This window comes from Bradyrhizobium canariense (assembly GCF_900105125.1).
Classification (GTDB): Bacteria; Pseudomonadota; Alphaproteobacteria; order Rhizobiales; family Xanthobacteraceae; genus Bradyrhizobium; species Bradyrhizobium canariense_A.
In genome coordinates this window covers 1,070,528-1,127,112 of record NZ_LT629750.1, presented here as the reverse complement: position 1 = coordinate 1,127,112, position 56,585 = coordinate 1,070,528, and the positions used below count along the sequence as shown (strand labels likewise).

At 61.6% G+C, this 56,585-nt stretch carries 55 protein-coding genes and 1 pseudogene (2 of these 56 running past the window's edge); 24 read left to right on the top strand and 32 right to left on the bottom strand.

Features of this window, described 5'->3' with window-relative positions:
• Together secG and tpiA are read right to left on the bottom strand one after the other, a co-directional pair.
• Window positions 1–264 carry the 5' portion of a preprotein translocase subunit SecG gene (gene secG, locus BLV09_RS05605; RefSeq protein ID WP_146686577.1) on the bottom strand. 129 nt of this gene lie to the left of the window's left edge, so 264 of the gene's 393 nt are visible here — the first part of the coding sequence; the start codon lies at window positions 262–264; the stop codon falls past the left edge of the window.
• Between the two features lie 130 nt (window positions 265–394).
• Window positions 395–1,153, bottom strand: a complete 759-nt coding sequence (tpiA, locus tag BLV09_RS05600; protein ID WP_146686576.1) for a triose-phosphate isomerase — start codon at window positions 1,151–1,153, stop codon at window positions 395–397.
• 299 nt (window positions 1,154–1,452) lie between these two features.
• Between tpiA and BLV09_RS05595 the strand changes: the two genes are divergently transcribed.
• The 4 genes from BLV09_RS05595 (at window position 1,453) to moaC (ending at window position 5,812) form a co-directional block, all read left to right on the top strand.
• Window positions 1,453–3,357, top strand: a complete 1,905-nt coding sequence (locus tag BLV09_RS05595) for a peptidylprolyl isomerase (RefSeq protein WP_146686575.1) — start codon at window positions 1,453–1,455, stop codon at window positions 3,355–3,357.
• Window positions 3,358–3,447: 90 nt separating this feature from the next.
• Complete coding sequence (trpD, locus tag BLV09_RS05590; RefSeq protein WP_146686574.1) at window positions 3,448–4,461, top strand: anthranilate phosphoribosyltransferase; 1,014 nt, start codon at window positions 3,448–3,450, stop codon at window positions 4,459–4,461.
• A gap of 16 nt (window positions 4,462–4,477) precedes the next feature.
• Complete coding sequence (gene trpC / locus BLV09_RS05585; protein WP_146686573.1) at window positions 4,478–5,299, top strand: indole-3-glycerol phosphate synthase TrpC; 822 nt, start codon at window positions 4,478–4,480, stop codon at window positions 5,297–5,299.
• 3 nt (window positions 5,300–5,302) lie between these two features.
• Window positions 5,303–5,812 (top strand): cyclic pyranopterin monophosphate synthase MoaC, encoded by a 510-nt coding sequence (gene moaC / locus BLV09_RS05580; protein ID WP_146686572.1) that lies wholly within the window; start codon window positions 5,303–5,305, stop codon window positions 5,810–5,812.
• 38 nt (window positions 5,813–5,850) lie between these two features.
• Here the strand turns inward: moaC and BLV09_RS05575 are convergent, their stop codons facing one another.
• Window positions 5,851–6,444 carry a CGNR zinc finger domain-containing protein gene (locus BLV09_RS05575; RefSeq protein WP_146686571.1) on the bottom strand — a complete coding sequence of 198 codons (594 nt, stop codon included), beginning with the start codon at window positions 6,442–6,444 and terminating at the stop codon, window positions 5,851–5,853.
• Window positions 6,445–6,547: 103 nt separating this feature from the next.
• On the opposite strand from BLV09_RS05575, the gene BLV09_RS05570 reads away from it, so the two are divergent.
• Window positions 6,548–7,798, top strand: coding sequence for an MFS transporter (locus BLV09_RS05570; protein WP_146686570.1), 1,251 nt, complete (start codon window positions 6,548–6,550; stop codon window positions 7,796–7,798).
• Between the two features lie 73 nt (window positions 7,799–7,871).
• On the opposite strand, the gene BLV09_RS36995 is transcribed toward BLV09_RS05570, so the two are convergent.
• Window positions 7,872–8,213 (bottom strand): hypothetical protein, encoded by a 342-nt coding sequence (locus BLV09_RS36995; protein ID WP_167558630.1) that lies wholly within the window; start codon window positions 8,211–8,213, stop codon window positions 7,872–7,874.
• Window positions 8,214–8,481: 268 nt separating this feature from the next.
• On the opposite strand from BLV09_RS36995, the gene BLV09_RS05560 reads away from it, so the two are divergent.
• Window positions 8,482–11,160 (top strand): bifunctional diguanylate cyclase/phosphodiesterase, encoded by a 2,679-nt coding sequence (locus BLV09_RS05560; RefSeq protein ID WP_167558629.1) that lies wholly within the window; start codon window positions 8,482–8,484, stop codon window positions 11,158–11,160.
• 61 nt (window positions 11,161–11,221) lie between these two features.
• On the opposite strand, the gene BLV09_RS05555 is transcribed toward BLV09_RS05560, so the two are convergent.
• Window positions 11,222–12,556: a S41 family peptidase gene (locus BLV09_RS05555; protein ID WP_146686569.1), complete on the bottom strand. Its 1,335-nt coding sequence runs from the start codon at window positions 12,554–12,556 to the stop codon at window positions 11,222–11,224.
• Between the two features lie 327 nt (window positions 12,557–12,883).
• Window positions 12,884–13,450 (bottom strand): YbhB/YbcL family Raf kinase inhibitor-like protein, encoded by a 567-nt coding sequence (locus tag BLV09_RS05550; protein ID WP_433994383.1) that lies wholly within the window; start codon window positions 13,448–13,450, stop codon window positions 12,884–12,886.
• A 161-nt stretch (window positions 13,451–13,611) separates the two neighbouring features.
• Between BLV09_RS05550 and BLV09_RS05545 the strand changes: the two genes are divergently transcribed.
• The 7 genes from BLV09_RS05545 to BLV09_RS05520 all read left to right on the top strand — a co-directional run bounded on the left by BLV09_RS05545 (window position 13,612) and on the right by BLV09_RS05520 (window position 18,781).
• Entirely contained in the window at window positions 13,612–14,748 is a 1,137-nt protein-coding gene (locus BLV09_RS05545; RefSeq protein WP_146686568.1) for an alpha-hydroxy acid oxidase, read from the top strand.
• 17 nt (window positions 14,749–14,765) lie between these two features.
• Window positions 14,766–15,395 (top strand): HAD family hydrolase, encoded by a 630-nt coding sequence (locus tag BLV09_RS05540; RefSeq protein ID WP_146686567.1) that lies wholly within the window; start codon window positions 14,766–14,768, stop codon window positions 15,393–15,395.
• Window positions 15,396–15,435: 40 nt separating this feature from the next.
• Complete coding sequence (locus BLV09_RS05535; protein ID WP_146686566.1) at window positions 15,436–16,647, top strand: molybdopterin molybdotransferase MoeA; 1,212 nt, start codon at window positions 15,436–15,438, stop codon at window positions 16,645–16,647.
• A 182-nt stretch (window positions 16,648–16,829) separates the two neighbouring features.
• Window positions 16,830–17,537, top strand: coding sequence for a transcriptional repressor LexA (gene lexA / locus BLV09_RS05530; RefSeq protein ID WP_100382015.1), 708 nt, complete (start codon window positions 16,830–16,832; stop codon window positions 17,535–17,537).
• A 308-nt stretch (window positions 17,538–17,845) separates the two neighbouring features.
• Entirely contained in the window at window positions 17,846–18,268 is a 423-nt protein-coding gene (locus BLV09_RS05525; RefSeq protein ID WP_146686565.1) for a hypothetical protein, read from the top strand.
• 98 nt (window positions 18,269–18,366) lie between these two features.
• A complete protein-coding gene (locus BLV09_RS36990) occupies window positions 18,367–18,567 on the top strand; it encodes a hypothetical protein (protein WP_100382017.1) in 201 nt (66 codons plus the stop codon).
• Entirely contained in the window at window positions 18,554–18,781 is a 228-nt protein-coding gene (locus BLV09_RS05520) for a hypothetical protein (protein ID WP_146686564.1), read from the top strand. Before BLV09_RS36990 ends, BLV09_RS05520 begins: the two co-directional genes overlap by 14 nt.
• A gap of 38 nt (window positions 18,782–18,819) precedes the next feature.
• On the opposite strand, the gene BLV09_RS05515 is transcribed toward BLV09_RS05520, so the two are convergent.
• A complete protein-coding gene (locus BLV09_RS05515) occupies window positions 18,820–21,099 on the bottom strand; it encodes a ComEC/Rec2 family competence protein (RefSeq protein ID WP_146686563.1) in 2,280 nt (759 codons plus the stop codon).
• A gap of 125 nt (window positions 21,100–21,224) precedes the next feature.
• Between BLV09_RS05515 and BLV09_RS05510 the strand changes: the two genes are divergently transcribed.
• The 3 genes from BLV09_RS05510 to BLV09_RS05500 all read left to right on the top strand — a co-directional run bounded on the left by BLV09_RS05510 (window position 21,225) and on the right by BLV09_RS05500 (window position 22,400).
• A complete protein-coding gene (locus BLV09_RS05510) occupies window positions 21,225–21,545 on the top strand; it encodes a helix-turn-helix domain-containing protein (protein ID WP_100382048.1) in 321 nt (106 codons plus the stop codon).
• A gap of 175 nt (window positions 21,546–21,720) precedes the next feature.
• Window positions 21,721–21,912, top strand: coding sequence for a hypothetical protein (locus BLV09_RS05505; protein ID WP_146686562.1), 192 nt, complete (start codon window positions 21,721–21,723; stop codon window positions 21,910–21,912).
• A gap of 107 nt (window positions 21,913–22,019) precedes the next feature.
• Window positions 22,020–22,400, top strand: coding sequence for a hypothetical protein (locus tag BLV09_RS05500; protein WP_146686561.1), 381 nt, complete (start codon window positions 22,020–22,022; stop codon window positions 22,398–22,400).
• A 26-nt stretch (window positions 22,401–22,426) separates the two neighbouring features.
• Here the strand turns inward: BLV09_RS05500 and BLV09_RS05495 are convergent, their stop codons facing one another.
• On the bottom strand, window positions 22,427–24,109 hold the full coding sequence (locus tag BLV09_RS05495) for a glutamine--tRNA ligase/YqeY domain fusion protein (protein WP_146686560.1): 1,683 nt from the start codon (window positions 24,107–24,109) through the stop codon (window positions 22,427–22,429).
• 199 nt (window positions 24,110–24,308) lie between these two features.
• On the opposite strand from BLV09_RS05495, the gene gltX reads away from it, so the two are divergent.
• Entirely contained in the window at window positions 24,309–25,733 is a 1,425-nt protein-coding gene (gltX, locus tag BLV09_RS05490) for a glutamate--tRNA ligase (RefSeq protein WP_146686559.1), read from the top strand.
• 159 nt (window positions 25,734–25,892) lie between these two features.
• On the top strand, window positions 25,893–27,197 hold the full coding sequence (gltA, locus tag BLV09_RS05485; RefSeq protein WP_100382053.1) for a citrate synthase: 1,305 nt from the start codon (window positions 25,893–25,895) through the stop codon (window positions 27,195–27,197).
• A 55-nt stretch (window positions 27,198–27,252) separates the two neighbouring features.
• Here the strand turns inward: gltA and lpxB are convergent, their stop codons facing one another.
• The 17 genes and pseudogenes from lpxB to BLV09_RS05400 all read right to left on the bottom strand — a co-directional run bounded on the left by lpxB (window position 27,253) and on the right by BLV09_RS05400 (window position 44,646).
• A complete protein-coding gene (gene lpxB, locus BLV09_RS05480) occupies window positions 27,253–28,443 on the bottom strand; it encodes a lipid-A-disaccharide synthase (protein ID WP_146686558.1) in 1,191 nt (396 codons plus the stop codon).
• Window positions 28,443–29,300 carry an LpxI family protein gene (locus BLV09_RS05475; protein WP_146686557.1) on the bottom strand — a complete coding sequence of 286 codons (858 nt, stop codon included), beginning with the start codon at window positions 29,298–29,300 and terminating at the stop codon, window positions 28,443–28,445. The genes lpxB and BLV09_RS05475 overlap by 1 nt, the downstream gene beginning before the upstream one ends.
• 19 nt (window positions 29,301–29,319) lie before the next feature.
• Window positions 29,320–30,123, bottom strand: a complete 804-nt coding sequence (gene lpxA / locus BLV09_RS05470; protein ID WP_100382056.1) for an acyl-ACP--UDP-N-acetylglucosamine O-acyltransferase — start codon at window positions 30,121–30,123, stop codon at window positions 29,320–29,322.
• 239 nt (window positions 30,124–30,362) lie between these two features.
• Window positions 30,363–30,821, bottom strand: a complete 459-nt coding sequence (gene fabZ, locus BLV09_RS05465; RefSeq protein WP_100382057.1) for a 3-hydroxyacyl-ACP dehydratase FabZ — start codon at window positions 30,819–30,821, stop codon at window positions 30,363–30,365.
• Window positions 30,821–30,985, bottom strand: a pseudogene (locus BLV09_RS05460) (UDP-3-O-(3-hydroxymyristoyl)glucosamine N-acyltransferase); the annotation flags it as partial. The pseudogene BLV09_RS05460 and the gene fabZ, both read right to left, overlap by 1 nt.
• Before the next feature lie 164 nt (window positions 30,986–31,149).
• Entirely contained in the window at window positions 31,150–33,672 is a 2,523-nt protein-coding gene (gene bamA / locus BLV09_RS05455) for an outer membrane protein assembly factor BamA (RefSeq protein WP_100382058.1), read from the bottom strand.
• A 173-nt stretch (window positions 33,673–33,845) separates the two neighbouring features.
• The gene (gene rseP / locus BLV09_RS05450) at window positions 33,846–34,997 is read right to left on the bottom strand and encodes an RIP metalloprotease RseP (protein WP_100382059.1); all 1,152 of its coding nucleotides are present in this window, start codon (window positions 34,995–34,997) and stop codon (window positions 33,846–33,848) included.
• A gap of 42 nt (window positions 34,998–35,039) precedes the next feature.
• Window positions 35,040–36,263: a 1-deoxy-D-xylulose-5-phosphate reductoisomerase gene (gene dxr / locus BLV09_RS05445; RefSeq protein ID WP_146686556.1), complete on the bottom strand. Its 1,224-nt coding sequence runs from the start codon at window positions 36,261–36,263 to the stop codon at window positions 35,040–35,042.
• 4 nt (window positions 36,264–36,267) lie between these two features.
• On the bottom strand, window positions 36,268–37,116 hold the full coding sequence (locus BLV09_RS05440) for a phosphatidate cytidylyltransferase (protein WP_100382060.1): 849 nt from the start codon (window positions 37,114–37,116) through the stop codon (window positions 36,268–36,270).
• Window positions 37,113–37,871, bottom strand: a complete 759-nt coding sequence (locus tag BLV09_RS05435; protein ID WP_146686555.1) for an isoprenyl transferase — start codon at window positions 37,869–37,871, stop codon at window positions 37,113–37,115. Before BLV09_RS05435 ends, BLV09_RS05440 begins: the two co-directional genes overlap by 4 nt.
• Window positions 37,872–37,947: 76 nt before the next feature.
• The gene (frr, locus tag BLV09_RS05430) at window positions 37,948–38,511 is read right to left on the bottom strand and encodes a ribosome recycling factor (RefSeq protein WP_100382062.1); all 564 of its coding nucleotides are present in this window, start codon (window positions 38,509–38,511) and stop codon (window positions 37,948–37,950) included.
• A 69-nt stretch (window positions 38,512–38,580) separates the two neighbouring features.
• Entirely contained in the window at window positions 38,581–39,297 is a 717-nt protein-coding gene (gene pyrH, locus BLV09_RS05425) for a UMP kinase (protein WP_167559051.1), read from the bottom strand.
• 67 nt (window positions 39,298–39,364) lie between these two features.
• Window positions 39,365–40,294, bottom strand: coding sequence for a translation elongation factor Ts (gene tsf / locus BLV09_RS05420; protein ID WP_100382064.1), 930 nt, complete (start codon window positions 40,292–40,294; stop codon window positions 39,365–39,367).
• Between the two features lie 128 nt (window positions 40,295–40,422).
• Window positions 40,423–41,424: a 30S ribosomal protein S2 gene (locus tag BLV09_RS05415; RefSeq protein ID WP_100382065.1), complete on the bottom strand. Its 1,002-nt coding sequence runs from the start codon at window positions 41,422–41,424 to the stop codon at window positions 40,423–40,425.
• A 343-nt stretch (window positions 41,425–41,767) separates the two neighbouring features.
• On the bottom strand, window positions 41,768–43,000 hold the full coding sequence (locus BLV09_RS05410) for an MFS transporter (protein ID WP_197685025.1): 1,233 nt from the start codon (window positions 42,998–43,000) through the stop codon (window positions 41,768–41,770).
• Between the two features lie 58 nt (window positions 43,001–43,058).
• Window positions 43,059–43,931, bottom strand: coding sequence for a polysaccharide deacetylase family protein (locus BLV09_RS05405; protein WP_146686554.1), 873 nt, complete (start codon window positions 43,929–43,931; stop codon window positions 43,059–43,061).
• A 1-nt stretch (window position 43,932) separates the two neighbouring features.
• Window positions 43,933–44,646 (bottom strand): fumarylacetoacetate hydrolase family protein, encoded by a 714-nt coding sequence (locus BLV09_RS05400; protein WP_146690995.1) that lies wholly within the window; start codon window positions 44,644–44,646, stop codon window positions 43,933–43,935.
• A gap of 91 nt (window positions 44,647–44,737) precedes the next feature.
• On the opposite strand from BLV09_RS05400, the gene BLV09_RS05395 reads away from it, so the two are divergent.
• Window positions 44,738–45,475 carry a GntR family transcriptional regulator gene (locus BLV09_RS05395; protein WP_146686553.1) on the top strand — a complete coding sequence of 246 codons (738 nt, stop codon included), beginning with the start codon at window positions 44,738–44,740 and terminating at the stop codon, window positions 45,473–45,475.
• 21 nt (window positions 45,476–45,496) lie between these two features.
• Here BLV09_RS05395 and BLV09_RS05390 read toward each other — a convergent pair whose 3' ends face one another.
• A complete protein-coding gene (locus BLV09_RS05390) occupies window positions 45,497–46,249 on the bottom strand; it encodes a carbonic anhydrase (protein WP_146686552.1) in 753 nt (250 codons plus the stop codon).
• Between the two features lie 23 nt (window positions 46,250–46,272).
• Window positions 46,273–49,785 carry a DNA polymerase III subunit alpha gene (gene dnaE, locus BLV09_RS05385; protein WP_146686551.1) on the bottom strand — a complete coding sequence of 1,171 codons (3,513 nt, stop codon included), beginning with the start codon at window positions 49,783–49,785 and terminating at the stop codon, window positions 46,273–46,275.
• Window positions 49,786–50,257: 472 nt separating this feature from the next.
• Here dnaE and BLV09_RS05380 point away from each other — a divergent pair, with 472 nt between their 5' ends.
• Window positions 50,258–50,965 carry a hypothetical protein gene (locus BLV09_RS05380; RefSeq protein WP_100382071.1) on the top strand — a complete coding sequence of 236 codons (708 nt, stop codon included), beginning with the start codon at window positions 50,258–50,260 and terminating at the stop codon, window positions 50,963–50,965.
• On the opposite strand, the gene BLV09_RS05375 is transcribed toward BLV09_RS05380, so the two are convergent.
• From BLV09_RS05375 to BLV09_RS05360, 3 genes are all read right to left on the bottom strand, one after another.
• Entirely contained in the window at window positions 50,962–51,975 is a 1,014-nt protein-coding gene (locus BLV09_RS05375; RefSeq protein WP_100382072.1) for a helix-turn-helix domain-containing protein, read from the bottom strand. The genes BLV09_RS05380 and BLV09_RS05375 overlap by 4 nt on opposite strands.
• 38 nt (window positions 51,976–52,013) lie before the next feature.
• Complete coding sequence (locus tag BLV09_RS05370; RefSeq protein WP_146686550.1) at window positions 52,014–52,931, bottom strand: hypothetical protein; 918 nt, start codon at window positions 52,929–52,931, stop codon at window positions 52,014–52,016.
• Window positions 52,932–53,559: 628 nt separating this feature from the next.
• Window positions 53,560–53,862 (bottom strand): hypothetical protein, encoded by a 303-nt coding sequence (locus BLV09_RS05360; protein ID WP_100382075.1) that lies wholly within the window; start codon window positions 53,860–53,862, stop codon window positions 53,560–53,562.
• A gap of 113 nt (window positions 53,863–53,975) precedes the next feature.
• On the opposite strand from BLV09_RS05360, the gene BLV09_RS36985 reads away from it, so the two are divergent.
• From BLV09_RS36985 to BLV09_RS05345, 4 genes are all read left to right on the top strand, one after another.
• The gene (locus tag BLV09_RS36985; protein WP_100382076.1) at window positions 53,976–54,215 is read left to right on the top strand and encodes a hypothetical protein; all 240 of its coding nucleotides are present in this window, start codon (window positions 53,976–53,978) and stop codon (window positions 54,213–54,215) included.
• A 431-nt stretch (window positions 54,216–54,646) separates the two neighbouring features.
• On the top strand, window positions 54,647–54,928 hold the full coding sequence (locus BLV09_RS05355; protein ID WP_100382077.1) for a DUF3551 domain-containing protein: 282 nt from the start codon (window positions 54,647–54,649) through the stop codon (window positions 54,926–54,928).
• A gap of 133 nt (window positions 54,929–55,061) precedes the next feature.
• Window positions 55,062–55,328: a DUF3551 domain-containing protein gene (locus BLV09_RS05350; RefSeq protein ID WP_100382078.1), complete on the top strand. Its 267-nt coding sequence runs from the start codon at window positions 55,062–55,064 to the stop codon at window positions 55,326–55,328.
• Window positions 55,328–55,603, top strand: coding sequence for a DUF3551 domain-containing protein (locus tag BLV09_RS05345; RefSeq protein WP_100382079.1), 276 nt, complete (start codon window positions 55,328–55,330; stop codon window positions 55,601–55,603). Before BLV09_RS05350 ends, BLV09_RS05345 begins: the two co-directional genes overlap by 1 nt.
• 12 nt (window positions 55,604–55,615) lie before the next feature.
• Here BLV09_RS05345 and BLV09_RS05340 read toward each other — a convergent pair whose 3' ends face one another.
• Window positions 55,616–56,314 carry an ABC transporter ATP-binding protein gene (locus BLV09_RS05340; RefSeq protein ID WP_100382080.1) on the bottom strand — a complete coding sequence of 233 codons (699 nt, stop codon included), beginning with the start codon at window positions 56,312–56,314 and terminating at the stop codon, window positions 55,616–55,618.
• A 7-nt stretch (window positions 56,315–56,321) separates the two neighbouring features.
• Window positions 56,322–56,585, bottom strand: the end of a protein-coding gene (locus BLV09_RS05335) for a lipoprotein-releasing ABC transporter permease subunit (protein ID WP_146686548.1). It continues 1,017 nt past the right edge of the window; the window shows 264 of its 1,281 coding nt (coding positions 1,018–1,281); its start codon lies off the right edge, out of view — the gene reads right to left on this strand; its stop codon occupies window positions 56,322–56,324.

The window sequence follows — 56,585 nt, the reverse complement described above, 5'->3', positions numbered from 1 at the left end:
CTGCGACTGCGAAGCGGGCGTGCCCAGGATCGAGCTCGGCGCGCGGTTGTAGCTTGCGAGCCAGGACAGAAGCAGGCTGGTCGCGAAGAAGCCGACCGCGAGGATCGCCGTCATGCGCGTCAGCAGATTGGCGGTGCCGCGGCTCGACATGAAGCCGGCGCCGCCGCCCATACCAAGGCCACCGCCCTCGGATTTCTGCAGCAGCACAGTCGCGATCAGTACCGCGACGATCATGAGGTGAACAACGACAACGACAGTTTGCATCTCTACCTTCCGTCGCAAACCGCTGGGGGCCGGGTTCCGGCCGCATCACACGGGCTTGCGGGATTTTTGAATTTGCGCGGTGTTACACGATCGCACCGGGTTATGTCACCCCTGATACCGCTGCCTCTAGTTAGGGACATCCCGCCGCGATCGCAAGAAAGTCCACCGCCTTCAGGCTGGCGCCGCCGACCAGGGCGCCGTTGACGTTGGGAACGGCCATCAATTCGGCTGCGTTGGAGGGTTTTACCGAGCCGCCGTAAAGGATGCGGATCTTGCCGCCCTCCCCGTTAAATCGAGACTCCAGCGAATCCCGGATAAACCGATGAACTTGCTCGACATCTTTGACCGTCGGGGTCAGGCCGGTGCCAATCGCCCAGACCGGCTCATAAGCCACCACCAGATTGGCCGCTGTCGCCCGGCCGGGAAGCGATCCCGCGAGCTGGCCGCCGCAAATCTCGAGGGCTTTGCCCTGATCGCGCTGTTGCTGGGTTTCGCCGATGCAGACGATGGCGGTCAGGCTGGCGCGCCACGCCGCCTCCGCCTTCTGGCGAACCAGGGCGTCAGTTTCGCCATGATCGGCGCGTCGCTCAGAATGGCCCACAATCACGGCCGTGGCGCCGGCATCCGCCAGCATTTCGGCTGAAAGATCGCCGGTGTGCGCGCCCGATGCCTTCGGATGGCAATCCTGGGCGCCAATCGCCAGCGTCCTGGCGCCGCGCGTCCGTTCGGCGAAGGCCATAATCAGCGTCGCCGGGGGGCAGACCAATAGATCGGCTTTGGCCGTCACAGCCGAGGCGCCGGCAAGCATGGCGTCGAGCTCGGCCAGCGAGGCCTTCAGGCCGTTCATTTTCCAGTTGCCGGCAATCAACGGCCGGATGGCATTGGTCATGTGAAATTCTCGTGAAGTTTGGCCCAAAGCCCAGGTTCTGATCAGAACCTGGGTCTCAGGCTTTGTTTCGACGTATTTTCTTTGGAATGCGCTAGCAGAGACCACGCGCCAGTTCCAGATAGCGGCCTTTTCGATCACTTGAGCCGTTAACCGCGTCAACCCGCCCGCCGCGCCGAGGTTGCGACGGGACGACTGCCACTTTATGATGCTTTATCAACTCGGTGATGCCCTTTTGCTGAATTCGCGACTGAATTCCTCTTGGGCATCCCGGTTCCCCTCCTGAAAAACAAGTTGGACCCATGCTTCGAGGAATGCGGAAAGCCTCATCAAACTGGCTCGGCAAAACCATAATGGCCGCGGTGATGGGCGTGCTGATCATCAGTTTCGGCGTCTGGGGCATCGCCGACATCTTCCGCGGATTCGGGCAATCGACGCTGGCCAAGGTCGGGCACACCGAGATCTCGCTCAATGAATTCCGCCAGCTTTACACCGACCGGCTGCAGCAGATCGGCCGTCAATTCGGCCGCCCGCTGACGATGGATCAGGCCCGCGCCTTCGGCCTCGACCGCCAGGTGCTGCAGCAGACCATCGCGGAGGCCGCGCTCAACGAAGAAGCGTACCGATTGGGACTCGGACAGTCCGATGAAGAAACCAGGCGCATGATCTTCAGCGATCCGAATTTCAAGGGAGCCAACGGCACCTTCGATCCGGCGCGGTTTGAGGCTGCGATCCGGCAATTCGGCTACAGCGAACAGCGCTATGTCGCCGAGCAGCGCAAGGTTTCGCTCCGGCGCCAGATCGCCGGCACCATTTCCGCCGGTCTCGAACCGCCGAAAGTGATGATCGAGGCACTCAGCCGTTTCCAGAACGAGCAGCGCTCGATCGAATACGTCAAGCTCAACGCGGCCCAGGCTGGAACCATCGATCCGCCGTCGCCGGAGGCGCTCGCCGCCTATTTCGAGGATCATAAAGTCCAGTTCCGCGCGCCCGAATATCGCAAGATCGCCTTTGTCGCGATTACGCCGGAAGAGATCGGGAAGTGGTCGGAAGTCTCCGATGAGGACACCAAGAAACTATTCGAGACGCGACGCGACCAACTCGGAACGCCGGAAAAGCGTGAGGTGTCGCAGATCGTGTTTCCGACCATGGAGGAAGCCACGGCGGCGCGCGGCAGTATCGCGTCCGGAAAATCATTCGACGATCTGGCCAAAGAGCGCGGCCTCAAATCGTCCGACACAGACCTCGGCGTGGTCTCGAAATCCGAGATCATCGACAGCGCGATCGCGAACGCCGCCTTCACGCTGCCCTCCGGCGAGGTAAGCCAGCCGGTGCAAGGCCAATTCGGCATCGCGCTGGTCAAGGTCGGCAAGATCGAACCCGGAGCGGAGGTATCCTATGAGAGCGTCGCTGCGAACCTGAAGAAGGAAATCGCGACCGACCGGGCGCGCAAATCGGTCGCCGATCTGCGCGACAAGATGGAAGACGAGCGCGGCGGCGGCTCAAGCGTCGTCGAGGCTGCACAGAAGCTCGGCCTTACCCCCGTCACCATCGATGCCGTCGATCGCTCCGGCCGGCTTCCCAACGGCCAGCCGGCAGCCAACATTCCCCGCGGACTCGATGTCGTCACGCAGTCGTTCAACAGCGATGTCGGTGTCGACAACGATCCGATTTCGTTTAACGGCGGCTATGTCTGGTACGACGTCCTTAGCATCACCCCGTCGCGTGAACGCCCCCTGGACGAGGTCAAGGACCAGGTGGAGGCGAAATGGCGCGAAGACCAGATCGCCGACCGGCTGCGCACTAAGGCGACCGAAATGGTACAAAAGCTCGATCAGGGCGGCAAGCTCGCTGACGAGGCGGCGAGCGCTGGCGTGACGGTCGAAACCGCCGCGAGCTTCAAGCGTGAGGACACCCCGCCCGGCGTTCCCGCCAGCGTGGTCGCAGCCGCGTTTCGCACCGCCAAGGACGCCGCCGGCCAGACCTCGGCTGGTACCGATCAGTGGATCGTATTTCGCGTGACTGACATCAACGTGCCGCCGGTCGATTTTGCCTCCGACGACGTCAAAAAGATGAAAGACTCGCTACAGCGCAGCCTGGAAGATGAACAGATCGCGCAGTACGTCACCAAGCTTGAAACCGACATCGGCACGACCATCAACGAAGACGCCTTCGCGCAGGTGACCGGCGCGAGTAACAACAACTGAGCATGACCAAAAAAGGGTAACCGGGTTTCCCGAGCAAACGACTTGATTCACGAGGCCATGCTCTGGAAACGTTCCCCCTGAAAGCGCGCGATGGACGACTTCAAATCTATCATCGGAAAAGTGGCCACCGGCGCAACGCTGTCGCGCGATGAAGCGGCATCGGCCTTCGACAGCATGATGTCCGGCGAGGCGACGCCCTCGCAGATGGGCGGATTGCTGATGGCGCTCCGCGTCCGTGGCGAGACCGTCGACGAGATCACCGGCGCGGTATTGGCCATGCGAGCCAAGATGCTGCGCGTCACCGCGCCTGCCAATGCCGTCGACGTGGTCGGCACCGGCGGCGATGGCTCCGGATCGGTTAACGTGTCGACCTGCGCCTCGTTCATCGTCGCGGGCACCGGCGTGCCCGTCGCCAAGCACGGCAACCGCGCGCTGTCGTCGCGCTCGGGGGCGGCCGACGTGTTGTCATCGCTCGGGGTCAAGATCGATATCACGCCCGAGCAGGTCGGCCGCTGCGTCGCCGAAACCGGCATCGGCTTCATGTTCGCCCCTTCGCATCATCCCGCGATGAAGAACGTCGGCCCGACCCGCGTCGAGCTCGCCACCCGCACCATCTTCAATCTGCTCGGCCCGCTGTCCAATCCGGCCGGCGTGAAACGGCAAATGGTCGGGGTGTTTTCCCGGCAATGGGTGCAACCGCTGGCGCAGGTGCTGAGGAATTTGGGCGCCGAATCCGCCTGGGTGGTGCACGGCTCCGATGGTCTCGATGAGATCACGCTCACCGGTCCCACCTTCGTTGCGGCGTTAGAGAACGGCGATATCCGCACCTTCGACGTGACGCCTGAAGAGGCCGGCCTGCCTCGCGTCGCCGGCGATGCGCTGAAGGGCGGCGATGCGGCCGCCAATGCCATCGCGCTGCAAAGCGTGCTCGATGGGATGCCGAGCCCTTTTCGCGATGTCGCATTGTTGAACGCCGCCGCCGCGCTGATCGTGGCCGGCCGCGCCAAAAGCTTGAAGGAAGGCGTGGCGCTCGGCGCAAAATCGCTCGACAGCGGCGCGGCTGCCGCGCGGCTGAAGCATCTGATCACGGTTTCCAACGCCTGATCCGAAGGGCCTCCCGATGTCCGATATCCTGACCAAGATCGAGGCTTACAAGCGCGAGGAAATCGCTGCGGCCAAGCGCGCGCATCCGCTTTCCAGCCTTGAGGCGCTGGCGAAGGCAGCTCCTCCGCCGCGCGGCTTCGTTCGCGCCATCCGTGAAAAGCTGGCCCTGGGCGAATACGCGCTGATTGCCGAGGTGAAAAAAGCCTCGCCGTCCAAGGGACTCATTCGCGCCGATTTCGATCCGCCCGCATTGGCCAAGGCCTATGAAGCCGGCGGCGCTGCCTGCCTCTCCGTGCTGACGGACACGCCATCGTTTCAGGGGCACCTCGATTTCATGGTGGCGGCGCGCGCGGCCACATCATTGCCCACGCTGCGCAAGGATTTCATGTTCGACACCTATCAGGTGGTCGAGGCCAGAGCCCATGGCGCCGACTGCATTCTGATCATCATGGCGGCACTCAACGACGGCGCAGCCAGGGACATCGAGGCGGCCGCGCTCGCGCATGGCATGGACGTGCTGATCGAAATCCATGAACGCGCCGAGCTCGATCGGGCCCTCAAACTTCGCTCGCCGATGATCGGGGTCAACAATCGCAATTTAAGGACCTTCGAGACCACGCTGGCCACCAGCGAGGCGCTGGCGCCGCTGATCCCCGGAGACCGCCTGATGGTCGGCGAAAGCGGGATCTTTGCGCCCGCTGATCTTGCGCGTCTCGCGCGTATCGGCATGTCGACATTCCTGGTCGGTGAAAGCCTGATGCGGCAGGCTGACGTCACCGCCGCGACCCGCGCCCTGCTGACGCGCGAGAACGCTCCCCGTGCGACCGGGACGCGCTGACGCATGGCGCGCAAAGCTTCCAGGGATAAGGATAAAGCCGCCCTCACCCATATCGACAGCAGCGGCGAAGCCCGGATGGTCGACGTGTCAGCCAAGCCCGCAACCGAGCGCATCGCGGTGGCCGAAGGCCGCGTTGTCATGAGCAAAACGACGCTTGAACTAATCGAGAGCGGCAATGCCAAAAAGGGCGACGTGCTCGGCACGGCGCGCATCGCCGGCATCATGGCGGCCAAGCGCACCTCGGAGCTGATACCGCTGTGCCATCCGCTGGCGCTGTCGAAAGTCACGCTGGAGATCACACCCGACAAAAAGCTGCCGGGCTGCATCGTCCGCGCCACCGTCAAGGTGACCGGTCCGACCGGCGTCGAGATGGAAGCGCTGACGGCGGTGTCGGTCGCGTGTCTGACGATCTACGACATGATCAAGGCGGTGGAGCGCGGCGTCCGTATCGAAGGCATTCATTTGCTGGAAAAAAAGGGCGGCAAGTCCGGGCATTATCTGGCCCGCAGTTAAACTTCCGCACGATTGCTGGCGCGCAAGGCGAGCAACGGTCAGCCGGCGTCGCGGTGGCGCGCACGGTAGGTTCGGGTCTTTGTCCGGTTTCCGCATAGCGTTGACATGCACCAGCGCCGCGTCGCCGGTTTCGACCGATCGAAAAACACCCGCCGACACTCTTCGGCGGCGCACATCTTCAGCCGATCGAGCGTACCGTTGATGGAACCGTCATAAAGCTCGGCGACCACAACGGACAGACCGGCCAAGGCATCCTCCCGCGAAGTCCGCAGCGTCGGGCCGCGACCAGTTCGCAGCTCCGCGACAAGCGGAAACGATCTCAGCGCCGTGTTGAGCAAACCGGTCACGCGCTCGTTTTTGCGCCGCTCGGCCGGATCGCATTCAAGAAAAGCGCGAATATCGGTTCGCAACCGCAGCGCGGTCTCCAGCATCGCCGGCGTGATTTTCGCGCCGGTCGGCGACAACCCGCGTTCCGCCAACCAGGCAACCAGTTGCCGCGGCCCCTCCAGTTCGTCGCCCTGCTCATGCTGCACGCCGTGATGCGTGAAATGCCTGACGTCGATCGAATTGGCGAAATCGTAGAGATTGGCCAGCTCGTCCGGAACCTGGAATTTTCTCGATAGTTTGGACATCTAGACACCAGTAAATCAGCTTTACCGGTTGACAGCAAGAGGCACCGGTATAATCATTTAACTGGTGTTCAAGCGTTCCGACAATCTTGAAACGGAGGCCATCATGATTAGCGAGGCAACCCTGCCCTACCAGCGCATCTTCTATGGCTGGTTCGTCGTATTGGCCGCGTTCGCGGTGACCTTCATCGGATTCGGCTGCGCCTACACGTTCAGCGCCTTCGTTGCGTCGTTGCAGCGCGATTTCGGCGCCTCCCGTGGCTCGGTGTCGCTGGTGTTCTCGCTTGCCGGCTTTCTTTACTTCGGCCTTGGCATCGTCAGTGGTCCGCTCGCCGATCGCTTCGGCTCGCGCCGCCTTGCAGTTGCCGGCATGATCCTGACCGGGCTGGGCCTGGCGGCGGCCAGCGCGGCGCGCAGCCTGCCGGAGGTCTACGCCGCTTACGGGCTCGGCGTTGGCCTTGGTATCGGCTGCGCCTATGTTCCCGCGATCGGCGCGGTGCAGCGATGGTTCGTCCGTCGCCGCGGCTTTGCCTCAGGGCTCGCCGTCAGCGGCATCGGCGTCGGCACGCTCGTGATGCCGCCGCTGGCGTCATTATTGATCGAGACCCTGGGCTGGCGCGGCGCCTATCTCGCACTCGGCGCACTCGCCATCGTCATTGGCGGAGGATTGTCGCTGCTGATCGAAAACGATCCCCGCGACCGTAACCTCGGCCCCGACGGCGATCTGCCACAATCAGGCGCGCAACAGAGACGGCCGGAAGGCGCTTCGGTGAGCGAGGCGATCCGGTCGCGTCGCTTCATCAGTCTCTACGCGGCCTGCCTGATCTGTTCGTTCGGCGTGTTTGTGCCGTTCGTTCACCTCGTGCCCTATGCGCAGGATCATGGCGTCGCGCCCTCCTCTGCGGTGTTGCTGCTGGGCGTCATCGGCGTCGGCAGCACCGCCGGGCGCTTCTTTCTTGGCGGTCTCGCCGATCGAATCGGCCGACAGCTTTCGCTGCTCATGATGTTCGCCGGCATGGCGATCGCATTGGCCGCCTGGGTGATCTCGACCAACCTGTGGTCGCTCGCCGCATTCGCTTTCGTGTTTGGGGTTTTCTACGGCGGATGGGTCGCGATACTTCCCGCGGTAGTGATGGATTATTTTGGCGGCCGTAACGTTAGCGGCCTTATCGGCATTCTCTACACCAGCGTGGCCTTCGGCACGCTGATCGGTCCGAGTACCGCCGGCTTCGCGTTCGACCTCAGCCATAGCTATACGGTGCCGATCCTGGCCAGCGCGGCGACCAACATCATTGCCGCGATCATCGTGGCCGTGATGTCCAGTCTTGAGTTGCGGAAGAAAATCACCGTCGCATAAGCGTGTGCAGAGAAGCGGTTCCTCTCACGCGACAGTGTAGGAACATAAGGCCTCGGCGGTGAGTTGTTATGTTTCAATCATCCAAGAGGAACCAACTCATGAAACTTACCACCATCGCTTTGGCGACAGCCTTCGCGCTCTCCAGCACATTGGCGTTTGCCCAGGGTACCGGCAGCTCGGCAGGCACTTCCGCGGGCGGTTCCACGTCGAGCGGAATGACCACAGGCTCGTCGGTGAATGGAAGCACGACGGGCGGCACCACGGGCATGGGAAATACCAATGGCGCCTCGGCCGGCGGCCCGAACAACACGATGAACCCGTCCGGAAATACGCTCGGTCCCAGAGCGTCGCCCAGCGGATCGACGCTCACGCCAACCGGTCCGGGCTCCGGCCTCAACAGGTAGGCATCGTCCACGAAGAAAAAGCCCCGCCGAATGCGGGGCTTTTTTGTGCTTTCCGCGGCCCGCGTGGGAACTTCGTCGCACCCAAGATTTTCGCCACCTATTAAGTTGCCAGGAGCGCGTGCGAGATCGCACGGGGCATACAACGCAAAGTAGCTCGCGCGGTTAAGCGCCTATTAACTCAACTTCCTAACGTGAATTCCACATCGGTGCGGTAGCCCTTTGCCTGCCAGGGGACGAGAACTGCTTCTGGCGCCCGGCCACGGCAGCGATCAAAAACCAATGATGGCAACTGGAAACGCCTCGATCAAAGACAAGCCTGCGTTTCGCAACGGGCCGATCCGCTGGCTTATCCTCGGCGGCGTCGTGCTGGTCGCCGCCATCGTCGTTGGAACGGCGATGATGGTCGGCGTGTTCCGCGAGCGCGCTCTCACTCGCGCTGAACGGGAACTTGAAAACACGGTCTTGCTGCTCGCTCGGCACTTCGATCAACAGATCGAAGATTTCGTCACCGTCCAAAAGGAAATCGTCGCACAAATTCGCATGACCGGATTGTCTTCACCGGACACGTTCAGGAATCTGACGTCGACCGCTGAAATGCACGAAATACTGAAGGCCAAAGTCAGCGGCCACTCCGATATTGCCGGCGTCAACATATTCGATTCAGATGGAAAGCTGGTCAATTCGTCGGAGCACTGGCCGCTCCCGAACATCAACATCGCCGACCGCGATTTCTTCAAAGCCTTCAAATCAGGATCTGCCCAGACGCCGATTTTGATCGAACTCCTGCGTGGCCGCTTCGCCGGCGGGGGATGGGCGACCGTCATCGCGCACAAGGTCACAGCGCCGAACGGCAGGTTTTTGGGGGTCGTCACAAGAGCAATCACGCCCGCCACTTTCGAAAAATTCTTCGAATCCATGGCGGTTTCAGACGGCACCGCGATCTCGCTATATCACAGCGATGGAACGCTGCTGGCACGCTATCCGCACGTCGAGGAGATGATCGGCACCAAGTTCGGAAACGGTCCGGTTCATCTGCAGATCTTGGCCGAATCCGACCATGGCACGATGCGGTTGACCAGCCCCATCGACGGTATGGATCGCCTGGCTTCCGTCAGAGCATTGAGTGATTTTCCAATCTCGATCATCGCCACCACGACCGTATCGGCGGTGCTGGCCGATTGGCGAGAGCAGACCAGATTCTTGATCGCGGTGGCCGCGCTCTCCGTGCTGCTGATTTCCGGCCTGCTTTTTCTGGTGGTGCGCAAATTATCGCAGCAACATCGGCTGGAGAAGCAGCGCCTCGATACCGCCGTCAACAACATTCCGCAGGGCCTCGTCGTCTACGACGCATCTGCGCACGTCACCGTCTGCAACCAGCGCTACATCGAGATGTTCGGGTTGTCGCCCGATGTGGTCAAGCCCGGCTGCACCATGCAGGATCTGATCGCCCACCGGAAAGAGACCGGATCTTTTGATGGCGACGTGGATGAATTTTGCAATTCGATCATCCACGATGTCTCGCTTGGAAAGATGACGCATCAGGTCACGGAGGCGCCCGGCGGCAGAGCCATCCTGATTATCAATCAGCCGTTGGAAGCCGGCGGCTGGGTGGCCACGATCGAAGACGTCACGGAGCGCAAACAGGCCGAGGAGCGGATCACGCATCTGGCGCATTACGATCCGCTGACCGACCTGCCGAACCGCGCACTGTTCCACGAGCGGCTGAAGCATGAGCTGACGCGGATTCCGCACGGTGAGCAACTGGCGGTGCTCTATATCGATATCGATGAATTCAAGAGCGTCAACGACACGCTCGGGCATCTGATCGGCGATGAATTGCTGAAATCGGTGGCGGAGAACCTGAGCGGCTGCATCAGAGGTGACGATTTCGTCGCCCGGCTGGGCGGCGATGAGTTTGCCGTTGTTCAGACCGCGGTCAAAACCGAGGATGACGTCGTCGGCCTCGCAACCCGCATTTTTTCCGCGATCCGTACGCCCTATGAGTGCCTCGGCCATCAGGTCACTACGGACGCCAGCATCGGCGTAGCCCTGGCTCCGCAGCATGGCGCCGACCTCCACCAGATCCTGAAGAATGCGGATCTGGCGATGTATGCCGCCAAATCGGCTGGGCGACGGACCTATCGCTTCTTCCAACCGGACATGGACGCCCAGGTCACGGCGCGACGTCTGCTGGAACTCGACCTGCGCCAGGCCATCATCGACGGCGCGCTCGAGGTCTATTACCAGCCCTGCCTCGGTCTCCAGGACAACAAGATAACCGGCTGCGAAGCCCTGCTGCGCTGGCGGCACCCCGAACGCGGTATGGTTTCACCCGCCGAGTTCATTCCGATTGCGGAAGAGACCGGCCTGATCAACCAGATCGGCGAATGGGTGCTGATGACGGCTTGCGCGGAAGCCACGACATGGCCTGATGATATCAACCTTGCGGTCAATGTTTCGCCGGTTCAGTTCAAGAGCGGCACGCTGGCGTTGAAAATCGTTTCGGCGCTGGCGGAATCAGGTCTTGCGGCGAACCGGCTCGAACTGGAAATCACCGAGGCGGTTCTGATTCGCGACGACGAGGCAGCACTCGCCATTCTGCATCAGCTGCGCGACATCGGGGTGCGTATCGCACTGGACGACTTCGGCACCGGCTATTCCTCGCTGAGCTATCTGCAGCGTTTTCCGTTCGACAAAATCAAGATCGACCGCTGCTTCATCAACGATATCGAAGAGCCGGAGGGCTCATCCTGCATCGTACAGGCGGTGGTGAATATCGCGGCGGCGCGCGATATGACAACCACCGCGGAAGGCGTCGAGACGAAGCAGCAACAGCAGCTGCTGCGTGCGCTCGGCTGTTCGGAAATGCAGGGCTATCTGTTCAGTCCGGCAAAGCCGGCCGCGGAGATCAGGCAGCTATTCTTCTCGCACGCGAAAAAGTCCCCCGTCATCGCTTGATCCCAACAAAAACGGGGCGGCCTGTGGCCGCCCCGCTTTGTAGCATCTTGGTCGCTCGGACTTAGTTCGGGACCGTCGTCTTGGGCGTCGGCGGCATATCCGCCTTGACAGTGACGCCGCGCAGCAGATCGTAAGCCGCGCCAAGCGCCTTGTCGTTCTTCTCGTCCGGCGGAACGTAGGCCTGCGAGCCGGTCTGCTCTGCACCTTCGGCAGAGAGATGGCCGCGCATGGACGCTTCTCCCTTGGTGTCGGAGCGGCCCTTGAACTCATCGGGCACGTCCTGCAGCACCTCGATGTCAGGCGTGATGCCTTGTGCCTGGATCGACCGGCCGGACGGCGTGAAGTACCGCGCCGTGGTCAGCGCCAATGCACCGTTGCCGGTACCGAGCGGGATGATCGTCTGCACCGAGCCCTTGCCGAACGAGCGTGTGCCGATCAGCGTTGCGCGCTTGTGGTCATGCAACGCGCCCGCCACGATCTCGGAAGCCGACGCGGAGCCTCCATTGATCAACACGATGAGCTTCTTGCCCTTGGTGATATCGCCGCCCTTTGCGGTGTAACGCTGGGTTTCCTCCGGCGTACGGCCGCGCGTCGAGACAACCTCGCCTCGCGGCATGAACGTGCCGGATACGTCGACGGCCTGATCGAGCAAGCCGCCCGGATTGTTGCGGAGGTCGAGGACGTAGCCTGCGAGCTTATCCTGCGGGATCTGCTTCGATATGTCGGCAATCGCGCTCTTCAGCCCATCTTCGGTCTGTTCATTGAACGAACTGATCCGGATATAGCCGATGTCGCCGCCATCGGTATGGAAGCTGACCGGCTTCACCTGGATGATTTCGCGCTCGAGCGAGACATCGATCGGCTTGTCCACATTCTTGCGCTCGATCTTGAGCTTGGTGGTGGTGTGGACAGGCCCCTTCATCTTGTTCACGGCCTGCTCCAGGGTAAGGCCCTGAACCGCGTCGCCGTCGATATAGGTGATCAAGTCGCCGGACATGATGCCGGCCTTCGCCGCGGGGGTACCGTCCATCGGCGAGACAACCTTCACCAGACCGTCTTCCATCGTGACCTCGATCCCGAGGCCGCCGAACTCGCCGTGAGTCGTTTCCTGCATGTCGCGCCAGGCCTGCTCATTCATGTACCGCGAATGCGGGTCGAGCGACGTCACCATGCCGTTGATCGCACCTTCGACAAGCTTCGAGTCGTCGGGCTTTTCGACATAGTCGGCTCTGATTCGCTCGAACACGTCACCGAGCAAGTTCAACTGCACATAGGTGTCGGAACTGGTCGCCGCCTTTGCCGCCGCGATCCAGAACTCGCTCCTTGGCCCACTCACGAGAAGGGTCAGGCACGTACCGGCTAACGCGCCGAGGAAAAAGACGGAATTTTTGCGCATTGTTTGCGAACCTTCTCGCTGTCAGTTGCTGCCACGGGGGCCGGGTAAAATGACTGAACTCGACCGATAGCCTCACAATACCATTCTGGTGTCATTGAGGCCGGAACGCCATCACCGCGGAATATTGATGGACCGGCGGTCTGCCGCGAATTAACGACGATATACGCTCCCGACCACCGCCGCACAGCCGAAATTGCGCTTTATGTCCAATTTGTAATTGGCTGGTTCCCGGCACGGTTCAAGTCGACGAAACCTCCCGCGATCACGGGCTGTTGCCGACAATTTGTGCAACGGCCTGAAGCCGGCCCCGCCTTGCGGGTGTCCATCTCATCGGCCGTAGAGACCAGTCAAGGTCGCCTTCGCCAGGGTATGGAAGTGCAGGTCGAAGCCAACCAGCGCCGCCGAGGCAGAATCATTCTTGGCATCCGGCAGCTTGTCCACATCGACGGCGAAAACCGTGATCTGGTAGTGATGCGGCTTGTCACCGGCCGGCGGACAGGGGCCGCCATAGCCGTCGGACCCGAAATCGGTCCGGCTCTGGATCGCGCCCTTGGGCATCAACTTCTTCTTCGTCTCGCCCGCCCCCTTGGGCAACGACGTCGTTGCCGCCGGGATATTGAACACCACCCAATGCCACCAGCCGCTACCGGTCGGTGCGTCCGGATCGTAGATGCTGACGGCAAAGCTTTTGGTACCGCCCGGCGCCCCGCTCCAGCTCAGGGCCGGAGAGACGTTACCGCCGGCACAGCCAAATCCCTTGAACACCTGCTCATTGGCAATGGTGGCGCCCTCTTTGATATCGGCGCTGGTCAGGCTCATGCTCTGTGCGTTGGCCGCGCTCGCGCCAAGCGCGCTCAGGCCCAGCGCCGCGATCCACACGGATAGTCTTGGCATGACGATTCCTCCACGCCGGGGATTCCTCCCGATCGGGCAACCGGGATTTCTGTTGAGGTCCCGCTGATACCAGCCATAACAATTTTCGGGATGGCGTGAAAGCTCCGGAAGCGATAGGCGAAAGGTCAAGGCAAATAGTCAGGCAATCCCGGGAGGAAACCATGAACGAAGCGACCCGCATCCGGTCGGCAACGACTGCCGAACTCGGCGCCAGCTCCGAAGAATTCCAGAACCTTCACGAATTCGTCCGCAAGGCGCGCGCCAACCTCAACCAGAATGCGTGGGACTATATTGTCGGCGCCGCCGAGACCGAGACCACCATGCGCCGCAACCGCATGGCGCTTGACGAGATCGCGTTCCGGCCGCGCGTGCTGCGCAACGTCGCCAAGGTCGATGCGTCGGTCGAACGGTTCGGCCGCAAATTGCGCCTCCCGGTCGTGCTGGCGCCGGTCGGCGCGCTCGAAATCTTCGATCCCACGGGCTCGGCTGCAAGCGTTGCGCGGGCAGCCGGCACGTTCGGCGCGGGACACATGCTGAGCTCGGTTTCCGAGCCCGGTCTGGAAAAGGTCGCAGAGGCCGCGCCTGACGCCTTGCGCATGTATCAGCTTTATGTTCGCGGCGACGACGCCTTCGTCGAAGACTGCGTCAGTCGCGCGGTCTCGAACGGATATAGCGCCTTCTGCCTGACCGTCGACACCGCGCATTACAGCCGGCGCGAACGCGATATCGCCAAGCGGTATGTTCGCGCCAGCCGCTTGCGCGCCACCGGCGGCGACTTCCAGAAGGGGCTGGAATGGCGCACCGTGAAACTGATCAAGGACAAGTTCAAGATTCCGCTCGTCATCAAGGGCGTCGCGACCGCGGAAGATGCGCAGATCGCGGTCGATCACGGGGTCGAGTGGATCTATGTGTCGAACCATGGCGGACGTCAGCTCGATCACGGCCGCGGCTCGATGCACGTGCTGCCGGAAATCGTCGCCGCCGTTGGCGGCCGCGCCAAGATCATGATCGACGGCTCGTTCTGCCGCGGCACCGATATCGTCAAGGCGATCGTCATGGGCGCCGATCTCGTCGGCATCGGCCGCCTGCAATGCTGGGCTCTGGCGGCCGGTGGCGAAGCCGGTGTGCTGCGGATGCTGGAGCTGCTCGAAGACGAGGTGATCCGGTGCCTCGGACTGCTCGGCGTCAAAAATTTCGCCGAGCTCGACAACTCCTATCTGCATGCGGCCGCGCCGACCCATCTGCCGCATGTCTTCAGCGCCTTTCCGCTGCTGGAGATCGATCCCTACCGGTATTGAGGGCGGTGCTATCGGCGATGGCTTCACCCCTGCTCGCTCCCGGCTCAGCCGACGCGTTGTTGTTCGATCTCGGCCGCGTTGTCCTCGATATCGACTTCGACAAGGCGCTGGCGTGCTGGGCCGGGCATGCCGGCTGCGAGCCGGCGCATCTGCTGGGCCGATTTGCGCACGACGACATCTATAGGCGCCACGAGACCGGGCAGATCGCCGACGCTGAATTCTTCGCGAGCCTGCGCGCTTCACTGGGCATCGGCCTCTCCGATGCCCAGTTCCTCGAGGGCTGGAACGCGATCTTTGCGGGCGAAATGCCCGGCATGGCTCCGCTGCTTGCGCGCGCAGCCAAGCGCCTGCCGCTCTACGCCTTCTCCAACACCAACCGGCCGCACGTCGAACATTTCTCCAAAGCCTTTGCCGGCGTGCTCGGCCATTTCCGCGAAATCTTTCTGTCCTCCACAATCGGGCTTCGGAAACCCGACGCAGCCGCCTATGATCACGTGGTGAAGGCGATCGGCCTGCCGGCGGAGCGTATCGTTTTCTTCGATGATCTCGCCGAGAACATCGAAGGTGCGCGGTCGCGGGGTTTGACCGCGGTCCACGTGACATCGTCCGACGACGTGGCGCGCGCGCTGACCGCGCTCGGTATTTGAAGTATCCGGGTTTGAAGGTTTTGGATTTGGGAGTCTTGCCGTGGCGTTGATGCCGGTTGCCGATGCGCTGTCTGCGATTCTCGCAGGCGCCGAGGCATTGCCTGAGGAAATGGTCGCACTGGATGCGGCCCACCACCGCGTGCTCGCGCGCGACCTTGCGGCGTTGCGCACCCAGCCGCCGCAGGCGATGTCGGCGATGGACGGTTACGCGGTGCGATCAGCCGACGCCTCCGAGGTGGGCGCGCGGTTCAACGTGATCGGCGAGGTGGCGGCGGGACGGCCTTTCGATCGCGCGGTTCGACCGGGCGAAGCGGTCAGGATCTTCACCGGCGGCGTGATTCCCGAAGGCACGGACGCCATCGTCATCCAGGAAGACACCAAGGTGGATGGCGCGCGTATCACCATCTCCGAGGCGACGGCCCCCGGACGGCATATTCGCCCGGCCGGTGTCGACTTCAACCAAGGCGACGTGCTGCTCAAGGGCGGATCGCGCCTCACCGACCGCGATCTCTCGCTGGCCGCCGGCATGAACTACCCTGAACTCGCCGTCCGCCACCGGCCGAAGGTGGCGGTGCTGGCCACCGGCGACGAACTGGTGATGCCGGGATCGCAACCCGGGCCCGGGCAGATCGTCTATTCCAACGGCTATGCGCTGCGCGCGCTGGCCCGTGCGGAGGGGGCCGAGACCATCGATCTCGGCATTGCCGCCGACACGGTCGAGGCCACCACACACGGCATCCGCCGCGCCCGCGATAGCGGCGCTGACATCCTCATTACGACCGGCGGCGCCTCGGTCGGCGACCACGACCTGGTCAAGCAATCGCTGGAGGCCGAGGGCGTCACAATGGCGTTCTGGCGGATTGCGATGCGCCCGGGCAAACCGATGATGCACGGACGGCTCGGCGCCATGCGGGTGATCGGCCTGCCCGGCAATCCCGTGTCCTCTTATGTGTGCGCATTCCTGTTCCTGGTGCCGTTGATTCGCAGTCTGTCTGGCCGTTCGACCATCCATCACGTCATCGAAACCGCACGGCTGGGGCGCGATGTCGTCGCCAACGATGTGCGCGAGGACTATCTGCGCGCCCGCCTCGAGGAGCGCGCCGACGGCGCTGTCATCGCCACACCGGTCAATCATCAAGACAGCTCGCTGCTTGGGAATCTCGCTGCGGCACGGGCACTTGTGATACGTCCGCCGTTCGCGCCCGCCGCTGCTGCCGGCGCTGCTTGCGACATCCTGCGCCTTCCGCGTTGATCGCCTCGACGGGACGAAGCCTGATCGCGTTCACCGGAAATTAAGTGGTTGCGGAACACATATCGAACATATAGTGTCCGTTCATGATTTGTTTCGAGTGCTGATGTCTATCATGGGAGTCAATGAGCTCCCGGTTCATGTCTCGGAATCGAACGACACCATCCATCGGGGGACTGCTCGAGATGCTCACGCGCAAACAGTACGAACTTCTGCGTTTCATCAATGAACGGCTGAAAGAAGCCGGCGTACCGCCCTCCTTCGACGAGATGAAGGATGCGCTGGATCTGCGTTCGAAGTCCGGCATCCACCGCCTCATCACGGCCCTGGAGGAGCGTGGCTTCATTCGCCGCCTGCCCAATCGCGCCCGCGCCATCGAGGTCATCAAGCTACCCGAGCTTTCCGGAAACGGCGCCGGCGGCAGCCGCCGCGGCTTCACGCCGAGTGTCATCGAAGGCACGCTGGGCAAGGTCCGCAGCAGCACCGTCAGTTCCGAGGATGACGGCAACCACCCGGTCGCCGTGCCCGTGATGGGTCGGATCGCGGCCGGCACGCCGATCGAAGCCTTGCAGACCCGCAGCCACACCATCAGCGTACCGCCTGATATGCTCGGCTCCGGCGAACATTACGCGCTCGAGGTGCGCGGCGATTCGATGGTGGACGCCGGCATCCTCGACGGCGACATGGCGCTGATCCAGCGCAACGAAACCGCCGAGACCGGTGATATCGTAGTGGCGCTGATCGACGAAGAAGAAGCAACGCTAAAACGCTTCCGCCGCCGCGGCGCGTCGATCGCGCTGGAACCGGCCAACACCTCCTACGAAGTCCGCATCCTGCCGCCGAACCGGGTCAAGATTCAGGGCAAGCTGATCGGGCTTTACCGGAAATACTGAGCCAGCATTGGCCTCAAAAGCCTGTCATTAGACCTGATCCGGATTGAAACCGGTTTGGGTTTAATGGCGGACAGGTGAGGTATCGGGGTCACGCCGATTCAGTGATTTGACCGCAGGGCTTTGCGTCGCCTCGCAACAGACGAGGCGCAGCCCGATCGATCAAATAAACGTATTTGTGATCAGGTTGGTTGGCTGCAGCCGCATAATTGCCTCCAAGCAGGCAAAAACTCACACACTACTGTCCACTCTGATAGAGGCCTGCGCCTCTAAGCGGCGCGGGTTGGCTATCTCTAACGAGGAGCAATCCGATGTGTGACTATAGCCTGCACGCTGTCGCAACACGCCCCGCCAGGGTTGGAGAGACCCTGATCTCCACGACATTCCCTGGAACTTCGACTCGCGGTTTCGCCTCCGAAAGTCAGCCCGCGGTGGCGGTCTGCATGCTTCCGGGGACCGAACTGGCGTTCGCCGAAAACGTCAAATACGACAACCGATGGATTTGGACCAAAGCAGTCAATTTCAGAGTGGGAAAATTCGGCGTGGTCGACCCCGACCTTCCCCATCGTCATCATGATGCGATCGAATTCCCGGACGGAAGCCGTGTCCTGGTGACGCTGCTCTGTGAAGGGCAGCGGGTGACCGTGCTGCAGCTGCCGGTGGTTCATCAGGCTGCCGAGCCCACGCACGCCACTGCCGGCACGAACGCCTCAACGCCGGTCTCCATTGGTTGAAGTGGTCCGGTATATTCCCGCCGGTTGCGGCCGGCGGGGCCCGACCAGATCACGGAACATCAGCAGATACCGTCATACCGAACTGTACGAGTAGCGTCATGGATCGTCGGGACAGCGCACGGATCGAAGAGCGAAACAATCTGAAACTGGCGCTGGCGACATTCGCTTTACAACTCGATGCCTTCGAAATGCGTGTCGGCGGAGGACCTTCCAGGGCGGGCATCAAGCGTGAAGGTTCTGCCCTGCCCGCTGATCTCAGGCACGAGGTTCAGGAGGAGAACAGGGGTGCCCGTCGATAAGGTCACGTGGCATCAAGTTGGACGGGTGGCCGAACCGGGCCGCTACATGTTTAGATTCGGCTGGCTCACGGTATCGGCGGAAGATCTTGCGGTCTGGGAGCAATTCCCGCATGCGGCGTTTACGCTGGTCAGGACGCCGGCCGCGAAAGACGATGATGAGTTTCACCTCGGCGCGTTCGAATTGAGAGAAGATGCCTCACACGGTGAGCAATGAGGCCGCGCCCGTCCGGAGGCGCGCCTTGCGAAGCCAGCTCACTCCTCCGTTTGCAAATCGGCCTCCGAGGGCGTCGCATCGATCGTGCGCGGAACGGCGGGATGCACCAGGCTCGGTTCAACCTCGTCGTCACCCGCAACCGCAGGCGACCATGGCCGGTCGAAACCTTTTGGTTTGACGGCATCGACGACAAACCCGTCGCGCGTTCGCCGCAGCGCCAGCGCTCCCTGCCGTCGCAGGCGATCCGTCGTGATGACAGGCGAGGCGCATGTGGACGGCGGCTGCCTCGCCGTCACGATCAACGTTGCGCGCTCGCAATCATCGGCCAGCGCCTCGGGCCGCAGCGCCAGCGTGACGAACGCGCCGCCGGCCATCTGCGTCACACATCCTGCATCGTCGCATGAGACGCCATCCGCGAGCGAAGGGGCCACCGGCAGCCGCGCATCGGCATCCGCGGCCAGCCATTCCTTGATCAGAAACGCATCCTTGGCACTCCGCATCAGATGGAGCTGCCCGTCCTTGCCGCGGACACCGACATTGTGACCGTCACCAGAGATCAGGATATCCGGCTGTGGAACCGCCAGCGCCCAAGCCGTCGCCAGCAGCAGCACGATGGCGCCGGACCAGCGCAGCGGCGTCCGCAACAGCCCCAGCAAAATGATCCCGATGCTGGCTGCGATCAGCGGACCGATGCCAAATGCCGTCATCCGCCCGATGGCGCCGGGGAGTGCGGCGACCCACTCAGTCACCACGATCATCCAGTCGATCCCGATCCCCATCAGCCACCAGAACACGCCGTCCAGACCGAACGGCATCGCGAGCAGCCCGAGCATGCCCGCCGGCATCACCACCGCCGATACCACGGGCATCGCCGCCAGATTGGCCAGCACGCCATAGGGCGTCACCCGGTGAAAATGAAACGCGGCATAGGGCGTGGTCGCCAGCCCCGCCACCAGTGACGCCAGCGTCAGCGTCATCAACTCCCGCCCGCCCCAGAGCGCCACCTTGGCGGTGACGGAGTTGTCGGGCGAGGCAAACAGGCGGGGCATGCCGATCTGGATCAACGCCACCAGTCCCAGCGTGGCCGCGAACGACATCTGGAAACTCGGGTGCACCAACGCCTCCGGCGCGAATGTCAGCACGATCATCGCGGCCACCGCCAGCGTCCGGAACGTCACCGCACGGCGGTCCACCATCACCGCGATCAGCACCACGGCCGTCATGAAGAACGACCTTTGGGTCGCGACGTCGTTGCCGGACAGCAAAAGATAGAATGCCGCAGCGGCCAATGCTGCGGCCGCCGCCCATTTCTTGATCGGAAAGCCCGTCGTCAGCACGGGGAACAGCGCCAGCAGCGCGCGGATCGTAAAGAACACCACGCCGGCCACGACCGCCATGTGATAGCCGGAGATCGAGAGCACATGTCCAAGGCCGGAAATGAACATCGCATCATTGACGGGCGTCGTGATCGCGTCGCGACGGCCGGTTAGCAAAGCGGTCGCGATCGCCCGCTTGTCGCCATCGAGCGTGGTTCGAATGCGGGCGTCGATCGCATCGCGTAACGCCTGCATGAATGCGGCGTAGCGTAACGAAAGGCCGCCGCTGACCGGCGGCTCGACGGTCTTGATGGCGCCCGTGACGAAGCCGGAAGCGCCGATGCCCTGGAAATACATGTCGCGGCCGAAATCGTAACTGCCGGGCCGCAAGGGTGCGAGCGGTGGCTGCAACCGCGCTTTCAGTTCGACAAAGCTGCCGACATCGGGCGCAGCCCCCTTTCGCACCGACAGGCGAACGCGTTTCAGCTTTGTCGATGAGCGCGGCGCGTCCATCTGCGTGACCCGCAAGACGAAACGGTCGGTGCGCTCGCGTATGTCGCGCGCTTCGACGAAGCCCGAAAGCTGAACCGAATACATCGGCCGCGCCAGCACGTCATGGGCGATCAGGGCCGTCTTCCACGTTGCCGCGGCGAAGCCTGAGGCCATTGCGGCAACCATCACAGCGACGGGAAATATCTTTTGCCGACGCAGCAGAAAAGCCACGGCGCACAGCGCTGTCGCGGCGACGGCGGTGACCCATTCCACCGGCTCATGGTCGGCGGTGAAATAAACCGCGATTCCGACGCCGAATGCGACGGGCACCCAGGGCAGCAACCGGCCGGCGCCGGCTTCCGCAGCGATCCATTCGCGCAGCTTCGCGATGATGGACGACCATACGTCGAAACCGGAAGGCGCATAGGCGCCGGCCGGCGCCGCGTTACGCGGCGGCCAGGTCCCGGCAAAACCCTGCGTCCGGCCGGGAGCCCTGCCCCGCTCTGCCATGCGGTTACGCCTTACAATCCCGTTAGGACCACAATGCTACCGCAAGGTTTTGCCAGTCGGATAGCGGAACGGATAGAGAATCACGTCTAACCCCGCAGTCGCCTCCAGCCTCAGGACCAACCTTCGTGACCGGCCCCGAACTCAAAAAACTTCGCAACGATCTCGGTGACGCGATCGGCAAACCCTTGTCCGCCGCCGACATGGCGAAACTCTGCGGCCTGGCACCCGGCAGCGGCGGCGACACGATCCGCAGATGGGAGGTCTCCGGTCCTTCAGGTCCGGCGGGGGAATTGCTTCGCATCCTGGCGATGGCCAGCGACCGTTACCCGATCCTCGAAAACTTCAATGTGTTCGACCGCTTCAACATTCCGCAAAAAGAGCGGCCGGCGCGCCGCGCGGAGTTCCGCGAGCAGATGCGCAACGAGATTCGCCGTCGCCTCGGCTAATCGCGTCTCTTGAATTTGTTCGCCGCAGCATTTTCGAGCGAAGCCGATGCTGGCTCGCACGAGATTATCCACTTATCCACCGTATCGATGCGCGCAGCACAGCTCGTTGATCCCAAACGCTTGCGTGCTGAGCGACGTTGCGAGACACTTGCGATGGGCGGATCGAGTGCGGGCTATGAACAAATCGGATGCGGGTTTCGATTACGACCGCTATCGCAGATTGCTGGCTGAAGCGGATAGCGAGGTAAAGCGGCTCGCCTTCATTAATTTATTGATCGACGAAAAAGCCAAGGACAAGCTCGCGCTCGATTCCATTCGCGCGACGCTGGTCGGCATGGGAATAACAACACCACCGCGAGCGGATTAGTTCGAGCTACGAAGCGGAATTGGATGGCGTAGGAGTCGACGCCATCGCGCGTTAATCAAAAAAATATTTGGGGAGATACAATGCGGATTTTTGGAATTGCAGCGCTTGTGATTGCACTGGCGTCGGCCTCCATCCCCGTACAGGCGCAACAACCCGATCCGCATCCCACAACGATCCGCGCCAAGCTCAAGGCGAAATATCTCGAAAAACGCGACCGGTTCATGCACCGGGTTAAGGACGTTTACTTTGCCGTCGGCTGCAAGGTGCTGGCGCGCGAGGCCGGGATTCTCCCCTTGACCAGTTCCGAATCATATCTCGCCTATATCGGCGATCAGACGATCATCGACACCAGGGATGAAAGCCTGCGCCAGGCGGCCATGCAGGAGGGGCTGGATCGCGCCGCTCGGCCCGGCGAGTGCGACTACTACCGCAAACATCCTGAAGCAGCCGAAGCCCTGCGCCACGCCGCGGCAGACGCGAAGCGCTAGGTCCGACCTCGCCTCAGCCCTTGTCCTCAGTTCTTGCCACCGACTTCCTTGGCAAAGGTGTCGCGCAAGCCGATGGTCCGGTTGAACACCAGATGATCCGGCGTTGAATCCTTGTCGCGTACGAAATAGCCCTGCCGCTCGAACTGCACCGGTTCTGACGAGTTGCTTTCCGCAATTGCGGGCTCGATCCGCGCGTCGGCAAGAATCTCGAGGGATTGCGGATTGAGATCGGCGACAAAATTGGCGGCATCCGGCGTCGGATTGACGAAGAGCTGATTGTAGATGCGGATCTCCGCGGGCTTCGAGTGCGCCGCCGACAGCCAATGCATGGTCGCCTTGACCTTGCGGCCGTCGGGCGCGTTGCCGCCCTTGGTCGCGGGATCATAGGTGCAGCGCAGTTCGACGACCTCGCCGGCGGCGTTCTTGATGACGTCGTGGCATTTGATGAAATAGGCGTAGCGCAACCGCACTTCGGTGCCCGGCGAGAGCCGGAAGAATTTCTTCGGCGGATTTTCCATGAAATCGTCGCGCTCGATATAGAGCTCGCGTCCGAAGGCGATGCGGCGCGTACCTGCCGCGGGATCGTCCGGATGATTGATCGCTTCGAGCTGCTCGCTCTGGCCCTCCGGGTAATTCTCGATCACCACCTTGAGCGGCCGCAGCACCGCCATGCGCCGCAGCGCGGTCCGGTTGAGACATTCGCGGATCGAGAATTCCAGCATGCCGACGTCGACCACGCTGTTGGCCTTGGCGACCCCGATGCGCTTGACGAACTCGCGGACCGCCGCCGGCGGCACCCCGCGCCGTTTCAGGCCCGCGATGGTCGGCATGCGCGGGTCGTCCCAACTGGCGACGTGGCCGTCGCGCACCAGCATGGTGAGCACGCGCTTCGACAGCAGCGTATAGGTCAAATTCAACCGCGCGAATTCGTACTGGTGCGGCTTCGACGGCACCGGCAGCTTGTCGAGCAGCCACTCATAGAGCGGCCGGTGATCCTCGAATTCCAGCGTGCAGATCGAATGGGTAATGCCCTCGATCGCGTCGGACTGGCCGTGGGCGTAGTCATAGCTTGGATAGATCGACCATTTCGTTCCGGTACGCGGATGGTGGGCATGCAGGATGCGATAGAGCACGGGGTCGCGCAGATTGATGTTGCCCGAGGCCATGTCGATCTTGGCGCGCAGCACGCGGGCGCCGTTGGGGAACTCGCCCGCCTTCATGCGACGAAACAGATCGAGGTTTTCCTCAACGGAACGGTCGCGGAACGGACTGTTCTGGCCGGGCTCGGTCAGGGTGCCGCGGCGGGTGCGGATCTCGGTCGGAGACTGGTCGTCGACATAGGCGTGACCAGTCTTGATCAACCCCTCTGCCCACTCGTAAAGACGATCGAAATAATCCGATGCGTAAAAAAGATCGGATCCCCAGTCGTAACCGAGCCAGCGCACATCGGCCTGGATTGAATCGATATATTCCTGCTCTTCCTTGGTCGGGTTGGTATCGTCGAACCGGAGGTGGCAACGCCCCGAGAACTCCTGCGCAATGCCGAAATTGAGCGCGATCGACTTGGCGTGGCCGATATGCAGGTAACCGTTCGGCTCCGGCGGAAACCGCGTCACGATCCGGCTGTGTTTCTTCGAGTCGAGATCGGCCTGGATGACGTCGCGAATGAAATCGCGGCCTGTCTCTGTCGTTACCGGTTCTGCCGTCATTCCTGTTTCCTGTTCGGAGGTCAGTGGACCTTCTGCCAAATTCGCCCGGGGGAGCCAAGCCCGCTTTGTCCAGCCGAGACCAGACTGCCCAAAACCACTCAGTTCAGGACCACCCAGCTTTGGCTTTAGTTATGTTCCGTTCCTGCTATACACCACCGCGCCTTGCGCATGCCCTCTTTGTCCGCGACCCGCTCCTGCCATGACCGATTCCGTTATCACCCGATTTGCCCCCTCGCCGACCGGCTTTCTCCACATCGGAGGAGCCCGCACGGCGCTGTTCAACTGGCTTTATGCGCGCAAACACGGCGGCAAGATGCTGCTGCGAATCGAGGACACGGATCGGCAGCGTTCGACCAAGGAGGCAATCGATGCCATTCTGGACGGGCTGAAATGGCTCGGTCTCGATTGGGATGGCGAGGTCATTTATCAATTCAGCCGCGCCGCGCGTCACCGCGAGGCGGCCGAGCAATTGCTTGCCAGCGGCAAGGCCTACCGCTGCTACGCCACGCCGGAGGAACTGACCGTGATGCGCGAAAAGGCGCGCGCGGAGGGCCGCACGAGGCTCTATGACGGCTCGTGGCGCGACCGCGACCCGTCCGAAGCCCCGTCCGGAATGCTGCCTACCATCCGCCTCAAGGCGCCCCAGACCGGCGAGACCGTGATCGAGGATCAGGTCCAGGGCCGGGTAGTTTGGCAGAATGAGAACCTCGACGATCTCGTGCTGCTGCGTGGCGATAGCACTCCGACCTATATGCTTGCCGTGGTGGTCGACGACCACGATATGGGCGTCACGCACATCATTCGCGGCGACGATCACCTGATCAACGCGGCGCGCCAGAAGCAGATCTATGACGCGCTCGGCTGGGACGTGCCGAACATGTCCCACATTCCTTTGATCCACGGACCCGACGGGTCAAAGCTCTCAAAGCGCCACGGCGCGCTCGGGGTAGATGCCTACCGCGCCATGGGATATCTGCCGGCGGCGCTGCGCAATTATCTGGTCCGGCTTGGCTGGAGCCACGGCGATCAGGAGATCTTCTCGACCCAGGAGATGATCGACGCCTTCGATCTGTCGGGCATCGGCCGCTCGGCTGCACGGTTCGATTTCGCCAAACTGGAAAACCTCAACGGCCACTACATCCGCCACGCCGACGATCAATCTCTCGTGACCATGTTCGAGGACGTGCTGAACTACGTCCCCGGCGGCCTCGACCTGAAGGCGAAGCTCAACGACACCACACGCGCGCAATTGCTGCAGGCGATGCCGAGCCTGAAGGAGCGCGCCAAGACGCTGATCGAGCTGATCGATGGGTCGTATTTTATCTTTGCGGACCGGCCGCTTCAGGTCGAGCCGAAAGCGGCGGCGTTGTTGACCCCGGAAAACCGCGAGCTGATCGGCAAGCTTCGCACGGCGCTCGCGGCCGCCACGCCGTGGACGGCGGAAACCACCGAGGCCGCCGTGCGCGGCTTTGCCGAACAGAACAACCTCAAGCTTGGCGCCGTCGCACAGCCGCTGCGCGTGGCACTGACTGGACGCACCACCTCGCCGGGCATATTCGACGTCCTGGCCGTGCTGGGATGCCAGGAATGCCTTGCCCGGCTTGGGGATCAGGCGGCCTCCTAAGGCTGCGGCAGCCCCTGCAGCGGTCGATCTTGCAGTGCACAGGGCAATACGCTACCCATTTTCGTCGGCGCTACTAGACAGTCCGACCTGCCTCGCCATCTTCCTGTAGAACAGCAGGACCGGCCCGGCTTTCGCAACGATCTCATCGGGGAATTCACGATGGACGCAAAATCCAGCACCAAAACCGCAACACTAACGGTTGGCAACAAGACCTACGATTTTCCCATCCTAAGCGGCACGATTGGGCCTGATGTCATCGACATCGCCAAGCTCTACGCCCAGGCCGGGATGTTCACCTATGACCCCGGCTTTACCTCCACCGGCAGTTGCCAGTCCAAAATCACCTATATCGATGGCGACGCCGGTATTCTGGAATACCGCGGCTATCCAATCGAACAGCTCGCCGAGCACGGCGACTTCCTCGAGACCTGCTATTTGCTGCTTTACGGGGAGCTTCCGACCCCGGCACAGAAGAAAGATTTCGACAGCCGCGTGATCCATCACACCATGGTTCACGAGCAGATGGCCCGGTTCTTCCAGGGTTTCCGCCGCGACGCCCATCCGATGGCGATCATGGTCGCTGCGGTTGGCGCGCTGGCCGCGTTCTACCACGACTCTACCGACATCAACGATCCGCAGCAGCGCATGATCGCCTCGATGCGGATGATCGCGAAAGTCCCGACCCTGGCGGCGATGGCCTTCAAATACACCATCGGTCAGCCCTTCATTTATCCGAAGAACTCGCTCTCCTTCTCCGAGAACTTCCTCAACATGTGCTTCGCGGTGCCGTGCGAGGAGTACAAGATCAATCCGGTGCTGGCCGACGCGCTCGACAAGATCTTCATCCTGCACGCCGACCATGAGCAGAACGCCTCGACCTCGACGGTGCGTATCGCAGGCTCGTCAGGCGCCAATCCGTTCGCCTGCATCGCCGCCGGCATCGCCTGCCTGTGGGGACCGGCCCATGGCGGCGCCAACGAAGCCGCGCTGGCCATGCTGGCCGACATCGGCACGGTCGACAAGATCCCCGAATTCATCAAGAAGGTAAAGGACAAGAACAGCGAAGTCCGCCTGATGGGCTTCGGACATCGGGTCTACAAGAACTACGATCCCCGCGCCAAGATCATGCAGAAGATGTGTCACGCCGTGCTGGCGGAAACCGGCCACGGCGACGATCCGATGCTCAAGGTCGCGCTGGAACTGGAAAAGATTGCGCTGCACGACGAATACTTCATCGAACGCAAGCTCTACCCGAATGTCGACTTCTATTCAGGCATCACGCTGAAGGCGATGGGCTTCCCGACCTCGATGTTCACCGTGCTGTTTGCGGTGGCGCGCACCGTCGGCTGGATCAGCCAGTGGAGCGAGATGATCGAGGACCCGCAGCAGAAGATCGGCCGTCCGCGCCAGCTCTATACCGGCGTCGCGCGTCGCGATTACGTCGATATCGCCAAACGCAAGTAACAAGCGCCATTGCTGCGAAGGATCAAAAGCCGGGTGCGATCATCGCATCCGGCTTTTAGTTTGCCCGGCGGGATTTCCGCATGGTCGCCAAAATCAGGTCGGCGGCGCGCCCGCTTGGCGGCTGGTCGCCGGTCGACATGATCGCGTCGATCCTTGCAAAGGCTTCGACTTGCCGCCGCCGTCGCGGCGAATCCACAAGCATCTCCCGTAACGCCGGGACCAGCTTTTCGGGCGTGCAGTCCTCCTGGATGAATTCTGGCACGACATTCTCGCCGATCACCAGATTTGCCAGGATGACAGAACTGACGCGGATCGCGCGGCGCACCACCCACGCCTCGATCGTACCTCCCCTGTAAGCCGCGACCATCGGCACGCCGGCGAGCGCGAGCTCAAGCGTGACCGTGCCTGACTTGACCAAAGCCGTATGCGCAATCCGGAACGCGGCCCGCTTTTCCTGTTCGCCAACGACGATGCGGGGCTGGACCGGCCAGCTCTTGACGCTCTCGCGGACCGCATCCTGCAAATGCGGCATGGTGGGGAGGATCAGTTCAAACGGCACGCCTTGCGCACTCAGCCGGCCCAGTGTTTCGCCGAAGATCGCCATGTGGTGCCTGATCTCGCTGCGGCGGCTTCCCGGCAGTACCAAAAGTACGGATGGCGCTTCGTCCCGGCGTTTTTGCTCGTCGATATCAGGCCGAAGGGTGCCGAGCTGTTCGATCAGGGGATGACCGACATAGCTGCATGGCGGGCCGTGAAGGCTGCGATACGCCTCCGGCTCGAACGGCAGCAAGGCGAGCACATGATCGACGTACCGGCGCATCGCGCGCGCCCGGCCGGGCCGCCAGGCCCAGACCGATGGGGAGACGTAGTCGGCGATCGGTATCGAGGCATCGCGGGCGCGAACGCGCCGTGCCACCCGATGGGTGAAATCGGGACTATCGATGATGATGAGGATATCGGGCGAGGCCTGTATCACCGCGTCGGTAGTTTGGCGGATCAGCCGGAGGATCTTCGGCAGCTGCTTCACCACCCCCGCCAGTCCCATGATCGAAAGCTCTTCAATCGGGAACCGTGAGGCCAAGCCCTCCTGCGCCATCGAGCGACCGCCGACGCCCTCGAACTGGACGGCACCGCCGAGGCGCTGGCGCAGCACCTTCATCAGGCCGGCGCCGAGCCGATCCCCCGACTCCTCGGTTGCGATCAGGAATATCTTTCGCGCGACGCTCTCGGTTACTGCCGTCTGCATCACGCTGGCAAACCGGTCACGAATATCCCGGAGGCGTCCGCCCTCTCGATCACGGCCTGAGGTTCGGCCACGATCGTGTTGCCGGCAGCGATCGCGATCCCGGCGAGCTGAGCTGCCGCCGCGCCCTCGACGGTACGCGGCCCCATCGTCGGTAGATCAAAACGCAAATCCTGCCCGCTCTTCGGCGCCTTCACCAGCGCGCCGCGCCCGGCCTTGGCCCGAATACGTCCCTCCGCGCGAAGTCGCGCCACACGGGCCAAGAGCCCGTCGGTGCCCTCGATGTCCTCCACCCCGACCACGTGACCGTCAATCACCACAACGGCCTGGCCGATGTCGTAGGGACTGAGCGCCCGCAGCACCTCGCGTCCCCTCGCGATATCAGCGCTCGCGTTTTCATCAGGCATCGCGCGGGTCAGGCACCCCTCGGGCATCAGGAGATCGGGGGCGACATCCTTGATCCCCACCATACGAAAGCCGTCCCGTTCAAGAATGCCGCCGATGCCGGACAAGAGATGATCGTCTCCGCCGCGGAAAGCCTTCAGCACGCGCGGGATGATGCGAAGCGTACCCCAGTCGAGGCGAATTTCGGATAGCGCCGGCCGCACCAGCGTGCCGATGAAGACGAGATCGCGGCAGTTTTCCGCGCGAAACAGGCTAATAGCCCGGCCGTACTGGCCGACCGAAATCCAGTGATGACGAAAGCGTTCCACCCGCGCGGGATCGCAGGCGCCGCGCAGCGGAAACAGAACGGGATGGACGCCGCGTGCGACGAGGGAATCAGCGACTGCGAATGGCATCGCGCCACCTCCCGCAACCAGGCCGACCGGCGATGAAATTTCCAAAGCCTTGTCGGTCATGGCTCTGGCCGCCCCATCGTCAATTTCCGTTGCCGTCGCCGTCCGGCAGACAGAGTGCGCGATGTTTGGCCTCGGCGATGAAGGTCAGAATCTCCGCAATCGCAGGATCTTCAGGCGCCAGAGGCTGCACCGCGGCGAGCCGTTCGGAAAAAATGCCGGGTCCATGAAACAGCTTTTGATAGAACGACCGCACCGTCGCGAGCCGTTCACGCGTGAACTTCCGCCGCTTCATGCCGACGATGTTGAGGCCTTCGAGGCTCGCATACTGGCCGTTGACGAGACCGAACGGAATCACGTCTCCGCGTACGCCGCAGACGCCGCCCACCATCACTTGTGATCCGATCCGCGTGAACTGATGCACCGCCGACAACCCGCCGATGAAAACGAAGTCGCCGATTTCACAATGACCGCCCAAGGTGGCGGATGTTGCGAAGATCACATCATTGCCGACCTGGCAGTCGTGACCGACATGGCTGCAATTCATGAAGTAACCGCGATCCCCGACCCGGGTAATGCCGCCGCCGGCGACGGTTCCGGCGTTCATGGTCACCTGCTCCCTGATGGTGCAGCCCTGACCGATCTGAAGCCTGGTGAGTTCGCCGCGATAGCTCAGCGATTGCGGCGGCGTGCCCAGCGAGGCGAACGGGTAGATCGTGCAACCGTCGCCGATAGTGGTTTGCGCGGTGATGTGTACGTGTGCGATCAGCTTGCAGTTCGCGCCGATCACGACGTCGGGCCCGATGATGCAATAGGGCCCGATCGAGGTCCCCTCACCGATTACAGCCCCATCTTCGATCCGCGCGGTGGGGTCGATCATGCTCATCGAATGGTCCGGTGCCAGCCAGTATCGTTGGTTACGAATGTGTCGGGATTTTCTGCTGGTTAGCGCGGCACGACGGTACTGTCTAGTGACGTCTGATTACCCAGTATTTCAATCGTTTGGATGCGAAAACACCGAGGTCCGGCTGCAGTCATCGGGTCGCGTACATTTGTCCCGTTCGGCTGGAAATCGTATACGGCTCACGACCGAGGCAAGCGATCAGCTTGCTTCTCCGTCCGTGATCAGTCGGTCAGCATTGCGCCAACGTCGGCTTCGGCGACAATGGCACCATTCACTTTGGCATCGCCGTGAAACCACCACATGTCCTTGCGCTTGCCGATCTTGCGCATGTGGTACTCGATCGTATCGCCGGGCATCACCGGCTTGCGGAATTTGCATTTATCGATGGTGAGAAAATAAACCGCGCGCGGTTTCTCGGTGCCTTGAACCGAGAGGATGCCGATGACGCCGGCAGTCTGCGCCATGGCCTCGATCATCATCACCCCCGGATAGACCGGACGGTCGGGAAAATGGCCCGGGAATACGGGCTCGTTGAAGGTCACGTTCTTGATGCCGACACCGCTGTAATCGCTGCGGATATTGACGACCCGATCGATCAGCAACATCGGATGACGATGCGGCAGTGTCTTGAGGATCGTATTGATATCCACGGCCTCAAATAAGATCGGCGCTTCCTCCATCACTCCCGTCCCTCGCCCTCCGGATCGGCCGTGCCATCGCGCACCAGGCGCGCGATCGCAATGATCTCACCACCGCCCGCGAGTCCTGTCTGGGCCACAAGCAGACAATGACCGCCGATGATTGCAGTGTGGCCGATTTGGATCTGGTTGTCGATTTTGGCGCCGGCTTCGTCAAGCGAAACCGGCTCCCCGGCCTGTTGGCCGCCGCGCGGTGCATCAAATGAACGCAGCTCCATCAGCGTGGCGATATCAGCCACCGCCGATGGAGGCGGTTTGAAAAACACCGACTGCGGCACTCCGCCCGTCGCGATCCAGCCGGAAGCTAACCTCAGAACGAGGTTCCGCCGCCAAACTTGAATTCCTGCACGACGTCGTACTTGCCCTTGGTGATCGGCACCGCGTAATCGAAGCGCAGCGGTCCGAACGGAGACGCCCAGATCAAGCCGACGCCGACCGAGGTTCTGATGACGTTGGTATCGTCGAACACCATTCCGCAATTACAGGGTTTGCCGTTGACCAAACCGTTGACTTCACCGGTGGCAGCCCAAGTCGTCGGTCCCTGATAATCCCACAGCGATCCGGCATCAGCATAAACCGCGCCCTTGAGGCCGACTTCCTTCGGCAGGAACCAGAACGGATACTGCATTTCGAGCGATGCGCCCCAATACTTGGTGCCGCCCAGCGCGTCGCCGCCGCCGGTATACGGGAAGAAGGTCAGATCGCGCGGACCGATGCCGTTAGGCGCAAAGCCGCGGACCAGATTGGGCCCCATCTGGAATTGATCGAGCATGCGGAGCTGGGTGCTGCCGACTTGATTAAGAATACCGCCCTGAAGGTGGATCAGCCCGACGATATCGGCAACCAGCGGTGCATAGTATTTTGCGTCGATCGCGGACTTCAGATAGCTGACGTCACCACCAACACCGGCGAAGTCCTGTTTGAAATCAATGAGCAGGCCGTCTGTCGGGTTCTTGTTGTTGTCGAGCGTGTTGTAGTCCAGCGAATAACCGACCGACGAAACCCATTCCGCGCCATTCGCCAGTTCCTGCCGAACCGGCAGCGACGATTCGCCGTCAGACAAACAGCCCGGCAACAGACCAGCCTGGGAATTTCCGGTGGGATCGACGCCATTCAGGACCTGGCTGATATAAGCCGGCGTCGGGAAGAAGGCCGGCCCGGCCAGGTTGTTACAATTGTCGAGCTGGTAGGGCAGCGAAATTTCTTGCTGATAGAGCGAATATCGCAGCTGCAACGACAAATCTTCGCGCAACGCAAATCCCAGCCTGGGCGAGAAGCCGATGGTCCTGGTGCCGTACGAGATATAGTTGTTGGCGAGTTGCTCGCGGTAGAACACGTCAAGTCCCGCCGCGACGCGGTAGTCCAGAAAATAGGGCTCAACGAACGATAGCGAGACGCCGCGCGCATACTGCCCATAGGTCACCGATGCTTTCGCGAACAGGCCTCGGCCTAGGAAGTTACGCTCGGAAATGCTCACCTCGGCAAGCGCGCCGTCGGTGGTCGAGTAACCGCCCGACACCGAGAAGTCGCCGGTGGATTTTTCCTCGAGATCGACGTTGAGAACCACGCGATCGCTCGAGGAGCCCGGCTCCGTCGTGATCTTTACCGTCTTGAAGAAGTCGAGGTTCTTCAAGCGCCGCTCGGCGCGATCGACCAGCGCGCGGTTATACGCGTCGCCTTCGGAGATATCGAACTCACGACGGATGACATAGTCGCGGGTACGGGTGTTGCCGCGCACGTTGATGCGCTCGATGTAAACCCTGGGGCCTTCGTCGATGGCAAACGTGATGGAAACGGTATGCGCGTCGAAATTGCGATCGCCACGCGGATGCACGACCGCAAAGGCATAACCTCGTCGCGAGGCCTCGATCTGCATTTCCTCGACGGATTTCTCCAGCGCTTCAGCGTTGTACAGGGACCCGACATAGACGTGCGAGAAGCTGGCCAGCGAATTTCCGTCAAGCGTGGCAATGCTCGACTGGAAATTGACCGACGCAACCCGGTATTGCTGCCCCTCTTCGATCTTGAAGGTGACCAGGAAGCCTTTTTTATCCGGGTCATATTCGGTCAGGGCGGCAACCACCTGAACGTCGGCGAAACCGTGCTTCAGATAATAGCGGCGAATCAGGTCGCGATCGGCCTCGACCCGGTCCGGATCGTACACGTCACCGCTCCCGAGGAAGCTTAGCAGATTCGATTCGCGAGTCTTGATGATGTCCTTGAGGCGATACGACGAATAGGTGGTGTTACCGATGAACTCGATCGACTTGACGCCGGTTTTCGGGCCCTCGGTGATCGTAAAGACGAGATCGACACGATTGTTCGGCTGCTCGATGATTTCGGGATCGACGTGGACGTCATAGCGGCCGGAGTGACGGTAGACTTCGGCGATACGCTGGGCGTCGGACTGAACCATCGGACGCGACAGCGTTCCGCGCGGCTTGGATTGGATTTCGGCCGAAAGTTGCTCGTCCTTGATCTTCTTGTTGCCTTCGAAGGCGACGCGATTGATCACCGGGCTTTCGACCACGGTCACCACCAGATGACCGCCTGCCTGGTTGATCTTTACATCCTGGAACAGGCCGGTTTCGATCAGGGCCTTCAGACCGTCATCGATCTGTGCCTGGTCGAGATGTCCGCCGGGGCCCGACTTGAAATACGAACGGATAGTCTCGATTTCGACGCGCCGGTTGCCCTCGACCTGGATCGTAGAAACCGTCTGGGCGGCAGCAGGAGACGACGCAAGCGCGACCGCCAGCGTGGCAGCGACCGGCGTGGCAAACAGAATCAGGGCGGCCAGCAGTCCCCCCCGTACTCGCATTCCAAAATTCATGCGCAGCGCGCCCTTGTCATTCCAGTGTCGGCTCGCACCCCTACGAACCGACAGAATCCCATTTGTTGCCACGCTTGTAGACAATTTCGCTGGGTCGGCAAACGTCCTATCGCGCTGCATTTTCATTTTCGTTCCAAGACGTTGCCTATCGGCCACGCCCATCAAATAAGGCATCATGACGCGGCCAGGTGCAGAATGTCGTTATAGGTGGCGAACACCATCAACATGAGCACCAAACCTAGCCCGATTCGGAACCCCATTTCTTGCGCCCGATCCGACAATGGACGGCCGCGGACAGCCTCAACGGCGTAGAACAAAAGATGACCGCCATCGAGCAGGGGCACTGGGAACAGGTTGAGCAGTCCAATCGAGATCGAGAGCACCGCGGCGAGATGGATCAATGCCGCAAGGCCGATGGAAGCGACCTGCCCTGAAATTTGCGCGATCCGCAGCGGACCGCCGACCTGGTCGGCGGCCTCGCGACCGGTAAAGACCCCGCCGATATAGGCGAGCGTCCGGTCGATCACGAACCAGGTTTCCTTGACGCCAAGCCACAAGGCGGTGGCCGGATTTACCCGCTCGGTCGTCACGTCACCAGGCGAGGTTGCGCGGGTGATTCCGAGCACGCCAATCCGATGGGCGTTTCCGAACGGGTCCTTCACTTCCTTGAGTTCCGGCGTCCCCTGCAATTGCACGGTGGAATCGCCGCGCTTGATCGTGAACGAGAGTTGGTCGCCGGCGTTGATGCCTACAATCCGCTGCATGTCGGAGAAGCTTTCGATGGCTTCACCGTTGATCGCGGTCACCACGTCGCCGACCTGGAAGCCGGCGGCCGCCGCGGCGCTGCCTACTTCCACCTTGTCGACACGCGCCGACGTGCTCGGCTTGCCAAAGAACGTGAACAGACCGGTGAAGATCACGATCGCCAAAATGAAATTGGCGATCGGACCGGCCGCCACGATGGCGGCGCGCGGCCCGACCTTTTTATGATGGAAGCTGCCAGCGCGCTCTTCTTCAGTCATGGCGGACAGCGTTTCGGACGAGGGCGTCGACGCCTCGCTGTCGTCGCCGAAGAACTTGACGTAGCCGCCAAGCGGAACAGCGGAGATTTTCCAGCGTGTGCCGTGACGATCGTTGAAGCCGACGAGTTCCGGGCCAAAGCCGAGCGAGAAAGTCAGCACCTTCACGCCGGCCCAACGCGCGACCAGGAAGTGGCCAAGTTCATGAAAGAAGACGACGATGGTCAGGACGAACAAAAAGGGGATGATGTACCCGATGAACCCATGGCCCAACGTATTGAAACTATGCAGAAAAAACTCAGACATCCGTTTCCCCTCACCCAGAGCCCGAAGCTCTGCCCCGACCGTCTAGGATGCCTTTGCGGCAATTTGAGGCAATAGGGTGGCAGCCCTATTTCGCGCGCTATGGTCAACGTCGATGGCGTCGTCTGCCGATGTCAGCGGCGCCAGGTTGCCGGAGCGTATCCAGGCATCCATCGTCGCCTCGACCAGCCGCGCGATCGCGCCGAATCTGATCTTGCCAGCGATGAAGGCTGCCACCGCCACCTCGTTGGCGGCGTTGTAGACCGTGGTCGCGCCGTTGCCCGTCCGCAGCGCGTCATAAGCCAGCCGAAGCCCGGGAAAACGGCCGAAGTCCGGCGCCTCGAAGGTCAGCTGCCCGATCTTGGCGAGATCAAGCTTCGCGGCCGGGCCGACAATTCGGTCGGGCCATCCGAGACAGTGCGCGATCGGCGTGCGCATATCGGGCGCTCCCAACTGCGCGACAACCGAACGATCGGAGAATTCGACCATGCCGTGGATGATCGACTGCGGATGCACCAGCACGTCGATCTCGTCCGGGGCCAACGCAAACAGGTAGGAGGCTTCGATAACCTCGAGCCCCTTGTTCATCATCGAGGCCGAATCGATGGTGATCTTCTGTCCCATGCTCCAGTTCGGATGCTTCAGCGCCTGCGCCAGCGTCGCCTGCTCGATATCGGCGCTGGCCCAGGTCCGGAACGGGCCGCCGGATGCCGTGATAATGACGCGAACCAATTCCTCCCGATTGCCGGATCCGAGCGCCTGAAACAGCGCGTTGTGTTCGGAATCGGCCGGCAAGATACAGGCCCCGGCCTTGGCCGCGCGCTCCATGAAAAAATCGCCTGCGCAGACGAGGCATTCCTTGTTGGCGAGCGCAACGGTTGCGCCCCGGTCGACGGCTGCGAGCGCGGGCTTCAGTCCAGCCGCGCCGCTGACGGCGGCCATGACCCAATCCGCCGGACGCGATGCGGCGTCGATGATCGCGCTCTCGCCTGCCCCGCATTCGGTGCCCGTCCCGGCCAGCGCGTCTTCCAAATCTTCCAATAGATTCGGGTCGGCGACGGCGACAAAGCGTGCGTCGAACTCTTTCGCGAGCTTCGCCAGCCCCACGACGTTGGTGTTGGCCGTCAGGGCCTCGACTTGATAGCGATCAGGCGACGCCCTCAAGAGGTCCATCGTGCTGTCGCCGATCGAGCCGGTGGCACCGAGGACGGTTACGGCACGTACGGCGGATGCCGCGGCCTTGCTGTTACGCAACGGAACTGCGCTCATATTTTCACCAAACCATAAGACCGCGGCCGACGCCATCCACGCCACCGCGCAAAAGCCCGAAAATCGCCGCCAGGACCACCGCGGCAACGAATCCGTCAAGCCGATCCAGCACCCCCCCATGGCCGGGGATGATGTGGCTGGAGTCCTTGACGCCGAAACGCCGTTTTACTGCCGATTCAAAGAGATCGCCGAGTTGGGACGCAATCGAGAGAACCGCCCCCAGCAACAGCAACGGGCCGGTACGGCCGAGGCCGCAAGCCGCAAATCCCGCGGCAACCACGATGCTGGCGGCAAAGCCGCCGACGGCGCCAGCCCATGTCTTGTTGGGGCTGACCCGCGGCCAGAGTTTCGGTCCGCCAATACGGCGTCCGGCAAAGTAGCCGCCGATATCGGTCGCCCACACCACCAGAAGGATCAGGATCAGCGCCGAAAATCCCCTGGTCGGGTCGAGACGCACCAGAATCGATGCCAATTCGGCAGCAGCCGCATAGCCAAATCCGGCCGCAGCCCAGATCCGACGCTCCGGCGAGAGCAACCCAACAGCCAGCAGGCCAAGCACCAACGCAATCAGCAAGGCCTCGATGCGTCCAAGCGCGAGCGACCAAGCGCCGAGCGCAAGTGCAATGACGCCTGACGCAACCACCGGCTTGCGGTGTGCCTCACCGATGATCGCCAGCCATTCCACATAGAGACCGACCGCAGCCAGCGTCACCAGCGCGGTCCAGAACCATCCGCCAAGGTAAGCCAGTGCCATCGCGGCAGGTGCAAGCACCAGCGCGGCGATGATGCGCAGCAGAAGGTTACGTGCGCCCTGTACCGCCACTGCCGCCGGCGCGGCTTCGCCCTCGGTCACGATCCGGTTTTCGCAGCCAGACCACCGAAACGGCGCTCCCGCCTGGCGTATTCGGCGATCGCCCCTTCAAGCGCAGCCTTGTCGAAATCCGGCCAGTGGATCGGCACAAACACCAGTTCGCTGTAAGCCGCCTGCCACATCAGGAAGTTCGAAAGCCGCTGCTCGCCGCTGGTACGAATGATCAGGTCGGGGTCTGGAATATCGGGTGCGTCGAGGTGCTGGCCAAGCGCATCGGCGTCGATCGAAGACGCTTCACGCTTTCCTTCCGCGACCTCGCGCGCAAGCCGTTGCGCGGCGTTGGCGATCTCCTGACGCGAACCGTAGTTGAATGCGACGACAAGATTGAGCTTGGTATTGGCCTTGGTCAGCTCTTCGGCTTCGTTCAGCAGCGCGCAGATATCGGGTTCCAACCCATTGCGCTCGCCGATGACGCGCACCCGCACGCCGTCGCGATGCAGCGTCGCCAGATCATTGCGGATGAACCGCTTGAGCAGGCCGAACAAATCGCCGATTTCGGTCGCCGGACGCGACCAGTTTTCCGAGCTGAACGAGAAAATCGTCAGATGGAGAATGCCGAGTTCGGAGGCTGCACGAACGACGCAGCGCAGCGCCTCGACCCCGCGGCGATGCCCCTCGGCGCGCGGCAAACCGCGGGCGGCGGCCCAGCGGCCGTTGCCGTCCATGATAATCGCCACATGCAGAGGACCATCGGTTCGATCCGATCCTTCGGTTGCGTGGGCGGCGGCATTCGACATCGGTCAATCCCTGCAGCGTTTTCGAGCGAAGCGGACACCGGTTCGCGTGACGAAAACGCGTCAAAACAAGATGGCGCTAAACGGTGAGGATTTCCTTTTCCTTGGCCGCCAGCAACTGATCGATCTCGGAAATCATGCCGTCGGTTGCCTTCTGCACATCAGCGGCCAGACGCTCCTGATCGTCCTCGGAAATTTCATGGTTTTTCTCAAGCTTCTTGACAGTGTCGAGACCGTCGCGGCGGACATGCCGCACCGCGACCTTTGCGGCCTCCGCGTATTTATGCGCCACTTTCACCAGTTCCTTGCGGCGTTCTTCGTTGAGCTCGGGAATGCGAAGCCGAAGTACTTGGCCTTCGGTGGCAGGGCTCAAGCCAAGATTGGAATCGACGATCGCCTTCTCCACCGCCTTGACCATCGACTTGTCCCATACCTGCACCGAGAGCAGACGCGGCTCCGGCACGCTGACGGTCGCAAGCTGATTGAGCGGCATGTGGCTGCCATAGGCCTCGACCTGCACCGGTTCCAGCATCGAAGCCGCGGCGCGACCGGTCCGCAAGCCGCCCAGTTCGTGCTTGAGCGATTGGGTAGCGCCCTGCATACGGCGTTTCAATTCGTTGAGGTCGAAACCAGGTGTGGGCATAACGCTCTCCCCTTCTTCTAGACTGGCCGCCGCCATTAACCCAGCTGGCGGCCGACACTTACCAAGCCGTCAGCCGGCAACGATGGTACCGTGACCTGTTCCGCGCAGAATAGCGCCGATCGAACCGGGTTCGGCGATCGAAAATACGATGATAGGCAGCGACGTCTCGCGGGCAAGCGCGAAAGCTGTCGCATCCATAACCTTGTAACCGCCTTCGATCGCTTGTGAATGCGTCAAACGCTCAAACCGCTTGGCGGACGGATCCTTTTTGGGATCGGCACTGTAGACACCATCGACATTGGTAGCTTTCAGCACGGCATGGGCGCCGATTTCAGCGGCCCGCAGCACCGCCGTCGTATCGGTGGTGAAAAATGGATTGCCGGTTCCACCGCCAAGCAGCACGATTCGGCCCTCGGCGAGGTATTTGTGGGTCGCGGCCCGGGTGAACAATTCGCAAATCTGCGGCATGACGAAGGCCGACAGCGTTCGCGCGGGCGAACCCTTCCGCTCGATCGCGGCCTCCAAGGCCAGGCAGTTCATCACGGTCGCGAGCATACCCATGGTATCGCCGGTCGGGCGCGACACGCCCCGCGACGAGACCTCCACACCGCGGACGATGTTTCCACCGCCGACCACGACCGCAATCTCGCCGCCGAGCTGGCGCGCCGCGATCAGGTCGCCGGCGATCCGGTCGATGGTGGGCTGGTCGATGCCGAACGGGTGCGCGCCGGCGAGATACTCACCCGAGAGCTTGATCACCACACGACGATAGACCGGCTCAGCCATGATGCGATCGCCTTCCTTGCCCGTGCGCCGCTCCGGCGCCATCGCGCCGGAAGATTACTCCCGGCAGTTACTTCTTGCCGCTAGCCGCCGCGACCTCGGCTGCGAAGTCGGATTCCTGCTTTTCGATTCCCTCGCCCAGAGCATAGCGCACAAATCCGGTAATCTTCACCGGCGCGCCGATCTTGCCCTCAGCTTCCTTTAGCGCCTGGGCAACCGATTTGCCGTTATGCTCGGCATGAATCGAGGCCTGCTCCAGCAGACAGACTTCCTTGTAATAGGTCTTCAAACCGGACTCGACGATCTTTTCGATCACATTCTCAGGCTTGCCCTGCTGACGGTATTTGTCGGCTAGCACGTCCTTTTCGCGCTTCACGACGGCGGGATCGAGCCCGGCCGGATCCAGTGCCTGCGGATTGGCCGCCGCGACATGCATCGCGAGCTGCTTGCCGAGGGTCGCCAGCTCGTCGGCCTTCCCGGCCGATTCGAGCGCCACGATCACGCCCATCTTGCCGGCGCCTTCGATGACAGCACCATGCACGTAGCTCGATACCACACCCTTGCTGACTTCGAGCGAAGCCGCCCGGCGCAGCGTCATGTTCTCGCCGATGGTCGCGATCGCATCCGAAATGGCAGTCTCGACCGTCACGTCGCCGACCTTCGCGGCCTTGATCTTCTCGATATCGGCGCCGCTGTGAAGCGCGACCTGCGCGACCATCTTGACCAGTCCCTGGAACTGCTCATTGCGCGCAACGAAATCGGTCTCGGAATTGACCTCGACCACCACGCCCTTGTTGGCCGACGTGACCGCGCCGATCAGGCCCTCAGCCGCAACGCGGCCGGCCTTTTTCGCGGCCTTCGACAGGCCCTTCTTGCGCAGCCAATCCTGCGCCGCCTGCATGTCGCCGCCACTCTCGGTGAGCGCTGCCTTGCAATCCATCATGCCCGCGCCGGTCGACTCGCGGAGGTCCTTGACCATCGCTGCTGTGATCGTAGCCATCGTTGAACATCCTTTTTGCCTGCCAAGACGACCGCGACGCGGTCTTTCGCCTCGCCGTCGTCAGCCACAGGGAATGTCGTATTGGAGACGGAAGCGATGGCCGGAATGATCCGGCCAACGCGATTACCTTATTCGGCTTCGGCGGTCATTGCCTTGGCCTGGGCAACCCAGGCGTCGGCCCGGCTCGGAAGTCCGACCTCTTCGCCGATCTTGTGCGCGGTGGCGTGGTCGAGCTCGGCCAGCTGCCAGTAGTGGAAGATACCGAGGTCGTTGAACTTCTTCTCGATCGCGCCGGACACGCCGGTGAGCTTCTTGAGATCGTCCGCGGCACCACGCGGACCGGCAAGGCCCTGGAAGCCGGTCGGCTGCGGAGCCGCCGCCGGAATTTGCTCGCGGGCCGGATGAGCCGATGCGCCGATGTCGATGCCGGAATCACCCTGAGCGCGCGAGATGCCGTCGATGGCGGCGCGGGCGACCAGATCGCAATACAGCGAGATGGCGCGGCCGGCGTCGTCATTGCCCGGCACCACATAGGTAATGCCCTTGGGATCGGAATTGGTGTCGACAATGGCGGCAACGGGAATGTTGAGCCGTTGCGCTTCCGCAATCGCGATGTCTTCCTTGTTGGTGTCGATCACGAAGATCATGTCGGGCAAGCCGCCCATGTCCTTGATGCCGCCCAGCGAACGATCGAGCTTGTCGCGCTCGCGCTGCAGCGTCAGGCGCTCCTTCTTGGTGTACTGCGCGCCCTCGCCGGAGCCGAGCATTTCCTCAAGCTGACGCAGGCGCTTGATCGAGCCGGACACCGTCTTCCAGTTGGTCAACGTGCCGCCGAGCCAGCGGGAATTGACGAAATACTGCGCCGAACGCTTCGCAGCCTCGGCGACGCCATCCTGCGCCTGCCGCTTGGTGCCGACGAACAGGATACGGCCACCCTTGGCGACGGTATCGCTGACTGCCTGCAGCGCGCGATGCAGCAACGGCACGGTCTGGGCGAGGTCGATGATGTGGATGTTGTTGCGCGCACCGAAAATGTAATCCGCCATTTTCGGATTCCAGCGGTGCGACTGATGGCCAAAGTGAACGCCAGCTTCAAGCAACTGACGCATAGAGAAATCGGGTACCGACATGATCTAATTCTCCGGTTGGTTCCTCCGGAAACGTGTGAGCAGACGAGCCTTATGGCCCGGTTGCCACCGGACGGCCTTTTAGAGCCATGTTTCCGTGTGAGATGGCGCGGTATATAGCGCGATTTTCACCAGAAGCAAGGAATTCCGGCTGGTGTTATGGGCCAGACAGGCTTTGCCGGTCGGACGCAAGCGTGCCCTTTTGGGGCGTTTTGCCTGAGGATGCCGGTATTTTACAGGGTTTCCAGCCCTACCATCGCGTTTTGGCTGTCGTGATCAGATCGGAGGATGTCTCGCCGAGGCCGAATCGACGCGCGAAGCGCCGGCATGCAGACGGATAGGCCGCCTATCGCAATCCATCGCCATGGGCCATTCGATCGCCCTTCAATCCTGCCGCGACCAGGGCGCCGGCGATAGCCACGCCGATCATCTGGATGTCGGCGGCCGCCGCCCAGCCATAGGAACTGGTGAGTAGTCCCAGGATATAGCCAGCGCAGGCGGCCGAAGCATACAAACTGGTGACGAAAATGCCGGAGGCCCGGCTCGACAGATGCGGCTGCACGGCCTTGATGTGATAGCCGGCGATGTTGACGTAGATGGTGCCGCTGACGACCAGCCCCCAGACAAACGAGAGCGCAGCCTGCGGCACGAAACCGGCCACGCCATGAAACAGCAGATAGCCAAGCACGGCGGCGATCAGAAAGCTGGTGCATAGAACCGCCTTGGGCGAAAACCGGTCGCCGAGCCAGCCGCCGCCAATAGAGGCCAGCACCCCGAGCCCATAGATGCTCATGACCGAGCCCGTCGCCTGCGGCGTGTATTTGAGACCTTCTCGCAGATAGGTCGGATAGAGGCCGAGATAGCCATAGATGATCAGACCACCCAGCACGCTGATGACGGTGAGCAGCAGCGTATTGCGGTTACGCAGGGTAGCGGCGCCGCCAACGACGCCGCGCCTTGCATTGACGCCGGTGGCTTCGCTGAACCACGTCCTCACACCGACGAGAATGATGATGATCGCGATGAAGCCGAAAGCTGCGAAGACATACATCGGCACGCGCCAGCTTTGATACTCCATCAAAAGATGACCGCCGAGCGCCGGTCCGATGATGGCACCGACGCCAAAGGAGAAGTTGACCGACCCCACCGCAGCGGCGCGATAGCGGGTGAAGGAACCAGCTGCGATCGCAAGCAAGGCCGTCAGCTGCATGGCTTCGCCGACGCCGGTGACCGCGCGGTAGAGCAGCATGTCGAGGAAGCCAGCCGAATAGGCCGTCAGCGCTGTGCCTGCCGAGAAAATGAAGATGCCGATTAGAAGCACGGACTTGCGCGAGAAGCGGCCGAGCAAATATCCCGCCGGCAACCCCGCCAGGGCCATGCCCAGCGTAAAAATGGTAGAGAGCAGTCCGGCGTCGGCGAGCGAGAAGCCGTACTCGCGCCGCACGTCGGTCAACAACAGCGGAAAGATCTGCCGATCCATCGCGTTGATCGCGTAGGAGGCCAGCAACACCGCGAACATCACCATCGCGGTAGCATGAGAACTCGCCGCATCGGTCTTCTGCGCTACAGGCTGGTCCATCTTTCCTCGGATGTTTTGAACGGCGGCGGAGGTGCAGCGATAGCGGCTCGGCGGAGCCTCAGCGCTGGCAAGACGATTGAAACCAATCGTGGATATCTTCGCCCGTCATCAAGGCGACTTCCGGCTTCGAGCAGATATGCTCGAGCGCTTCGCGAAGGTAACGCAGCCGGTGCGGCACGCCCATGATGTAGGGATGCACGACCAGCGCCATCACCCGTGCCGATGGCGCGGCATCGGCGTAGAGTTGGTCAAACTGATCAATGGCCCGGTCGCGATACTCGCTGGCCTTGTGATGCTGGATCAGCATCATGGCCACATCGTTGCATTCCTGCGTATAGGGAATGTTGACGATCGGGGTTGTGCGTGTTTTCAGGATTGTGGGCTGGTCATCGAGCACCCAGTCGCAGACATAGTGATAGCCCTCCTCCACCAGGAGGTCGGGCGTCTCCCAGGTCTCGGTGAGGCCCGGCCCTAGCCAGCCGCGCGGCCGCTTGCCGGTGAAGCGTTCGATCGCCTCGGCCGTCCTGCGGATATCCTCGCGCTCATTCTCGACCTTTTGCATGTTCTTCTGGCTGAAGCCGTGGCCGATGAATTCCCATCCGCGCTGGTGCGCGGCGCGCGAAATCGGTTCATAGGCCGTGATCGCGCTGCCGTTGATCGCCAGCGCCGGCTTGATCCGCAAGCGGTCGAACAGCTCGAGCATGCGCCAGAAGCCGACGCGGTTGCCGTATTCGTGCCAGGCCCAGTTGGGGATGTCGGGACTGGGCGACCCGCCCGCCGGCGGGGTCAGCACCGTCCTTGGCATGGGTTCACGCGGATTCCACTCTTCGACGTTGACGATGACCCACACTGCCAGACGATTGCCCGCCGGCAGTTTCAGCGCAGGCCGCTCCGATATCGGCGAAAAGGCGATGCGTTCGGTCGGCTGCATGTCAGATCTCCCGAGGTCCTATCGTGATTGTCAGCGGCGGCAGGTCGCCGACCATGCCTTCGACGCGGTCGCCGGGTTGCAGCGGCCCGACTCCGGCTGGGGTCCCCGTAAAAATGAGGTCACCGGGCGCCAGCACATATTGCATCGAGAGGTTGGCGATGATTTCCGGAACGTTCCAGATCATCTGTCGCAGGTCGCCTCGCTGCTTTTCCTTGCCGTTGACACGCAGTGCGATCTCGCCCGCGAGGAGATCGCCGATGTCGGCTCTTGGGTGGATTGGTCCGCACGGAGCGGACTGGTCGAACGACTTTCCCATCTCCCAGGGACGGCTCATGTCGCGCGCCTCGCGCTGGCGATCACGGCGCGTCAGATCGATGCCGATCGCGTAGCCAAAGACGTGGTCGAGCGCCTTGCCGGGCGCGATGGCGCGGCCGCCGCGGCCTACCGCTGCCACCAGTTCGATTTCAAACTGGAAATCCTGTGTGTCGAGCGGATAAGGCAACGCCGTGCCGCCCTGCACGATCGCATCGGTCGGCTTTTGAAAGAAAAACGGAGGGTCGCGCTCATCCCCTTCCTTCATCTCACGTATATGATCGACATAGTTGCGACCCACACAATAGATCCGCCGCACTGGAAATCGGGCGGCAGAACCTGCCACCGGAAGGCTGGTGGCCGGCACTTCAAACAGTAATTCGGTCGAGGCGGTGATTGGCATCATGTCCGTCTTTGGAGGCTCTTGCCGGTCATTTTGTACACAATTATCTTATGGTCAAGCAAATTGTACACACTTCTGAAGACGAGCTGAGATGGCCAGGATGCTCGAAGGCGTGGAGGAAGCTCTTATGGAAGATCAGCCCAGTCGGGTTCCCGAAACGCCCCGCCCGGCCTCGATTGTCGAGCGCCTTCGGCGCGCTCTGATCGAGCGCGACTTCGAGCCCGGCGAGCGTCTCAATGAACTGCATCTCAGTCGCCGCTACGCCACGTCGCGGACGCCGATCCGCGCCGCGCTGCACATGCTCGCCGGTGAGGGCCTGCTGGACTACGCCGTCAACCGGGGTTTTCGGGTCAGGCCGTTTGCGCTCTCCGATATCGTGGACGCTTACGATATGCGTGCGCTTGCGGAGGGAATGGCTGCGAGGCTCGCGGCTGAACGCGGTTTGAGCCAGATCGTGCGGAACAAACTGGAGCGGGCTCTCGAAAGCGGAAACGCGGCGTTATCGAGCGAGGCCGGTCTCGATGCGCAGCGCGCGGCCTATGCCGAGATGAACGAGGTGTTTCACACCACGATCCACGAAGCGGCCGCATCCGCGCTGATCCACGACGTGGTGCGGCTGTGTCACCGGGTACCGCAAGCGATCGCCGGCAACGTCACCGTATTCGATCTCGAAGACGCGCGAGCCCGGCACGCGCAGCATCATCGAATCTATGAATTAATCCTCTGCCGCGAGGCGGCCGAAGCCGAAGCCCTGATGCGCGCGCATGTGGCAAGCGTCAAAGCCGGAATCGTCCGCGCCTATACCCGCAAGGATACCGCGAAATCATAGAGCTACGGCGCGGCAGCCGCTTTAGCTCACCATCTCGACCCGGCCATCGCCGAGCCGGTAGATGCCACCCACCACCTTGAGCTTTTTCTGTTCAACCGCGGCGCTCAGGATCGGCGTTGCCGAGCTCAGCTTGGCGACGTTGTCGATCACATTCTGCCGGATCGCCTTGCCAAGCGTGTCGCCGCCCTGTTGCGAGACCGCCTTCACCGCCGGTGCGATGCCTTCGACCAGCGAGGGCATGTGTCCCGGCAGCGTGGTGTTGTCCTTGAGCGATTTTATCGTCGCATCGACCGCGCCGCAGCTATCGTGGCCGAGCACGAGGATCAGGGGCACGCCGAGCACCGCGACGGCATATTCCATGCTGGCGATGGTATCGTTATTGGCGAAATTTCCGGCCACGCGGCAGACAAAAAGATCGCCCCGGCCGCTATCGAAGGCATATTCGGGCGCGATACGTGAATCGGCGCAGCTTAAAATGCCTGCATACGGGTTTTGGCCTCCGGCCAACGCTTCCCGTTCGTGCTTGAAGTCGTGACGCCGCGATACGCCCTTGACGTAACGTTTATTGCCCTCCCGCAAACGCTCGAGCGACGCATCCGGCGACAATACGTTCTGTGGCTTCGGGGGCGTCTTCGCTTCCTTGGCTTCCTTGGCTTCCTTGGCGCCGGCCGCGCGCCCCAACAGCAGCCCGATGGTCGACGCTGCGAGCAGAATAGCGGTGCGCCGTGACGGCGCGTGCGGATCAAGCGAGGTTTCGCGGCACATTTCGCACATTGAAATCACCCTCCTCTTGCGGGTTACAGCGTCTGCACGTCGACCACGCCCGTGACTGCCTTGATCGCGCCCGCGATCTGCGGGGAAACCTTGAAGCGGCCCGGGAGCTTCATTTCCACCTCGGTTTCAAGGTCGAGCATCATCACCAGCGACACATCGCCATCCGCGCCGCCGGTCGGAAGCACCGGTTTCGCCTGAGGCCCGCGCGCCGATCCGCCCGGCGGCGGAGCAGCCTCCGGCATGTTGAGCCGCCTGGCAATCGATTCCAGCGGTTTGGTGTCTCGCACGAAGATCCGCAGGCCTTTCTGGGTTTTGGCCGCGGCATCGTCCAGTGGCTCGGCGTGCAGCACCCGCGCGCGGACGTCCTCGCCCTGCAATTCGGCCCCGAGCTGCAGCAATACCGCAGCCCCCGGCTCCAGCACATCGCGATATTGCGCTAGCCCTTCGGAAAACAGCACGGCTTCGAAATGGCCGGTCGGGTCCGACAGACCCATGATGCCCATCTTGTTGCCAGTCTTGGTGCGCCGCTCCATGCGCGACACGACCGTGGCCGCAACCTTGCCCGCGGTCGCGCCGGTCTTTACCGCGCGGGAGAACTCGGCCCAGGACTGCACCCTCAAGCGCTTCAGCACGGTGGCATAGTCGTCGAGCGGATGGCCCGAGAGGAAAAATCCGATGGCGTCGTATTCGCGCCGCAGCCGTTCCGCCGGCAGCCATGGCTCGACCTGCGGCAGCATGATGGTCGGCGCGTCGGCCGCGCCGCCGAACATGTCGTTCTGTCCGAGCGTGGCGGCCTCGTGGCTGCGCTGGCATGCGGCCAGGATTGCGTCCGCGCCGCCGAACACCCGCGCCCGATTGGAATCGAGCGTATCGAATGCGCCAGCGGCGGCGAGGCTCTCGATGACGCGCTTGTTGACGGCGCGCGGATTGACCCTTGATGCGAAATCGGCGAGCGAGGTGAACAGGCCGCTCCGTCTTGCCTCGACGATCAAGTCGATCGCCTGCGAGCCGACGCCCTTGAGCGCCGCCAGTGCGTAATAGATGGTATTGCTGCCGACTTCGAACGTTGCGCCGGAGCGATTGATCGAGGGCGCTTCGACCTTGATGCCGAGCCGCTGCGCTTCGGCGCGAAATTCGCTGAGCTTGTCGGTGTTGTTGAGTTCGAGCGTCATCGACGCCGCCAGGAACTCCACCGGATAATGCGCCTTCATGTAGGCGGTGTGGTACGACACCAGCGCATAGGCCGCAGCGTGGCTCTTGTTGAAGCCGTAATCGGCGAATTTCGCCAGCAGTTCGAAGATCGTGTCCGCCTGCCCTTTCGGCACGCCGTTCTTGACCGAGCCGGCCACGAAGATCGCGCGCTGCTTTTCCATCTCGGCGCGGATCTTCTTGCCCATCGCACGGCGCAACAGGTCGGCGTCGCCGAGCGAATAGCCCGCCATCACCTGCGCGATCTGCATCACCTGCTCTTGGTAGATGATGACGCCGAAGGTCTCCTTGAGGATCGGCTCGAGCATCGGATGCAGATATTCCGGCTCTTCGTCGCCATGCTTGCGGGCGCAATAGGTCGGGATGTTTGCCATCGGGCCGGGGCGATAGAGCGCCACCAGCGCGATGATGTCCTCGAAACGGTCAGGCCGCATGTCGACCAGCGCCCGCCGCATGCCCTGGCTTTCCACCTGGAACACACCGACGACATCGCCCTTGGCCAGCATCTGGTAACTGGGGGCATCGTCGAGCGGCAGCGTTGTGAGATCGACCTCGACGTCGCGCTGCTTGAGCAGCTTTACCGCGACATCCAGAACCGTCAGCGTCTTGAGACCGAGAAAGTCGAATTTGACGAGGCCTGCCGGCTCAACCCATTTCATGTTGAACTGGGTCACCGGCATGTCCGATTTCGGATCGCGGTAGAGCGGCACCAATTCGCTGAGCGGCCGGTCGCCGATGACGATGCCCGCGGCGTGCGTCGAGGCGTGCCGGGTCAGGCCTTCGAGGCGTTGCGCCACGTCAAAGGCGCGCGCCACCACCGGATCCTCGTCGCGAAACGCCTGCAGCTTCGGCTCGCTCTCGATTGCAGCCGCCAGCGTCACCGGCGCCGCGGGGTTTTGCGGCACCAGCTTGGTCAGCTTGTCGACCTGCCCATAGGGCATCTGCAGCACGCGGCCGACGTCGCGCAGCACACCGCGCGCCTGCAGCGTGCCGAAGGTGATGATCTGCGCCACCTGATCGCGGCCGTAGCGCTGCTGCACATAATCGATCACCTCGCCGCGCCGGTCCTGGCAGAAGTCGATGTCGAAGTCGGGCATCGACACGCGTTCCGGATTGAGAAACCGCTCGAACAGCAGGCCAAACCGGATCGGGTCGAGGTCAGTGATGGTCAGCGCATAGGCGACCAGCGAACCGGCGCCGGAGCCGCGGCCCGGTCCGACCGGAATGCCTTGCGCCTTGGCCCATTTGATGAAGTCCGCGACGATCAGGAAGTAACCCGCATAATTCATGCGGGTGATGACATCGATCTCGAAGGCTAGCCTTGCGTGGTAATCTTCTTCGGTCATGCCCTGCGACAGGCCATGGATCCTGAGCCGATTGCTGAGCCCGTGCTCGGCCTGACGACGCAATTCGGCCGCCTCGTCGCTTTGCGCATCTGCGGCATTGGCGCCCGCGCCGACCGTGAACCGCGGCAGAATGGGTTTGCGGGTTTTCGGCCGGAACGAGCAGCGCTCGGCGATCTCGACGGTGGACGCCAGCGCTTCCGGGATGTCGGCAAACAGCACCGCCATTTCGGCGCGGGTCTTGAAGCGGTGATCCGGCGTCAATTGATCGCGATCGGTTTCGGCGATCAGACGACCGCCCGCGATGCACAGCAGCGCGTCATGGGCTTCGTAATCGTCGACGGTCGCGAAATACGGCTCGTTGGTCGCGACCAGCGGAATGCCCTTGGCATAAGCGAGATCGATCAGGCCGCCTTCGGCGCGGCGCTCCTTGTCGATGCCGTGACGCTGCAATTCGATATAGAGGCGGTCTGCAAACAGGCTCGCCAGCCGGTCGCAGCGCGACGCGGCGAGCGCCGCCTGATCGGCCGATATCGCGAGCGAGATCGGCCCCTCGGGCCCGCCGGTCAGGGCAATCAAGTCTTCGGCGTCACCGTCCAGCCATTCGAACTTGATGTGCGGGGCTTGATGGATCGGCGTCTCCAGGAACGCCCGCGAGTTCAACCGCATCAGGCTGCGATAACCGCGTTCGCGGGCCGCCAGCAGCACGATCCGCGTCGGGCCTGCGGCCAGCGCATTGCGCGCGTTCGGATCCTGGTCGCCGAAATCCACCGCCAGTTCGCAGCCGACGATCGGCTGGATGCCGTAACCTGCGAGCTTGTCGGAAAACTCCAGCGCCCCGAACATGTTGTCGGTGTCGGTGAGCGCCAGCGCCGGCTGGCGGTCGGCCTTGGCCAGTTCGGCAAGCTTCTGGATCTTGATCGACCCCTTCAGCAGCGAATAGGCCGAATGAACGTGAAGATGAACAAATCCAGCGTTGGGCATGGTCGCGGGCGGCTTCTGCGTTATGGGCGGGAGCGTATCGGCTCCAGCGGTGGCCTCTATGGAGGTGCGAGCCGCCTCAAAGGCCGACTCGCCGCCCAATGGTGAAGCCCCGAGCTTAAGCTGTCCACGCGGAACGCGCGATTAAAGCCCGCCGTCCCGCTTATCCCCAATGGCTCTTCGGCCCCTCCGCCCGGGTCCGCCCGTCGTTCCTCAGAGCTGGGAAATCAGCTGCGCCCAGACCGCGATCATCCCGACAAACAGCGTAATCGACGCCAGCGCTGCCGCCTCTTCCACGAATATCCTCAACATATCCGCCTCCCTGATGATGGAACATAATAAGAACATTGTTCCTTTTTTGTTCTCAGAGTCAAGCGTCGGTAGTGGGTCAGTTTGGAAAATAACCCCTGTGGTTAATTCTTGACGGCGCTCTACCTCCCCGCGATTCCGAGAAGGAACATGTTATGCAATTTGAATGGAAGGTTTTCTCAAATGGCTCCGAACATACGGAGTCCTGGGGTCAGCGGCGGCTACCACCGTCGCATTGCTCGCAGCAAATTGGGTGGTTGCCGTGACGGTAGCCGCCAGTATTTATGTGGGGCTTTCTAGCTGGGCGATTGATTTTGTTCATCGTCCCGACGTGAGAGCAGCAACATTTGTTTTTTTGGTGCTTCTCTGGACGTATATCGGCTTCACGGTTTTGATAGATCGCCGTAGGGCTCGCATTGTAAAGTCTGAACAAGATTATCGCTATGGCTTAACCTTTGAGGGATTCCAGCCGATTGCGGGACCTGATTTTGACCATGATGACAGCGAGCTTCGTTTTGGAATTTTAGTTAGGAATTACAGCTCTGGACCCATCAAATACACGTTGGATGATTTAGACGTTAGAATCGGAAATCGCGCCCTACCCCACCTTCTGAAGGGTGTACTGTTTGGCTTTATGGCGAGGGGAGCTGGCCGAACCTCATATAGCCCGGCGTTTAAGCGGAGTGATTTCAAGCAACTTGTCGGCCAGCAACTTGAAGGAACCGCGAAGTTCACAATTGTCTATGGCCATCCCGAACGACCTCCTGTTCGGAGGCTAACGATTTCATTGAGTATTATTTTGATGATACCGGAGTCCGGGCCATTCGGGTTTGGTAGCAGCATTTTGGAAGAAATAGATGTTGCAATCACCTAACGTCGTTCTAGCAGCCAACCCTGTGATTTCTCCTTAATCCATTGCAGCGCGTCGGACTCCTTCTCAAATCCGAAGATCGTATCGACCTCGCCGCCGCGCCACATGACGCTCACGGAATGGCCCTTACCGATCTGGTACTGGCGGACCACGAATTGATATTCCGGCTTGAAGTTGGACAGTTCCCACTGCTCAAGCATTTCCACAATATCGGACACTTCCCAGAGCTTGTCTGACACGCCGGCAGCCATTGCGGGCGTTACCTTGAGCGTTTGGTGGATACGGACGAAATTATAATACATCGTATGAAGCGCAATCGCGGCGGCGTGGTTTTCGACCTTCTTTGAGAAGGCATTCGTCAACCGGGTGAAGCGGCGCATGTGCATCCGCATGGTGAGGTTCGAACGCTCCACGTAGGACGTGCTGATGTGCTTCTTATCGGGCGAGCCGATCTTCGGCTCCTTGCGGGCACCGATGCACTTGGCGGGGCTGTAACGGACTTCCGCCTGCGGGTCCGCGCCATACAGCTTGATCAGCATGGCGTAGTCCACGTCATCCCCGAAGTTCGCATCAACGGCGGTCAGGTACGGCCCATGTCCATCACTGGTTAGCTGGACGCGGTTGGCAAGACGGTCCCGCAGATCGCCCGTGAACGTCAGGGCGCTGTCCAGGGTCCGGTCAGCGAGCAGCCAGCTAACGATCAGCTTGGTATCGGCACAGATCGCGGTCCACGTCCAAACGTCGCCAGCGGTCTCCGGAGCGGCTTTGGCACCCTTCACGTTGGCAGCCTTGGCGTAAACGAACGACCAGATTTCATCCATCTGGACGCGCTTGCAGGGCAGCTTGCGAAGGGTCTTGTCCTGATAGGCGGCGCAGGCGTGACCGGCCTCAACCAGCAGCTTTGCAACCGTGTTCTTGCTGCATCCGGTCAACCGGGTCACGGCGCGGATCGATTGCCCCTCGCAAAGAAGGTGGAGGATTTGAGCACGGGTCTTTCGGTCCAGCTTGTTCATAACCGGACAATATGACCCCTATGCTTGACTGTCAAGCATCAAGTGTCAGTTTGAGCGGTTTCTTGGTCTGGTTCACCTTGCGGCGGTTCTTCCGTCACCTTTGGAATCTCCACCTTTGATTCTGCCGCCTTTTTTGCACTTTCGTCGATATACGCACGAATCACGCCATACGCCTCTTGGCGAGCAACCGCATCTTTTGCCGCCGTGCTTTGAATAAGCCGATCTAAGGTCGCCAAATCGTCAGGGGTCAGGGCGTAAATGGGATGGCCCGGGCGGATCACCACCATATCGGTTTGCTTGCCAACGCCCGCAGCGGCCTCTGCGAGTGTTTTCGCAGAATAGGTCAAGAATAGAGTTCTTTCGACCGGCCACCTCTTTTCAAATTTTGCCAGCATGAATTGAGATGATGCGTGAGGTTCGCCGATTCCAATAGCCCCAAAAAATGCCGTATCCAAACAGGTTGCAATTCCTGGATCATGAATCCTGAATATGTGAGCGCCCGTGTTGTCGATGCCGGTGATGATTGCATCTGAACCTATCGTGGCGTTCAGCAGTTTATTGGTGAGGTCAAATGCAAGATCCTGAAACATCTCATTTTGCTTGATCAAAAAATTATCGAGATTCAAATTGAGTGGGGCTAGAAATTGTTTTTCGGCGCGTTTTCTGCGGTAAATACCGAATTCCTCGGCATACATTTCAGCTATTTCCTCGACAAAAACATTGTTTCTTTCGGCAACGGCTGTTTTGATCCGCGCCATAACCCGAGGAACCACGCTCGCGTGAAGCTGCATGTCTCCTGCGAATAGCCCCACCGTCTGGGACGCCATATAGATGATTTTGGTTTGCTCTGGTTCGTATTCCAGATCGTTGATTGTGATCATCCGATCGGATGCGCAAACTACTATGGGCGGCTGGTCTGGCCCAAGATTACACACCGCCGCGATACAAACTGTCATGGGACGCCCCCGCCTAGGAGGCGACGATGATGCTAGCTCTAAGCGGTCTTTACAACCTACCCGATAACGCGGGCTTATTTGCCCTTGGGTGATTTCCAACGTTTTTCGGCTGCCGAGCGGGCTATTGCGCTGCGACGCTCTGGAGACAGCGCTTCCGCTCGTGCCTTTCCGCCCTTCAGGCCGCCGCTGCGGGCGAACTCCACTGCCGGGGTATCCGACGCACGGGTTGGCTCCGTGGCCTGCCGAGTGGCTATATCCACGATCAATTTCCCCAACTGATTGGGGTCGCGGGGCCGCTTGGGAGTCTTTGTCGTCATTCGACAAATATGCCCCGTTGGTCGGCGGTTTTCCAGTCTCAAGCTCTGCCATATTCAAACTGACCCACTACCCAAGCGTCGGTAGTGGGTCAGTTTGAAAACTGACCCTGAAATAAAAGGCTTGGTTAATGCGAGGATCTTTACGGCTTTAGCTCTCGTGCGCTGGTGCGTTGTTTTCGTAATCAGCGGATGCCAGCCCGCTTGCCAGATCACTGGTGAACGCCAAAGCGACGTCGGTCAGGCTTCTCCCCTGCCGCAATATCGATAATCGACTTGGCGAGCTGGTTGAGGTCGCTAGGGCGTTTGAGGAGTTATTCCAGGCTCCTCATCAGCTTCTCAATGTAATTGTTTATGGCGTCGGCAAGACGGAGCTGGATGCCGGAGGCCTCATCACGATGCGCCTGTACGACAGATTGCACGTGCTCCAGCGCGGCCCTTTGTTCTGGCGCAGGAGTCACTGCCACCATTTCATTAAGGGCGGTTTCTGCCAACGGCACGCCGTTAGTGTCACCCTCCGTCATCAGCGGGCGCAAAACCGATGTGCATTTGTTGATGTGTTCCATTTGCTGAATATGCGCCCGGAGCCGCCCCTTTTCCACCCGGAACTCTGCCACAACTGACCCACTACCCAACGGACGGTAATGGGTTGGCTGATCGTTGACGGGGCATAACGCCGCATCGGCGACAGAAGTGAATTTAGGCCTCAATTGGAGGCCACCCTGCGGCAATGAGAAAAGCCGTTATCTGCTCGCTTGTTGCCGCCGCGCTCATCGCGCCGCCAGCCGTCGCTCATACGTCCATTGGGACCATGTTAAGGGATGCCAGCGTCGATCATGACCTCGACAGGATCAGAATTAATTTCCTGAAGGCTCAGCGGCGGATTGACGCCGAGGATTTGAGTCGCGCCAACGGGAAGGTTGATCTCACTGACCCTGCTCAAGGAGCCAAGCGCGCGACCTCCCCGTAATCAATTTCCAGCGCATCAACCCTTTTTCCAACCGCGCCAAAGTCAGACACGTCCAACCGCGCTTCCCGGTTATCGGCAAGACATCCCGGCTGACATGGAACCCCAGAAGCCGCATTGCGTCACTGGTTCGGCCAGCCTGTTCAGGCGGTGTGGAGCGAGAGCGTGAAGCTCGTCGCGGAAAACCAACAGAATGGCGGCCGCCAGGAGGAGCACTGACAGGAGGATCGCAGGTCGTATTCGCATTTCCCCTGTATGCCCTCCTGCTCATCCCTTTTCCAGTCCGAAAGTCCGCCACAATCAGACTGACCACCTCGAGACGCCTGGTCATCTCCGGTATTCATGAACGTGAGTTGACGGGAACCCGCCCACCCGGTTTGGGTTGCTTTCGAAGGAATCAATGCACAACCGGCCACGGCCGAAGGGAGACTTTCATGCGTAATGTCGTACTGGCTTTGCTGGCCGCGAGTGGGCTGGCGATACTCGGCACCGCACCGGCTGCCGCCGTCGGCACCCGCTATCCGTTTTGTATTCAAGGCGACGAATATCCGGGTCTCAGCTATTGCACCTATACGAGCTACGAACAGTGTCAGGCCTCTGCCTCGGGACGTAACCTCTATTGTATCGCCAACCCCTACTATAACCCGGGCGCCCCCGTCGGCGAGCCGCGCGGCTATCACGGCCGTTATCGCGTTCAGCCCCCCGGCTATTACTGATCGCGCGACGGCGCCGGGAACTCCGGCGCAACGAATTTGTAAACCCAGCGCGGGCGTGAATTGACCGGGAATAAGCAGGCCATTCGGCTGTTGTCCTGAATGTACCGGTCAAAATCATCAACGGAGGACGCAAATGCGCTGGTTTTTGTCGGCCCTGATCGCGATCGGCTTCATTTTTACCGTCGACATAGCGCCGGCCGCTGCCGGCGGAGCGCCTTTCTGTCTCAAGGGTTGCGATTTCGGCGGTGGCAGTGGCCTAGGCGATTGCAGCTTTTCAAGCTATGCGCAGTGCCAGGCGTCGGCCTCCGGCCGCGACGCCAGTTGCGCCGCTAATCCCTATTTCAGCGCCAACGCCGAACTGCAGCCCAATCGCAGCCACCTGTCGCGACGGAGATATTGATGCGCCTTCCTGTTCTGGCGATGTTAGTGATCGGCGTGGCCTCGGTGAACGCGCCGGCACGAGCCCAGACCTACAGTCCGGATTATCCGGTTTGTCTGCATGTCTATGGCCCGGTCACGTATTACGAGTGCCGGTACACGTCACTGCCGCAATGCGCTGCGACAGCTTCAGGTCGCGCGGCGCAATGCGTCGTCAATCCGTATTTCGCCAACCCCTATCCCTATGAGGGCGTGCCGCCGCTGCGGCGCCACCGCCGGCATCATCACTCATATTAGCGTTGGCGCCCGCTAGTCGAGTTCGATGACCCGGCCGGCTTCAAGCGACACCCGCCGGTCCATCCGGCCCGCCAGTTCCATGTTATGGGTCGCGATCAGCATGCCCACCTGGGTCGCCTTGACCAACTGCATCAGCGCGCGGAACACGTGATCGGCGGTATGCGGATCGAGATTTCCGGTCGGCTCATCGGCGAGTAGAACCTTCGGTGCGTTGGCAACGGCGCGCGCAATCGCGACACGCTGCTGCTCGCCGCCTGACAACTCCGCCGGCCGGTGCTTGATGCGATCGCCAAGGCCGAGATAGGCCAGAATTTCGGTCGCGCGCTTGACGGTTTCGGAGCGCTTGAGGCCACGGATCATCTGCGGCAGCATCACGTTTTCCAGCGCGGTGAATTCCGGCAGCAGGCGATGCGATTGATAGACAAAGCCGATATCGGTGCGGCGGATCTGGGTTCGCTCGACATCGGATAAGCCTGATGTCGCGGTGCCCCCGACATAGACTTCGCCATCGTCGGGGCTTTCGAGCAGGCCCGCAATATGCAGCAGCGTCGATTTGCCCGAGCCCGACGGCGCCACCAGGGCAACGGACTGTCCCGCCCACAACGCGAGCTTGGCGCCGTCGAGGATGGTCAGTGTCGTCTCGCCTTGCACGTACTGCCGTTTTATATCGTGGAGATAAACGACCGGTACATCCCCCGCCCCCTGCGCCATCTTCCCCTCACTCGTACCGGAGCGCTTCGACAGGATCGAGGCGCGCGGCACGCCACGACGGATAAAGCGTGGCCAGGAAGGACAGCGTCAGCGCCATGATCACGACGGCGCTGGTCTCGCCGAAATCGATCTCGGCCGGCAGCTTGGACAGAAAATAAAGCTCCGGCGAAAACAGTTCGGTGTTGGTGAGCCAGGACAGGAATTCCCGGATCGATTCGATATTCAGGCAGACCACCATGCCGACCAGAAAGCCTGTCAGCGTGCCGACCAC

Excerpts from the sequence above, each read along its gene's own strand:
- BLV09_RS05415 (WP_100382065.1), bottom strand. The coding sequence starts at position 41,424 with ATGTCGGTACCCGATTTCTCTATGCGTCAGTTGCTTGAAGCTGGCGTT.
- BLV09_RS05435 (WP_146686555.1), bottom strand. The coding sequence starts at position 37,871 with ATGTCGAATGCCGCCGCCCACGCAACCGAAGGATCGGATCGAACCGAT.
- BLV09_RS05515 (WP_146686563.1), bottom strand. The coding sequence starts at position 21,099 with ATGGCAGAGCGGGGCAGGGCTCCCGGCCGGACGCAGGGTTTTGCCGGG.
- tsf (WP_100382064.1), bottom strand. The coding sequence starts at position 40,294 with ATGGCTACGATCACAGCAGCGATGGTCAAGGACCTCCGCGAGTCGACC.
- lexA (WP_100382015.1), top strand. The coding sequence starts at position 16,830 with ATGCTCACGCGCAAACAGTACGAACTTCTGCGTTTCATCAATGAACGG.
- BLV09_RS05570 (WP_146686570.1), top strand. The coding sequence starts at position 6,548 with ATGATTAGCGAGGCAACCCTGCCCTACCAGCGCATCTTCTATGGCTGG.
- BLV09_RS05340 (WP_100382080.1), bottom strand. The coding sequence starts at position 56,314 with ATGGCGCAGGGGGCGGGGGATGTACCGGTCGTTTATCTCCACGATATA.
- bamA (WP_100382058.1), bottom strand. The coding sequence starts at position 33,672 with ATGAATTTTGGAATGCGAGTACGGGGGGGACTGCTGGCCGCCCTGATT.
- BLV09_RS05495 (WP_146686560.1), bottom strand. The coding sequence starts at position 24,109 with ATGACGGCAGAACCGGTAACGACAGAGACAGGCCGCGATTTCATTCGC.
- BLV09_RS05370 (WP_146686550.1), bottom strand. The coding sequence starts at position 52,931 with ATGACAGTTTGTATCGCGGCGGTGTGTAATCTTGGGCCAGACCAGCCG.
- BLV09_RS05355 (WP_100382077.1), top strand. The coding sequence starts at position 54,647 with ATGCGTAATGTCGTACTGGCTTTGCTGGCCGCGAGTGGGCTGGCGATA.
- pyrH (WP_167559051.1), bottom strand. The coding sequence starts at position 39,297 with ATGGCTGAGCCGGTCTATCGTCGTGTGGTGATCAAGCTCTCGGGTGAG.
- moaC (WP_146686572.1), top strand. The coding sequence starts at position 5,303 with ATGGCGCGCAAAGCTTCCAGGGATAAGGATAAAGCCGCCCTCACCCAT.
- BLV09_RS05375 (WP_100382072.1), bottom strand. The coding sequence starts at position 51,975 with ATGAACAAGCTGGACCGAAAGACCCGTGCTCAAATCCTCCACCTTCTT.
- BLV09_RS36990 (WP_100382017.1), top strand. The coding sequence starts at position 18,367 with ATGGATCGTCGGGACAGCGCACGGATCGAAGAGCGAAACAATCTGAAA.
- BLV09_RS05395 (WP_146686553.1), top strand. The coding sequence starts at position 44,738 with ATGGCCAGGATGCTCGAAGGCGTGGAGGAAGCTCTTATGGAAGATCAG.
- BLV09_RS05390 (WP_146686552.1), bottom strand. The coding sequence starts at position 46,249 with ATGTGCGAAATGTGCCGCGAAACCTCGCTTGATCCGCACGCGCCGTCA.
- lpxA (WP_100382056.1), bottom strand. The coding sequence starts at position 30,123 with ATGAGCATGATCGACCCCACCGCGCGGATCGAAGATGGGGCTGTAATC.
- dxr (WP_146686556.1), bottom strand. The coding sequence starts at position 36,263 with ATGAGCGCAGTTCCGTTGCGTAACAGCAAGGCCGCGGCATCCGCCGTA.
- fabZ (WP_100382057.1), bottom strand. The coding sequence starts at position 30,821 with ATGGAGGAAGCGCCGATCTTATTTGAGGCCGTGGATATCAATACGATC.
- BLV09_RS36985 (WP_100382076.1), top strand. The coding sequence starts at position 53,976 with ATGAGAAAAGCCGTTATCTGCTCGCTTGTTGCCGCCGCGCTCATCGCG.
- BLV09_RS05345 (WP_100382079.1), top strand. The coding sequence starts at position 55,328 with ATGCGCCTTCCTGTTCTGGCGATGTTAGTGATCGGCGTGGCCTCGGTG.
- frr (WP_100382062.1), bottom strand. The coding sequence starts at position 38,511 with ATGCCCACACCTGGTTTCGACCTCAACGAATTGAAACGCCGTATGCAG.
- BLV09_RS05505 (WP_146686562.1), top strand. The coding sequence starts at position 21,721 with ATGAACAAATCGGATGCGGGTTTCGATTACGACCGCTATCGCAGATTG.
- BLV09_RS05555 (WP_146686569.1), bottom strand. The coding sequence starts at position 12,556 with ATGCGCAAAAATTCCGTCTTTTTCCTCGGCGCGTTAGCCGGTACGTGC.
- trpC (WP_146686573.1), top strand. The coding sequence starts at position 4,478 with ATGTCCGATATCCTGACCAAGATCGAGGCTTACAAGCGCGAGGAAATC.
- BLV09_RS05405 (WP_146686554.1), bottom strand. The coding sequence starts at position 43,931 with ATGCAGCCGACCGAACGCATCGCCTTTTCGCCGATATCGGAGCGGCCT.
- BLV09_RS05545 (WP_146686568.1), top strand. The coding sequence starts at position 13,612 with ATGAACGAAGCGACCCGCATCCGGTCGGCAACGACTGCCGAACTCGGC.
- BLV09_RS05380 (WP_100382071.1), top strand. The coding sequence starts at position 50,258 with ATGGAAGGTTTTCTCAAATGGCTCCGAACATACGGAGTCCTGGGGTCA.
- BLV09_RS05400 (WP_146690995.1), bottom strand. The coding sequence starts at position 44,646 with ATGCCAATCACCGCCTCGACCGAATTACTGTTTGAAGTGCCGGCCACC.
- BLV09_RS05595 (WP_146686575.1), top strand. The coding sequence starts at position 1,453 with ATGCTTCGAGGAATGCGGAAAGCCTCATCAAACTGGCTCGGCAAAACC.
- dnaE (WP_146686551.1), bottom strand. The coding sequence starts at position 49,785 with ATGCCCAACGCTGGATTTGTTCATCTTCACGTTCATTCGGCCTATTCG.
- BLV09_RS05550 (WP_433994383.1), bottom strand. The coding sequence starts at position 13,450 with ATGCCAAGACTATCCGTGTGGATCGCGGCGCTGGGCCTGAGCGCGCTT.
- BLV09_RS05525 (WP_146686565.1), top strand. The coding sequence starts at position 17,846 with ATGTGTGACTATAGCCTGCACGCTGTCGCAACACGCCCCGCCAGGGTT.
- gltA (WP_100382053.1), top strand. The coding sequence starts at position 25,893 with ATGGACGCAAAATCCAGCACCAAAACCGCAACACTAACGGTTGGCAAC.
- BLV09_RS05575 (WP_146686571.1), bottom strand. The coding sequence starts at position 6,444 with ATGTCCAAACTATCGAGAAAATTCCAGGTTCCGGACGAGCTGGCCAAT.
- lpxB (WP_146686558.1), bottom strand. The coding sequence starts at position 28,443 with ATGCAGACGGCAGTAACCGAGAGCGTCGCGCGAAAGATATTCCTGATC.
- BLV09_RS05560 (WP_167558629.1), top strand. The coding sequence starts at position 8,482 with ATGATGGCAACTGGAAACGCCTCGATCAAAGACAAGCCTGCGTTTCGC.
- BLV09_RS05540 (WP_146686567.1), top strand. The coding sequence starts at position 14,766 with ATGGCTTCACCCCTGCTCGCTCCCGGCTCAGCCGACGCGTTGTTGTTC.
- trpD (WP_146686574.1), top strand. The coding sequence starts at position 3,448 with ATGGACGACTTCAAATCTATCATCGGAAAAGTGGCCACCGGCGCAACG.
- gltX (WP_146686559.1), top strand. The coding sequence starts at position 24,309 with ATGACCGATTCCGTTATCACCCGATTTGCCCCCTCGCCGACCGGCTTT.
- tpiA (WP_146686576.1), bottom strand. The coding sequence starts at position 1,153 with ATGACCAATGCCATCCGGCCGTTGATTGCCGGCAACTGGAAAATGAAC.
- rseP (WP_100382059.1), bottom strand. The coding sequence starts at position 34,997 with ATGTCTGAGTTTTTTCTGCATAGTTTCAATACGTTGGGCCATGGGTTC.
- BLV09_RS05350 (WP_100382078.1), top strand. The coding sequence starts at position 55,062 with ATGCGCTGGTTTTTGTCGGCCCTGATCGCGATCGGCTTCATTTTTACC.
- BLV09_RS05410 (WP_197685025.1), bottom strand. The coding sequence starts at position 43,000 with ATGGACCAGCCTGTAGCGCAGAAGACCGATGCGGCGAGTTCTCATGCT.
- BLV09_RS05475 (WP_146686557.1), bottom strand. The coding sequence starts at position 29,300 with ATGACCGACAAGGCTTTGGAAATTTCATCGCCGGTCGGCCTGGTTGCG.